At 38.8% G+C, this 57671-nt stretch carries 52 protein-coding genes, 1 tRNA gene and 2 other annotated features (1 of these 55 running past the window's edge); of the genes, 49 read left to right on the top strand and 4 right to left on the bottom strand.

Going from position 1 to position 57671, the window contains the following annotated elements; translation table 11 throughout:
- The 11 genes from AAHB15_RS13425 to AAHB15_RS13375 all read left to right on the top strand — a co-directional run.
- Positions 1-98: the final stretch of an XTP/dITP diphosphatase gene (locus tag AAHB15_RS13425; protein WP_342042602.1), read on the top strand. Its footprint begins 514 nt before the window's first position; only the last 98 of its 612 coding nucleotides appear in the window; its start codon lies beyond the left edge, outside the window; its stop codon occupies positions 96-98.
- Entirely contained in the window at positions 95-607 is a 513-nt protein-coding gene (locus AAHB15_RS13420) for a metallophosphoesterase family protein (RefSeq protein WP_144564349.1), read from the top strand. Before AAHB15_RS13425 ends, AAHB15_RS13420 begins: the two co-directional genes overlap by 4 nt.
- A gap of 101 nt (positions 608-708) precedes the next feature.
- A tRNA-Arg gene (locus AAHB15_RS13415) sits at positions 709-785 on the top strand.
- A gap of 122 nt (positions 786-907) precedes the next feature.
- The gene (locus AAHB15_RS13410) at positions 908-1885 is read left to right on the top strand and encodes a tyrosine-type recombinase/integrase (RefSeq protein ID WP_342042601.1); all 978 of its coding nucleotides are present in this window, start codon (positions 908-910) and stop codon (positions 1883-1885) included.
- A gap of 334 nt (positions 1886-2219) precedes the next feature.
- The gene (locus AAHB15_RS13405; RefSeq protein ID WP_342042600.1) at positions 2220-2978 is read left to right on the top strand and encodes a hypothetical protein; all 759 of its coding nucleotides are present in this window, start codon (positions 2220-2222) and stop codon (positions 2976-2978) included.
- Complete coding sequence (locus AAHB15_RS13400) at positions 2975-3781, top strand: radical SAM protein (protein WP_342042599.1); 807 nt, start codon at positions 2975-2977, stop codon at positions 3779-3781. Before AAHB15_RS13405 ends, AAHB15_RS13400 begins: the two co-directional genes overlap by 4 nt.
- Before the next feature lie 259 nt (positions 3782-4040).
- Positions 4041-4298, top strand: a complete 258-nt coding sequence (locus AAHB15_RS13395) for a YolD-like family protein (protein WP_342042598.1) — start codon at positions 4041-4043, stop codon at positions 4296-4298.
- Positions 4299-4854: 556 nt separating this feature from the next.
- Positions 4855-5082 carry a helix-turn-helix transcriptional regulator gene (locus AAHB15_RS13390; protein WP_342042596.1) on the top strand — a complete coding sequence of 76 codons (228 nt, stop codon included), beginning with the start codon at positions 4855-4857 and terminating at the stop codon, positions 5080-5082.
- Positions 5083-5145: 63 nt separating this feature from the next.
- Positions 5146-5541 carry a hypothetical protein gene (locus AAHB15_RS13385; RefSeq protein WP_342042595.1) on the top strand — a complete coding sequence of 132 codons (396 nt, stop codon included), beginning with the start codon at positions 5146-5148 and terminating at the stop codon, positions 5539-5541.
- The gene (locus AAHB15_RS13380) at positions 5531-6193 is read left to right on the top strand and encodes an HNH endonuclease (RefSeq protein WP_342042594.1); all 663 of its coding nucleotides are present in this window, start codon (positions 5531-5533) and stop codon (positions 6191-6193) included. The genes AAHB15_RS13385 and AAHB15_RS13380 overlap by 11 nt, the downstream gene beginning before the upstream one ends.
- Before the next feature lie 71 nt (positions 6194-6264).
- The gene (locus AAHB15_RS13375; protein WP_342042593.1) at positions 6265-7056 is read left to right on the top strand and encodes a hypothetical protein; all 792 of its coding nucleotides are present in this window, start codon (positions 6265-6267) and stop codon (positions 7054-7056) included.
- Between the two features lie 891 nt (positions 7057-7947).
- Here AAHB15_RS13375 and AAHB15_RS13370 read toward each other — a convergent pair.
- Positions 7948-8970: a DUF3231 family protein gene (locus AAHB15_RS13370; RefSeq protein ID WP_342042592.1), complete on the bottom strand. Its 1023-nt coding sequence runs from the start codon at positions 8968-8970 to the stop codon at positions 7948-7950.
- Positions 8971-9223: 253 nt separating this feature from the next.
- Positions 9224-9784 (bottom strand): recombinase family protein, encoded by a 561-nt coding sequence (locus tag AAHB15_RS13365; RefSeq protein ID WP_342042591.1) that lies wholly within the window; start codon positions 9782-9784, stop codon positions 9224-9226.
- 390 nt (positions 9785-10174) lie between these two features.
- Between AAHB15_RS13365 and AAHB15_RS13360 the strand changes: the two genes are divergently transcribed.
- The 9 genes from AAHB15_RS13360 (at position 10175) to yihA (ending at position 26086) form a co-directional block, all read left to right on the top strand.
- Entirely contained in the window at positions 10175-11860 is a 1686-nt protein-coding gene (locus tag AAHB15_RS13360; protein ID WP_342042589.1) for a GmrSD restriction endonuclease domain-containing protein, read from the top strand.
- Positions 11861-12456: 596 nt separating this feature from the next.
- Positions 12457-14967, top strand: coding sequence for a TIR domain-containing protein (locus tag AAHB15_RS13355; RefSeq protein WP_342042588.1), 2511 nt, complete (start codon positions 12457-12459; stop codon positions 14965-14967).
- A gap of 454 nt (positions 14968-15421) precedes the next feature.
- On the top strand, positions 15422-16243 hold the full coding sequence (locus AAHB15_RS13350) for an ATP-dependent DNA ligase (protein ID WP_342042587.1): 822 nt from the start codon (positions 15422-15424) through the stop codon (positions 16241-16243).
- Positions 16244-16840: 597 nt separating this feature from the next.
- Entirely contained in the window at positions 16841-17866 is a 1026-nt protein-coding gene (locus tag AAHB15_RS13345; protein WP_342042586.1) for a tetratricopeptide repeat protein, read from the top strand.
- 175 nt (positions 17867-18041) lie between these two features.
- Positions 18042-19319 (top strand): trigger factor, encoded by a 1278-nt coding sequence (gene tig, locus AAHB15_RS13340; RefSeq protein ID WP_335571904.1) that lies wholly within the window; start codon positions 18042-18044, stop codon positions 19317-19319.
- A 418-nt stretch (positions 19320-19737) separates the two neighbouring features.
- Entirely contained in the window at positions 19738-20997 is a 1260-nt protein-coding gene (clpX, locus tag AAHB15_RS13335) for an ATP-dependent protease ATP-binding subunit ClpX (RefSeq protein WP_335571903.1), read from the top strand.
- Positions 20998-21300: 303 nt separating this feature from the next.
- Complete coding sequence (gene lonB / locus AAHB15_RS13330) at positions 21301-22968, top strand: ATP-dependent protease LonB (RefSeq protein ID WP_144564340.1); 1668 nt, start codon at positions 21301-21303, stop codon at positions 22966-22968.
- A 212-nt stretch (positions 22969-23180) separates the two neighbouring features.
- Positions 23181-25508 carry an endopeptidase La gene (lon, locus tag AAHB15_RS13325; protein WP_335571902.1) on the top strand — a complete coding sequence of 776 codons (2328 nt, stop codon included), beginning with the start codon at positions 23181-23183 and terminating at the stop codon, positions 25506-25508.
- Positions 25505-26086, top strand: a complete 582-nt coding sequence (gene yihA, locus AAHB15_RS13320) for a ribosome biogenesis GTP-binding protein YihA/YsxC (RefSeq protein ID WP_144564334.1) — start codon at positions 25505-25507, stop codon at positions 26084-26086. The genes lon and yihA overlap by 4 nt, the downstream gene beginning before the upstream one ends.
- A gap of 42 nt (positions 26087-26128) precedes the next feature.
- Here the strand turns inward: yihA and AAHB15_RS13315 are convergent, their stop codons facing one another.
- Entirely contained in the window at positions 26129-26617 is a 489-nt protein-coding gene (locus AAHB15_RS13315) for a LiaI-LiaF-like domain-containing protein (RefSeq protein WP_335571901.1), read from the bottom strand.
- A gap of 271 nt (positions 26618-26888) precedes the next feature.
- On the opposite strand from AAHB15_RS13315, the gene hemA reads away from it, so the two are divergent.
- The 8 genes from hemA to ysxE all read left to right on the top strand — a co-directional run bounded on the left by hemA (position 26889) and on the right by ysxE (position 35867).
- Positions 26889-28232, top strand: a complete 1344-nt coding sequence (gene hemA / locus AAHB15_RS13310) for a glutamyl-tRNA reductase (RefSeq protein ID WP_335571900.1) — start codon at positions 26889-26891, stop codon at positions 28230-28232.
- 12 nt (positions 28233-28244) lie between these two features.
- Positions 28245-29078, top strand: coding sequence for a cytochrome C assembly family protein (locus AAHB15_RS13305; RefSeq protein WP_335571899.1), 834 nt, complete (start codon positions 28245-28247; stop codon positions 29076-29078).
- 15 nt (positions 29079-29093) lie between these two features.
- Positions 29094-30032, top strand: a complete 939-nt coding sequence (gene hemC, locus AAHB15_RS13300; protein WP_342042584.1) for a hydroxymethylbilane synthase — start codon at positions 29094-29096, stop codon at positions 30030-30032.
- A complete protein-coding gene (locus tag AAHB15_RS13295) occupies positions 30025-30816 on the top strand; it encodes a uroporphyrinogen-III synthase (protein WP_342042583.1) in 792 nt (263 codons plus the stop codon). Before hemC ends, AAHB15_RS13295 begins: the two co-directional genes overlap by 8 nt.
- Positions 30817-30994: 178 nt before the next feature.
- On the top strand, positions 30995-31975 hold the full coding sequence (gene hemB / locus AAHB15_RS13290) for a porphobilinogen synthase (RefSeq protein ID WP_342042582.1): 981 nt from the start codon (positions 30995-30997) through the stop codon (positions 31973-31975).
- Between the two features lie 25 nt (positions 31976-32000).
- A complete protein-coding gene (hemL, locus tag AAHB15_RS13285; RefSeq protein WP_342042581.1) occupies positions 32001-33287 on the top strand; it encodes a glutamate-1-semialdehyde 2,1-aminomutase in 1287 nt (428 codons plus the stop codon).
- A gap of 320 nt (positions 33288-33607) precedes the next feature.
- Positions 33608-34723, top strand: coding sequence for a stage VI sporulation protein D (spoVID, locus tag AAHB15_RS13280; RefSeq protein WP_335571895.1), 1116 nt, complete (start codon positions 33608-33610; stop codon positions 34721-34723).
- Between the two features lie 103 nt (positions 34724-34826).
- Positions 34827-35867, top strand: coding sequence for a spore coat protein YsxE (ysxE, locus tag AAHB15_RS13275; protein WP_335571894.1), 1041 nt, complete (start codon positions 34827-34829; stop codon positions 35865-35867).
- Between the two features lie 17 nt (positions 35868-35884).
- Here the strand turns inward: ysxE and AAHB15_RS13270 are convergent, their stop codons facing one another.
- The gene (locus AAHB15_RS13270; RefSeq protein ID WP_335571957.1) at positions 35885-36079 is read right to left on the bottom strand and encodes a hypothetical protein; all 195 of its coding nucleotides are present in this window, start codon (positions 36077-36079) and stop codon (positions 35885-35887) included.
- Positions 36080-36239: 160 nt separating this feature from the next.
- Positions 36240-36472, top strand: a binding site (T-box leader).
- 50 nt (positions 36473-36522) lie between these two features.
- Between AAHB15_RS13270 and AAHB15_RS13265 the strand changes: the two genes are divergently transcribed.
- From AAHB15_RS13265 to pheA, 21 genes are all read left to right on the top strand, one after another.
- Positions 36523-39165 carry a valine--tRNA ligase gene (locus AAHB15_RS13265; RefSeq protein ID WP_335571893.1) on the top strand — a complete coding sequence of 881 codons (2643 nt, stop codon included), beginning with the start codon at positions 36523-36525 and terminating at the stop codon, positions 39163-39165.
- 64 nt (positions 39166-39229) lie between these two features.
- Complete coding sequence (locus tag AAHB15_RS13260) at positions 39230-40540, top strand: bifunctional folylpolyglutamate synthase/dihydrofolate synthase (protein ID WP_335571892.1); 1311 nt, start codon at positions 39230-39232, stop codon at positions 40538-40540.
- Positions 40541-41476: 936 nt separating this feature from the next.
- The gene (locus tag AAHB15_RS13255) at positions 41477-42304 is read left to right on the top strand and encodes a prepilin peptidase (RefSeq protein WP_342042580.1); all 828 of its coding nucleotides are present in this window, start codon (positions 41477-41479) and stop codon (positions 42302-42304) included.
- A gap of 429 nt (positions 42305-42733) precedes the next feature.
- Positions 42734-43816: a hypothetical protein gene (locus tag AAHB15_RS13250; RefSeq protein ID WP_335571889.1), complete on the top strand. Its 1083-nt coding sequence runs from the start codon at positions 42734-42736 to the stop codon at positions 43814-43816.
- Positions 43817-44017: 201 nt separating this feature from the next.
- On the top strand, positions 44018-44590 hold the full coding sequence (locus tag AAHB15_RS13245) for a Maf family protein (protein WP_335571888.1): 573 nt from the start codon (positions 44018-44020) through the stop codon (positions 44588-44590).
- A gap of 33 nt (positions 44591-44623) precedes the next feature.
- Positions 44624-45313: a RadC family protein gene (radC, locus tag AAHB15_RS13240; protein WP_335571887.1), complete on the top strand. Its 690-nt coding sequence runs from the start codon at positions 44624-44626 to the stop codon at positions 45311-45313.
- A gap of 162 nt (positions 45314-45475) precedes the next feature.
- The gene (locus tag AAHB15_RS13235; protein WP_335571886.1) at positions 45476-46498 is read left to right on the top strand and encodes a rod shape-determining protein; all 1023 of its coding nucleotides are present in this window, start codon (positions 45476-45478) and stop codon (positions 46496-46498) included.
- Between the two features lie 61 nt (positions 46499-46559).
- Positions 46560-47429, top strand: a complete 870-nt coding sequence (gene mreC / locus AAHB15_RS13230) for a rod shape-determining protein MreC (protein ID WP_335571885.1) — start codon at positions 46560-46562, stop codon at positions 47427-47429.
- Positions 47430-47431: 2 nt separating this feature from the next.
- Positions 47432-47950: a rod shape-determining protein MreD gene (gene mreD, locus AAHB15_RS13225; protein ID WP_335571884.1), complete on the top strand. Its 519-nt coding sequence runs from the start codon at positions 47432-47434 to the stop codon at positions 47948-47950.
- 144 nt (positions 47951-48094) lie between these two features.
- Positions 48095-48775, top strand: coding sequence for a septum site-determining protein MinC (minC, locus tag AAHB15_RS13220; protein ID WP_335571883.1), 681 nt, complete (start codon positions 48095-48097; stop codon positions 48773-48775).
- A 1-nt stretch (position 48776) separates the two neighbouring features.
- Positions 48777-49580, top strand: coding sequence for a septum site-determining protein MinD (gene minD / locus AAHB15_RS13215; protein ID WP_144564248.1), 804 nt, complete (start codon positions 48777-48779; stop codon positions 49578-49580).
- A 241-nt stretch (positions 49581-49821) separates the two neighbouring features.
- Entirely contained in the window at positions 49822-50628 is an 807-nt protein-coding gene (locus AAHB15_RS13210; RefSeq protein ID WP_335571882.1) for a M23 family metallopeptidase, read from the top strand.
- Positions 50621-51487, top strand: coding sequence for a M50 family metallopeptidase (locus AAHB15_RS13205; RefSeq protein ID WP_335571881.1), 867 nt, complete (start codon positions 50621-50623; stop codon positions 51485-51487). The genes AAHB15_RS13210 and AAHB15_RS13205 overlap by 8 nt, the downstream gene beginning before the upstream one ends.
- 91 nt (positions 51488-51578) lie before the next feature.
- Positions 51579-53036 carry an Rne/Rng family ribonuclease gene (locus AAHB15_RS13200; RefSeq protein ID WP_342042579.1) on the top strand — a complete coding sequence of 486 codons (1458 nt, stop codon included), beginning with the start codon at positions 51579-51581 and terminating at the stop codon, positions 53034-53036.
- A gap of 76 nt (positions 53037-53112) precedes the next feature.
- Positions 53113-53195, top strand: a sequence feature (ribosomal protein L21 leader region).
- Positions 53196-53208: 13 nt separating this feature from the next.
- A complete protein-coding gene (rplU, locus tag AAHB15_RS13195; RefSeq protein ID WP_098529848.1) occupies positions 53209-53517 on the top strand; it encodes a 50S ribosomal protein L21 in 309 nt (102 codons plus the stop codon).
- Between the two features lie 15 nt (positions 53518-53532).
- Positions 53533-53874, top strand: coding sequence for a ribosomal-processing cysteine protease Prp (locus AAHB15_RS13190; RefSeq protein WP_098529849.1), 342 nt, complete (start codon positions 53533-53535; stop codon positions 53872-53874).
- A 1-nt stretch (position 53875) separates the two neighbouring features.
- Positions 53876-54172 (top strand): 50S ribosomal protein L27, encoded by a 297-nt coding sequence (rpmA, locus tag AAHB15_RS13185; RefSeq protein ID WP_098529850.1) that lies wholly within the window; start codon positions 53876-53878, stop codon positions 54170-54172.
- Positions 54173-54364: 192 nt separating this feature from the next.
- Entirely contained in the window at positions 54365-54910 is a 546-nt protein-coding gene (locus tag AAHB15_RS13180; RefSeq protein ID WP_335571879.1) for a Spo0B C-terminal domain-containing protein, read from the top strand.
- A gap of 37 nt (positions 54911-54947) precedes the next feature.
- Positions 54948-56240, top strand: a complete 1293-nt coding sequence (gene obgE / locus AAHB15_RS13175) for a GTPase ObgE (RefSeq protein WP_335571878.1) — start codon at positions 54948-54950, stop codon at positions 56238-56240.
- A 30-nt stretch (positions 56241-56270) separates the two neighbouring features.
- Positions 56271-56720 (top strand): ACT domain-containing protein, encoded by a 450-nt coding sequence (locus AAHB15_RS13170; RefSeq protein WP_144564230.1) that lies wholly within the window; start codon positions 56271-56273, stop codon positions 56718-56720.
- 69 nt (positions 56721-56789) lie between these two features.
- The gene (gene pheA, locus AAHB15_RS13165) at positions 56790-57644 is read left to right on the top strand and encodes a prephenate dehydratase (RefSeq protein WP_335571877.1); all 855 of its coding nucleotides are present in this window, start codon (positions 56790-56792) and stop codon (positions 57642-57644) included.
- The last annotated feature ends 27 nt before the right edge of the window (positions 57645-57671 follow it).

The raw sequence follows: 57671 nt of genomic DNA, 5'->3' as shown, positions 1-57671 counted from the left end.
CTTCAGATGAAAAAAATAAACTCAGCCACCGAGCGAATGCACTTAAAAAACTCGATGTCGAGTTAGATTCCATTTTAGAAAGAGCTGATAAGTCATGAGCAAGGTATTAATTATCAGCGACAGTCACGGCTTAACGAAGGAGCTTGAAATCATCAGGGAACGTCACTTAAGTGAAGTCGATTTAATGATTCACTGCGGTGATTCACAATTGATGCCAACTGATCAATCAATCTCTGGTTACTTAACGGTCATGGGGAATTGTGATTTTGGCGCCGAGTACCCATTGGAGACAACAACTGAAGTAGCAGGTAGAAAGTTCTTTATCACTCATGGCCATCGTTATTCAGTAAAGTCGACATTAATGAATCTAAAATACAAAGCCGAGGAAGTTCATGCTAATATTGTCTGCTTTGGACACTCGCATGTCTTAGGAGCAGAAGTGGTTGGCGGCACGCTTTTTATCAATCCAGGCAGCATCCGCCTCCCACGCGAGCGTCTTGAAAAGACATATGTGATTCTTGATTTACAATCTGATAAAATCAACATGTCAGTGTTTGAATCTTCAGGCCGTGAACTTACAAAATTAGCGCAAGAATTTACTCTTTAAACTTAGAGGGGGGCTTCCCCCTTTTTATGAAAAAAGGAAATAGCTGTTGACTTTTAGATATTAGGATAATATAATAAATATTGTCTTTAATAATAAAAAATGTCCCAGTAGCTCAGCCGGATAGAGCATACGCCTTCTAAGCGTACGGTCGGGAGTTCGAATCTCTCCTGGGACGCCATTTACATACGTAATAAACCGCTATATATAAGCCTTCTAGGACGTCAAATGAAACGGTCAGTGCATCGGTCAAATGCCGAATTACACTCGATAATTCATTAACGTTTTAGGAGGTTTTTTGTTATGACGAAAAAGAAAAGCATTCTATCGGTTTCAGATGATTTGAGCGGTTTATTCTCCGAAAATCCTCCCCCACGTACAACGGTCAATTTAGACCGAATGACTATTAATAAGGCGCTTGCAACGATTACTCGCCAAATGCAGATCAGTGGTAATCGCCCTAGGACAATTAGCGATTATTCGATTCAAGTAAATCATTTCGCTGAGAAGACGAAACTAACATTCTTAGACGACATAAAGGCGGAATCAATTTACGATTGGCTTTCCCGAATGGGAGTCAGTAATCAAACTAAGTTAATACGCCTAAAATGTTTGAAGGCGTTCTTGTCCCGTTGTTTTAGTAATGGATGGATTGAAACGCAGTTTTGGAGGCCGATAACAATTCGAGTTGATAGTCACGTTAAGGAAGGAGCCACAGAGCGTGAAATTCGAACGTTATTATCTTTGTTAGACTTAGGTGACTTTGTCCAATTACGAGACGCTACAGCGGCTTTATTGATGTTTAAAACGGGTATACGTGTTAATACAATCGTCCACCTGGAGAAAAGACATATAGACTTCACGGATAAATTACTGAGACTTGATGGTTCTATCATGAAAAACCACGACCAGTTACTTCTGCCATTTGATGATACATTACACCGTTTATTAAGCGTGCTAGTACGCCAGAATGATGCGATAAGGCAAGTATACGGAGTACAGAATAATTACGTTTTTATCACGAAACAAGGCGGGGTCATTTCCAATAGCCCAACCCATAACAACATCCAGAAGCGATTAAATAAGTACTCTAAGGAGTTTGGTTTACCTAATATTAATCCGCATGCTCTTAGACGTGGTTTTGCTAAGTCTCTATTGAATAAGGGAGCAAATATTGCTGAAATATCAAAAGCGCTTGGTCATAGTAATCTGGCGGTCACAACACAGTACTTACACCTGGATAAGGAAGAAGTAGCGGAGAACCTGCGAAAATACTTATAGTAGAATTAGTGCGGCGTCACCTTAACGGGTGGCGTTTTTTCTTGTTAAATAAATTGCACAGTTTTGTGCAACTAGTAACTATCTATTAAGGAGGGATCTATTCTGTGTTCAAAAATTTTGGAATAATGCTCAAAAGACTTAATAACTTTTTTGTGAATTTTTTTTATATGCGCATAAAAAAGAGCTGAGATATTTGACTTCTTTAATAATTTTATTTTAAATGAAAGAATAATAGTATAATCAACCTAGCTTATAGAAGATATTTTTTAAAGTGTTATATAAAATAGTAATTAGTTTTCAGATTAGGGCCAAAACAAAAAAAGTGAGGACAAATATGAGTAATTTTTATAGATATAACAAGATTTTAGAATTAATATTATTTGGTCTTTCAGTAGTTATTATTAATATTCTAACAAGTAAAAATTTATATGGGTGGGTAATAATTGTCTCAATCGTTATTTTATTACTTGAGATTTTTATTAAAAATAAAGAGTATAACCCAATAATTAAGTCTGCAATTAATAGAGAGCAAAAAAATAAAGAATTAGAGAGAAATGGCATTTCAAATCATTACTTTATGGATAATTATGAATCTAAAAATAAAAGAAATTCAGAAACTGCTAAGGCTATCGATGAGGCAAACGAAATGTTTTTAATTGCTGAAACAGGTAAATCATACTTAGATATTCCAACAGATAGACATTGGAAGAATATTAAAGAAAAACTAAATAGAGGAGTCCATTTTAAGGTTTTACTTATTGATCCCTATAGCAAAAATAAACTGGTTAGAAATAATTTGAACAATATTGACGGGGTTGATAGAAAGTTGGATATAGAAGGTCTGATAATTTTAAATAATAAATATGAGAACTTAGAAATTAGGTTTACTGACCAGGTTTATTGTTCATTATTCTTTACAGATAAATATATGATTTATGACCCATATCATTTGGGTAAAACTACAGACAGAATAGAAAACAATTTTATTGCTATAGAATTCAAGTGTGATAACCGAAATTACAACATATTAAAAAGTCATTTCAACAATTGTTGGAGACTTTCTGAATCATTTGAAGAGGTTATAGAAAAATGAAAAGAATAATACTCACATATAATCAGAGCTGTAATTTAACTTGTGATTTTTGTTATGTGAATTTTCACCATAAAAAAATACAAGACAAAACATATGAGGTAGTAAAAAGAGCAATATCATTGGAATTTGATGTAATTACCTTCGGTGGAGGTGATTCTTTTAGTAAAGGTAGTTTTAGAAAATCATGCATACTTGCAAAAGAAAATGGGCTATTTACTCAAGTAGATACAAATAGTATTTCAATAACTGAAAGTGATTTTTCCTTTATCGAAAATTATGTAGATTTAATTGGAATCTCTTTAGATGGAATCGGAGAGAAACATAATAATATGAGGAAATCAAAAAATTTATTTAATAAGGTTAATTTAGTTCTTCAAAAATTAAAAGAGTCAAATACTAGGATTAAAATAAATACTATATTAACTAAGCAAAACAGTGATTATATTTATGATTTGTATAGATATTTATTGGAGTTTGAAAATATAGATAGTTGGAGTATATATCAATTTTTCCCTTTATCTTCTGCTAAAGAGAAAAAAGATACGTTTGAAATAAGTGATGACGATTTTGATAATGCATTAACCTTTTTGGATAAAGAAGAGAAGAAGTTCAAGATTGAAAAATTTAAATATAGCGATAGGGTGAGTGGCTATATATTCTGTGATGAGCAAGGAAAGATTTATACGAATAGTTTAGAAGGGGACTACAGAGACATTTGTTCAATCTTTGATATTGATGTGGCTGAAAAACTCTCTAGACTTAATGAGACCATTAATCCTAAAACAATAAGTCGTTATGTATAAATGAGATCCTCATTTTCTTGGAACCTTTTTATTGTGATGAAATAAAATGAGATGGTGAATCAATCATATTACTTTAACATCGGTTAGCTTTAATTGAATAAGAAAAACTAAGGACCGCTATGTTAGTGGTCTTTTTATTTTATTTCTAAAGGGAACGTTTGTTCGTTTATAATAATATCGAAGGAGATGACCTTAATGACTATTCGAGACCTTGGTAAATTAAAATGGCAGCCTGCATCGTTCTTACCGTTAGCATTCGATGTTTAAGGACCAGGAACGCCAATCGAAGCCGTTAATCGATGAGTACGAAATGGACGAATTCGACCAACGGATATGTTATGCGATGGAGTATAACTTAGCCGTAAAGCTAAAGGTATGGAAAGATGGATTTACTACTGTTGTTGTCGGTTCCGTCTATCGCGTTGATCCGATTTCACATGAGGTACATATCGAAATAAAGCTTGGAGAATTTGAACGGATTAAATTTGAGGATATCATCGGAGTTTCTGTAGATTAACGATATAGATCGTAAAACTGTCGTAATTAACCGTATGAAAAATCCTGAAGTCTATTGAAATATGTTAATTAGATTAATTGCAGACGCAGCCATTTAGGTTGCGTTTTTTTTTTTTGCATTTTTTATTTTCTATTCCACTCTGCTCGGTTGAGACCCCTATTGTATATATGACTAAGGAGGTGGTTTGGATTGGACGAAACAAAAAAATATAAAAAAATCGACACTGACGACATTTCTGACCCTTATCTATATATGAAGTAACCAAGATTGATAGTCGGATCAAAAAAAAATAAGATTTTTGATTTTTCTCGGCGCTGGAGACGATTTGGACCCGTATCTACATATGAAGGTAGGAGGTGATGGGCGAATGAGAAACGGTCAAAATTACAATCCTTGTAAAACTACTACTTATAAACATTACAAAACGGAAAATACGGCCAACGCATTTTTTTTAAAATTTTTTTATTTCCGTATCTATGATAGATGACTATATCCCCTATTTTAGAGATGAAAGCAACAAGAGTATGACAAAAACTTTTAAGGAGGTGAAGATTGAATGGGTTTAGTCACAGCTTCAACAGTAAGAATCGTAAGGGCGTACCTGAACTGGACGCAAAGTGAACTAGCAAAGCGCATGGACGTAAGCGCTGGTTCAGTATCTGCGGTTGAGAAAGAAACGAACAGGATTACGCCTGAATTCGCTATGAAGTTCAAACGAGCAGTAGGGATTACAGATGCGATCTTAATCGATATTCAGTATCTGCAGAACAAGATAGTGGAATAAAACGTTTCTATCTATTTTGAAAATCTAGGTATTAAATCTATTAAACTTTGGAGGTATTACAGAATGAACATTTTAGAGAGCGCAAATTTTAATGAGAAAGATTTGGTTGGTTTGGATCGTTTACACCACTTACTCGAATACACCTATCAGGACGAAAAAGCTGTTGAAGCTATTTATAATCAGAAAATGTGGGCAATATCTATCTGTCGTGATTTAGCAGCTGCTCAAAGAATGATAGATTTTGAAATTGATTTGGCAGAACTGTGTTTGCGTAGTATCGGTTTTATAGTTGACTTATGGACGGAGAAAGCGATCCTTGGTCCCAAGGATGAATTGAGAGATATTCATAGATTTGAACGATTTATACAAAGAAGGTTAGAAAGAATTAAAGATGATATACGAATTGGTCGTTTTTTAACCAAAGTAAAGGAAGAAGGTTGGGATAAAGATGAAAAATAGTACTCAACGTAAGAACAAATTATCAGAGAAGCAAATTCAAGAGGCACGTAAACAGTATGCAACTGAGAAATCCTCGATTAAGCAGTTAGCAACTGAATATAGAACTACAGAGTATCAGATCAACAAAGTACTTGAAGGAGTTACAAAATGGAAGCAGACAGATGAAGAACGGTTTTGGTCGAAAGTCGATAGGGGAAACCCAGATGAATGTTGGGAATGGATAGCGGGTAAGACCTCAGATGGGTATGGTACCTTCAATTATAACGGGAAGACCGTCAATGCACATAAGTTTGCGTATGAGATTACTCACGGTGTTTGTGTCCCTAGTCGATTTCACGTTCGCCACTTATGTAGCAATCCGTGGTGTGTAAATCCCAGTCATCTATTGCCAGGAACTCCAAAGGAGAATAATGAAGATACGAAAATAAGTGGGCATCAGTATAGAGGGGGGGCAAAGCCAAAACTAAACGAGATTGATTCACTAGAAGCTATAGTCCTCTCTGATATTGGGATGAATCATGAAAGAATAGCTAAATTTAAGGGCATTAGTGGCTCTACTTTACAAAGGATAATGCAAAAGGATCCATTAGTGTTAAGGGAGGATTGGCTTAAAAAGGAAAAAGAGATGGCGATGAGTCTGAATAAGATTTGAAGCTGAAGGCGGTATCTGTGAATGCAGAACCGCTTTTAAATTTATAAAATACCAGAATAGGAGAAATAATAATGACTAATAGCAACAGACAATTTGCACTTGTTGATCTAACTACAGGACAAGAATATGATATTTCAGAGTATTCCTTACGTTCCAAAAAGCAAGACGAGGCATATAAACGCATTCAGTATTACCATCAAGATAATCGCCATTTCTCGTTTGCAGATATGGAGAACATCAAAAATGTTATTTCTAAAGTTAAAACAGTCGACTGCGGATATCTGTTAATACTACAGTGCTATATGGAGTATGGTACGGGAAAGTTAGCTTTAGATCGAAAAGAGATGCAGAAAGCATTGGGAATATCTAAACCGACCTTTCAAAGGTTCTGGGCAGCGATGATAAGTAACGGAATCATCTTCAAAGATAATGGAGAATTTTATGTAAATCCTGATTTCCATTTCCGCCATCAACCTAATCATAATCGAGTTATCAAGTTGTTCACCACCACATTAAAACAGCTAACAGATAAGTTGACGGCGTCAGAATTAGGGTTTCTGTACAAGCTGTTACCTTATGTTCATTATGATACTAATATGATTTGTGCTGATCCGTTCACTGAGCCAGAGAATATCAAGTTTCTAAACAAAACTCAGATTGCGATATTGGTCGATATGGATGAAAAGAAAGCGTCCAAGTTATTGGACAAGTTACGAAAAATAGGTATTATTGTGGAGACAATTCGCCAGGATGATAAACGTGACCACATTTTCACTTTGAATCCCTATGTTTTCTATCGTAAGAAGGGGAAGCCAGACGACACTTTACGTGGTTTGTTTGCATCTACACCTTATGGCCAATGATAAATAGGTGTCTTTTTTGATACCAAAATAGCGAAATGGGTGTCTTTTTTGATACCTTTGAAAAGTGCCTTGGCGCCTAGAGCCACAACGGTTTGAGGTGCTTTTACGCTAAAATTACTTCTTTATCTTAGACAATACGTAATTATCATTCTAGCAAACGGGAGATATGGTATTGACTAAAAAGCGTAAAAAACGCAATAACCTTCGCCTAACGGCTCAGGATGTAACCAAAGCTTATCAGCTTTAGTAACATCAAAAATAATAACCGTTATGGTTTAAAATGGGAAGACTGCTAAGCAGGATTCAACTGAGCGGAAGCGAAGGTTATACGTTTTGACGATTATACGTTAACACGAAAAACGATAATTACGTTATTGAATAGAATACGGTTAACCCGATTAGAAGTTAAAGAATGAAGTTAACCGAATTAATGGAGTTAACCATTACGGTTAAAACGTATTTGTATTCTGAATACAGTTGATTACGCCCTGTATCCGTATAAATGGACGACTTGGGTTAGCTATTGACGAAAATACGCCTGGTGCATCACGACTGAAAATGACTGTTTCTGGAAAACTCCAGGGTCTATGGGCAGCTGTTCAAAAACGTTGATATTCCAGCGATTGGAAGTGATTTTGTAAAGTAAAAATACTTGACATTATGACATTGAAAACGTCACTTATGGTAAAACTTCAGGAGGCGACTTAACTTACTTTATTACGATAAAGCGTTGTTAAAACTGGGTTTCGAGATATCTACCGTGCTTTAATACACTGATGGATATGACGTTAATTAATACCGACCAGAAATCCAGTGACAGTAACTAGACTAAATTGTCGTATCCCTAAATAAGAAAAGGCGACACTCTTATTGAAGTATCAGCCATAAACTTTAATATTCGGTGTCTTTTGTTTGGGATAGTTTTTGTTTATCGGTAGTTCCAGGTGGTTGTTCTAGCCATTTGTTATCAATCATGATGTTAACTCCGTCCTTTGCATACTGAGCGACTTCTAGCGATAAGCGTTCATAATTTAGAAAAAGGTCTGTTCTTTGACTTGCCGCCGCTGCAGTTGCGTAATTTCCTGAACCAGTCGCACTTAACAATGCCATATGAGACATGGTTAGTTTGTCTGAGAATGGCGGTGTAGTTGAATTTGTTACAGCAACATCTGATGAAACTGGTGGTTGTATATCATTGTCGAGTAGAGTTGCAGAAAAAATCTGCACATGCTTTTTTGAAATATCGTTACCTCTTAGCATCCACTTTTGTATATTTTTTCTCGGTGATGTTTGAGCAAAACTAATAGAAAGATGACTACCTATTAAATTGGTTTGAATGTTCATATAAAGATGAGCTATTTCAACTGTATTTAAAGGGCGTTGCTTACTGAAAAGAGAAAAACCACTTAAATAACTTCTGCTATCTACGTAATCAGTCTTTGTTGGGTATACAATATACGGTGATCTTACAAACAATCCTTTAGAAAGTGCGACATCTGAACTTCTGTCGAATAAATCGGACGTTTCTTTTAGTCCTTCCATAAAATAACCCCTTACATCTTTTCTTGCACTCATGGAAACGAGTCCACTATAAGCAAGTAACCCAGCCTTTGCCATGTGGTTTATGTAAGTCAGCATAAATGAATCAGTATATAGGCGAGGAGCATTTAAATTGACATCTTCGTTAGTAAATCCTGTTGGTAATGGCAAATCTTCTTCTTCGAAAAGATGAGTTAGTTTTTCTATATGAGAAACTGTAAGATCATATGCAAACTGTATAATAGGCCTTATATCTGAGTCTTCAACATGTACTAGAAAATATCCAAGAATGCACTTAGCCATACTATCGTTCATATAGCCAGTCCAAGTACTAGCGATTTCTGATGATGTTAGGCTAATACGGTTTTCAGTCATATTCCGAACTCCTTCAAAAAAATATATATTGGTATATTCTTTTCGAATAAACTTGTTTTTATGTAGCCTAAGATGACCAAATACATATACGAACACCTTCGATACCTTGGGGACTCGGAATGGTGATCCAACACTCTAGGAAACATCAACTGTTCGGATGGCACTACCAAACGTCAAATAAGCGAATTCATATAAATAGGATAAAACCTTTACCATATCTGGCAAAGGCATTTACAGGAGAAACATTTCTACATTATTCTGCCGATTGTAACTTCTTTTTTGCTCGGATCAACGTACTCTTCGATATTCCAGTTAAATCCTCAACTTGCGTGTAAGAGTGGGTTTCTAACAGGTGTAAAGCGTGATCGATTTGCTTCTTAGTAAATTTATTAGGTCGACCCTCTCGGAAATCTTTACGCTGCTTTGCAATCGCTTTGCCTTCTTGAGTTCGCTCAACGATCATATCACGTTCAAACTCTGCAAATCCGCTCATAATCGTTAGTATTAACCTTCCAGTAGGCGTGTCTTCTACTAAGCCCATATTTAGGACATGTACCTTAACACCACGTTCAAAAAGTGCTTTTACTGTGTTGATTGCATCCACGGTAGAACGTGCAAAGCGGTCTAACTTCGTAACAACTAAAGTGTCCCCTGATTCCAGCTTTGAAAGTACTTCCTTAAACTTCGGACGATCTGCCTTCGTACCTGTAAACTTTTCTGAATGGATAACTTCGCATCCTTCATTCTTTAACGCCTGTAGCTGTGCTTCCAAATCTTGATTCACTGTACTAACCCTGGCATAACCGTATTTCATCGGTTTTCCCTCCTTTATTTATGAATCTAAGTTATGACACCTAATGATACCTTGATAATACTGACTCTGGAAATCGGTGTCAATACTTAAAGGTTATGAAACTTTAAGGGGGTATAAGTAGGAATTATATTAGGACAGGTAGGGGGCTACCCTATCACGAACAAAGGTCCCATATGAATATCGGCACTTGCCTGGTGTAAGACACACATGGACTTCAAATCTCGAAACTTTGACGAGGGAATAGAGGAAGCAGATAAGAGAGAAAAAAACGTAAAGTAAACGATGCGTGAAAATTAGGAAAATTTGTTAAAAGGATGAAGACAACGGGATAAAAGGTTGTATAATTTAGTTGTATGGAAAGAATTAGCTTTTATTAAAGGAGCCATGCTGATGGGAAAATATGAACCAAAGCCAGAAGTAGAGAGAATAGAGGTTCTAGTGAGGTTAGTAAAAGAAGGGCATATAAAATTACCAAAATTTCAAAGACCCTTTGTTTGGACTAAGAACAATATACTAGAATTAATGGATAGTATATATAAAGGATACCCAATCGGGAGTATCTTACTATGGTTGACAAGACAGAAGTTAGCTAGCGAAAGAAGTATTGCAGATTTAGAGATTAATGAGTTAGAGGAAGAATATCCTACAAATTATTTATTAGATGGACAGCAACGACTATCTAGTTTATGTGGGATACTATTTTGGGATGGACAAAATAAAAACAGTGTTTGGAATGTAGTATTTGACTTAGAAAAAGAGGAATTTTTATATGACCCAGACAATGAAAAAATTGAATATTTTAAGCTAAATAAGCTTTTAGATACAATGGATTTTATTAATCAATGTTCAAGGTTTGTAGGTCATCCTAAGCAAGCCCTATATACAACAAATGCTCAAAAATTATTAAATTCCATTAAGGATTATAAAATGGCATCAGTAAAAATAGGAGATATGAGCCTTGATGAAGTTGCTCCTATATTTGAACGGATAAATAGCACGGGTAGAAGGCTTACAATGGTAGATTTAATGAGAGCAGCAACTTGGAGTGGAGAATTTGATTTAACCCATACAATAAATATGGTCAGGAGCTTTTTAGAAGAAAAAAACTTCGAAGCTGTACCAGAAATAGAAATTTTAAGAAATCTTTCTACATGCGCAGGATTAGGTGTTACTAAGGAAGATATAAATAAGTTAAGAGATCGTTCATCAGATGAGTTGAAGCTCATTGCTGAAAAATGTAAAAAAGCATATTTGCATGCTGTAGATTTTATTACAACTGAGTTACACGTACCTAGTCATGGATATTTGCCGTACTCGTTACAATTAACATTCTTAGTAGAAATATTTAATCTTTGCCCGTCACCAACGGTAGATCAAAGAAAGGAGATAAAAAAATGGTTTTGGAGAACCTCTATAACAAGGTATTTTGCTTCCTTTAATAACGGACAGTTGAATGCAGAACTACGTACAATAAGAAGTTTCGCCACAGGGAAGATAGAGACATTATCAATTAACAAGGGAATTTATTATAAAGAGTTTATCGAGAGTTCATTTGTATTAAAGAATTCAGTAAGCAAAACCTTCTCACTTATTTTGGCGAATAATTATCCTAAAAGCTTACTGGATGGGGCAAGTATTAACATTGATTCAGTTTTGGCATTAGTGAATAAAAATGAATTTCACCATATTTTTCCGAAAAGTTATTTAAAGAAAAGAAATTATGAAAGTAGCCAGATAAATCAACACGCAAACATTTGCATGCTAAATCTAGGTAATAACCGAGCAATATCCAACAAGGCTCCAAGTGATTATTTCTTATTGGTAGAAGAGAGGCTTGGTAGTAATTTACATGATATTTTATTAAGTAATTTTATAGATGAAGATGCCTATAGATGTGCTATAGAAAATAATTATGAAGGATTCATTGAAGCAAGAAAGAAGTTAATATTAAGAAAAGCAATGGAATTGTGCGATGATCTGGAGGAACTTAAAAATGTTACAAAAAATCCCCTGCACAATATAAAGAATCAGAAAAAAAACGATAATCAATATGTACAAATGAATTTAAATTTATAAAAATTCAAGAGAAAATTTTCAGGAATTAAAATCAAATGAATTTTCAAAATATAACAGACAATATTAGTCTTGGAGGAATACAAATATATTGACTTCCCTAAACCATTTTTCATTGAACGAAATGATGTTAATTCCGTGACTGGCGAGTCTATTGTTGGCTCGCTTTTTGTTTGTCCATTTTTAAGATTCGGCGAGGTACCCTATCACGAACAATGCCCTGATGCCATATCGAACTATGCCTGTTGTAACGTACATCTGAGGGTCAGATCTCGAATCCTTGACGAATTGTAATGAAAGGTGCGTTTCGATAAAATCAGTCGATTGAAATCGCCAAATTGATCAAAAAATATTTTTCGGAATCAGAAAGATCGAGGGTGTTATTAAACTACCGAGGCAGGTGTTAATTAATGATTTTATGTTCAATATAACCAGGAAAATATAATTTAAGTTTAATGTGAAAAACAATTTCATCCACTTAATTATTATATATAAAATTTGGTAAAATTGTTAAAAAATAAATTCATGACAAAGAAAATATGGTAAAATTGTTAAAAAGTAAATTTATGACAAATAGATTTAATTGGGGGAGACTAGGTATGAAGAGGGTTTTTTTATCTCATAGCAGCAAGGATAAGACATTTTATATTGAAAACGTTGTAAAAAATCTTACTAAATTGATAGGTCCAGATAAATTTGTTTATGACGCAAAAACTTTTGAAGAAGGTGAAGAAACATCTCAAGAGATTTCAAAATGGTTAGAAAACACAGAGATTTTTGTTCTATTTATATCAGATACAGCATTAAATTCTCCGTGGGTTAAAAAAGAAATTTTAGAAGCCAAAGATTTATTTGATAATAGTGATTTAAAAAAAATATATCCTATAATTATTGATGAAAAAATAACCCATGAAGATAAGAGAATCCCTGATTGGATGAGAGAAAAATATAATATTAGATATATTTCTCGATCAGCGGTTGCGGCAAGAAAAATACACAATAAATACATTGAATTAATATGGGAAAAAAACCCTAAAATTAAAGAAAAGAATACGTTCTTTGCGGGTAGAAATGATCTTATTGATAATATTGAAGAAAGAATGGATTCATTTGATAAACCCATCCCAACCTCATTAATAGCATCAGGATTAAATGAAATTGGTAGAAGATCTTTATTGAGAAGAAGCCTTATAAAATCGAGCATAATGATTGAAAGTTATTTTATGCCTACAATTGTTTTAGATGCGCATCAAAGTATTGAAGATTTAATATTATTATTAGATGATTTAGGTTATGAAACGGATAATAGTTTAGACCAACCTCTTATGAAATTATCTCAGGATGATAAAGTAGAAATTGCATTTAAATTGATAAAAGAGATGAAGAATTCGAAAGATATTTTGTTAATTGTAGATGAAGGAGCTATAGTTTCTCCTACGAGAACTATAAGTGAATGGTTTATAAAATTGAATAATAAACTTAGTGATTCATCTAATGGGATGTCTTTGTGCGTTGTAAGTAAACATAGAACAAGATTTCAAGATTTAGCTAAAGCTGAGTCTATCCACGCTGTTCATGTTCCCGAACTTCCTGATAGTGAAAGAAGTCGTTTATTTACTAGGTACATACGAATTTTAGGTTTAAAATTAAGCAAAGAGGAGATAAAATTTGTTACGACCTTTTTCTCAGGCTTACCAAAGGAAATAATTTATACAGCAGATTACATAAAATATCATAGTATTACAGAGTTGAAAAGGGATACATCTATTATTACTGATTTTTCTGATGGAAAAGTATCAAGGTTGGTATCACGGTATGATAAAAATGAAAAGGCTTATAATCTATTAGCATTAATAGCAACATTTGATTTTATTAGTTATAGCATGCTTTCAGAAATAATCAACGGTTCAGATGAGCATAAAATTCTTATTGAGGAATTCATTACAAATGGAATTTGCGAGAATTTAGGTATAAATGGAGAGTACCTATGTCTAAATTCTGCCATTAAAAATTACGTTCAAAGACAAAAATTTGAAATGGGAGAGTTTTTTAAAGAGGCTTTAAATGATCATGTTAAAGCGTTTATGAATAATTTTGATAAATTGAATGATAGAGATGTATCAGATGTATTTTATTCTTTAAGAGAAGCAATTAGTGTGAATAGTGAAATAGATAGTAGATATCTAATACCGTCTCATTATTTAAAGTCAATGAAAGAATTATATGATAGAAGAGATAGGGATCAAGACGTAGTAAAATTAGCTGATAGAATATTAATAAATGAAGAGTTTATGGATAAGCATATAGCTAGAGAAATACGTTATTACCTATGTTCTTCATTGGCAAGGTTAAAAGATGGAAGATTTAAAGAAGAAGTTCAAAAAATTAATGGACCTGAACATAACTTTTTATTTGGTTTTTATTATAGACATGTAGGACGGGATACAGAAGCAATCAATAGTTTATTGAAAGCTCTTGAAGAAAGACCTAAATTTGGAAGAGCTAAAAGAGAGTTAGTTCTTGTATATAATAACAATGAGGAATATGATAAAGCTTTGAATTTAGCAAAGGAAAATTATGAATCAAATAGAAGTAATGAGTATCACATACAAGCATATTTTCAATGCTTGTCCTACGGAAGAAGGGACACGTTAAGCTTTGAAGAGAGAAAAGAGCGAGCCGAATTATTATTAGAAGATATAAGAAAGATTGATTCTGAAAAAGCAAAAAGTATGTCTTTAGTAATGGATATACAGTTCAATGTCTACTTTAATGATAATTTAGATGATGCGGAATTTTTGATTGAAGAAAAGGCATATTTATATCCTAAAGATATATTTGTCCTTCTAGCAACTTTTGATGTGTACGAAAAGTTAAATAAAATTGATAATTTAAGGACTACTTTAGAAGCGATAAAAAATCTCCATGGTAACCCAAGTAGTAAATATCATCGCGATTATTTAAAATGTTTAGCAGCTTATACTGCTGCGACTGGCGAAATTTCAAAAGCTAGAGCAATAGTAAAGGTTATTAATACTTCAGAAACTGCTAAACGGTTACTTGAAAATAAGATAAGTAAATACGAGCTTGTTCAAATTAATGGTTTTTAATTAATCCTTTCTATTAAAAACAAATATCATATGCAATCTGGTAAATCAGACACGATGGCATGGAGATTATGTTTTTGCTCCATTTTGCATTCGCAAAGTAAGGTTTCAACAAATGTCGCGTTACATTAATAAAAGATGATCGTCTAAATGGCGGTCATTTTTTATGTTATAAATCACATAAATTGATATTTAGTCAAAGTGTAAACTGAAGATGAACTTATTTAGAATGAATCAAGAGCGGTATATGGTGTTATATCTTTCGTCTTTTTTTCCAATTTCATAGCTTCCTCATATTTTAAAATACAATTTTTGACTATTTTAAACAAGGATAAAACGTACGTTATCTCCATGTAAAAAAGAGTTGGCTTTCTCGAAAGTTGTCAGATGCTAAAACCTATAGTTTCCATTAAACTTACAATTCCTTTCTGTTAGAATAGTAGAAGAGGTGGTAACTATGTTTATATCTCCAATGCTATTACACAAATCGAAGGAACCTTTCAGTTCCGATGATTACATCACAGAGCTTAAACTTGACGGCATCCGTTTAATATATTCTGTAGATGAGGCAGGAAAAGCACGTTTGTATTCACGACACAATAATGAAATTACATCGAAATTCCCCGAAATTCACAATTTAGACATTCCGCCAGGTACCGTGCTTGATGGTGAAATAATCATTAGTGATATATTTGGCAAACCTGACTTTGAAGCCGTAATGAGTCGGTTTATGAGTTCTAGAGATAAGACACCAGTTACCTTCGTAACCTTTGACGTGATCCAGCACAAAGGTGAACGGATCACAAACTTACCATTACTTGAACGTAAGGACATACTTGCTGAGATAGTGCCTGAGGATAATACGTTGATTGCAAAAACTCAATTCATTCAGGGGAATGGCGAAGCTTATTTTGACGCTGTTAAAGCGCAAGCGCTTGAAGGTATTGTATTAAAACGTAAGGATTCACGTTATGAAGTCGGCAAACGTTCAAATTCGTGGCTGAAGGTAATTAACTATCAATACTTAGATGCATATGTCGTTGGGTATCGTAATCAACCAAAGAAATTCGGCTTTCTGTTGGCATTCGAGGATGGACGTTATGCTGGCGTAATGGAACTCGGTGTTCCTGAAGCTGCACGAAGGGACGTCTATGTGAAGCCGATGATCCGTGAAGAAAAAGATTTTACGTTTATTGAACCCCTTAAGTGTCGTGTGAAATATCGTAATTTAACAAAGGCAGGCTTATTACGTCTTCCAAGTTTTGTTGAGTGGATTTGACGTCCACTCTTTTTTTTATTACTTTAATATTGTAATTTAGCGGCTTTTCTTCCTAATATAAACCATGTTATAATGAAACGGTCGAAAGTTCGTCAAATGACCGTATCAGTGCCAGTTTCAAAATGCGTTCATATAGCGGTTTGTAGCAGTTTAGAGCATACGCCTTCTAAGCGTACGGTCGGGAGTTCGAATCTCTCCTGGGACGCCATTTTCTTGTACCATGTTTAAAACTACATACCAAATACTCAACTCACCATCGTGGTGAGTTTTTTTTTGTCTAGGAAATTATAGCTTTACTACTTGTAGACAACTTTTTACAGGTTTAGACACGTCCAGCTCCAGCGCCTAGCCCCTCGATGGTCTACAGCCAATCCGTCCAAAAGGTTAAAAAAGCAACCTTTCGGCCGGCTCGTCTTATGCTTGGCTACAGAAAGCTATTGCTTTCTGTACGCATTAAGGGCGACTAGTCTCTGGCCTTGCTTTCACTGGCCAGTCGACAAGTCGCCCTATATCGGGGCTGACCAAGGCGCTTGCGCTTTTGTTCTTTATCCTAAGTATGCTACACTATTTTTCAATACACATTGAAGGACGGATTCTATGAAAAAGCGGGAACGAGTAAAACGAAAAGACAATATAATCTACTTTCCCGGACTCGATAAACGATTAACAGACAAAGGTCTGGAAAGCCTGGAAAAGAAAAAATTTCATGAAGCGATTCCGCTATTAGAAGAGGCACGGGAGCTCGATCCAGATAATGAAAACACCATAATTGGGCTTGTCCTTGCCTATTTTGAAGCAGGAGCATTTAAAAAAGCAAAGGTACTCGCAAATGAGATGCTGTTAAAAGGAATCGGCGACTATTTTCAGATGGTCGACTTGTATCTGACAGTCCTTATCCAGCTGCACGAATATCGGGAAATTGTGACAACCATTGAAGCACTCTTAGATGAAAAGGAAATCCCACCTGAGAAACATGACCATTTTTTAACAATCTTGCAATTTAGCCGCCGGATGGCAGAAGGTCGTGAACAGCAAGATAATGAACAGGAAGAAGCAGACTCTGATGTTTCGGCCTTAAATCTACTCGAAATCGATGATATTAAGGATCAAATGAACAGAGTAGCGGATCTGGCCGATAAAAACATCCGTCCCTATCTAGATGAAATCACTGACTACTTAAAATTCGAGGCGGGACATCCATTTATAAAAACGCTTGTACTAAATCTATTAAGAGAACAAGAAATAGATCGAGAACTAATAGTAGAGAAATTTGCGCTCGAAAAAAAGGTCATTCCTAAAGAGCTCCCTGAAGTAAGAGAGCAGCCCAAAATGCTAGCAGTAAAGGAATTACTAGCACAACATTTAGAAAGTAACAATCCTGGTCTATATGAAAATGCCCTTAGTATCGTAGAGAGAACATTTTTAATTAGTTATCCATTTGAACTCGAGCCGAATTCCGCAGAAGCCTGGGCCGCAGCTTATGATATGCTCGTGCAAGAATATTTAGGAATGGACGCGGAAATTAGCAAAATAGCACGAAATTACGGAGCTGAACCCGTTGAAATTGAAAATGCTAGAGTGCAAATAGAGACAATTGAGAAAAATTCTTATCCTAATATTTAGGTCTTGCTGTTGAAAGAAGGCGAACCTATGTTATAATGTAGGGGTTGCATTGTGTAAAAAACTATATTTTACATTTAAAAATAGGAAAATGACTTGATAGACAAGACATTTTTCGACTCACTCAAATTCGTTATCGAATGAAAAGAGAATAGATTTGTTGGAGGGAAAAAAAGGTATGACAGCAAAATGGGAAAAATTAGAAGGAAACCGCGGTGTCCTTACTGTAGAAGTAAGCGCTGAAGAGGTAAACAAAGGCCTAGACGCGGCATTCCAAAAAGTGGTTAAGCAAGTAAACGTTCCAGGCTTCCGTAAAGGAAAAATGCCTCGTGGCATGTTCGAAAAACGTTTCGGTGTAGAAGCTCTTTATCAAGATGCATTAGATATCCTTCTTCCAGAAGCATACGGCAATGCGATTGACGAAACAGGAATCGAGCCAATCGACCGTCCGGATATCGACATTGAGCAAATGGAAAAAGGTAAAGAACTTATTTTCAAAGCAACTGTACAAGTGAAGCCAGAAGTTAAATTAGGCGAGTACAAAGGCTTAGAAGTAGAAGAAATCGATACAACTGTAACTGATGAAGATGTTGCGAACGAATTAAAAACAATGCAAGAGCGTCAAGCTGAGCTTGTTGTTAAAGAAGACAGTGCTGCTGTAAATGGTGATACAGTTGTTCTTGATTTTGAAGGATTCGTTGATGGCGAAGCATTCGAAGGCGGAAAAGCTGAAAACCATTCACTAGAACTTGGTTCAGGTTCTTTCATCCCAGGCTTTGAAGAGCAATTAGTAGGCGTAAAAGCTGGCGAATCTAAAGATGTGGAAGTAACATTCCCTGAAGAATACCATGCTGCTGAGCTTGCTGGTAAACCTGCAGTATTCAAAGTGACTGTTCACGAAATCAAAGGAAAAGAACTTCCTGAATTAGATGACGAGTTCGCTAAAGATGTAGACGATGAAGTTGAAACTTTAGATGCATTAAAAGAAAAAATCAAAACTCGTTTAGAAGACAGCAAGAAGCATGAAGCAGAACATAACCTACGTGATACTTTAGTGGAAAAAGCGGCTGAAAATGCTGAAGTTGAAATTCCTGAAGTAATGGTTACGACTGAAGTAAACCGCATGCTTCAAGAGTTCGAACAACGCCTGCAAATGCAAGGTATGAACCTTGACCTTTACTTCCAATTCTCTGGTCAAGACGAAAATGCCTTACGTGAACAAATGAAGGAAGATGCTGGAAAGCGTGTGAAAATGAACTTAACACTTGAAGCAATCGCTAAAGCTGAAAACCTTGAAGTAACAGAAGAAGATGTGAACGCAGAACTTGAAAGAATGGCTGGCATGTACAATATGCCGGTTGATACTATTAAACAAGCTCTTGGCGGCCTTGATGGTATTAAAGCAGATCTTCAACTTCAAAAAGCAGTTAACTTCTTAGTTGAAAATAAAAAATAATTAAAAGTTGAACAGGGCGCGATATTTATCGTGCCTTGTTTTATACATTTTTTCAATTACATATTATAATAAAGACAGGGAAACCTTTTTAATGTTTCCGCTACTAATAATTTTAACTTTTTTACAACGGGCAGGAAAAAACGCAATCCATAGCGAATAAATATTTCCATAGCGTTTTAAGATTTATTTTTTAAATTTATGGTTATGATTAATGAGTACATATTTTTTTTAAAAACGAATTCCACAAACAAAAACGAGAAAAAGAAAACATAATCGTTAAAGCGTTTTATTTCCAGTCCAATAGTCAAATGTGTTACAATGCAAAATACATACCATTAAAAGAGAGAAAAAACTCGGACTTGTTTGTGTAATTCACGAGCTTCAATAGGGTTTTAACACGTGTTAAGGGGTGAAAGAATTGTTTAAATTTAATGATGAAAAAGGACAGTTAAAGTGTTCCTTCTGTGGCAAAACACAGGATCAAGTTCGTAAATTAGTTGCCGGGCCGGGAGTATATATATGTGATGAATGCATCGAGCTTTGCACGGAAATTGTTGAGGAAGAACTTGGAACAGAAGAAGAAGTAGAATTCAAAGACGTACCAAAACCAAAAGAAATATGTGAGATTTTGAATGAGTACGTTATTGGTCAGGATCAGGCGAAGAAATCGTTGTCTGTGGCGGTTTACAACCACTACAAGCGTATCAATTCTAATAGCAAAATTGATGATGTTGAGCTTTCAAAAAGTAACATCTGTATGATTGGGCCGACTGGTTCGGGTAAGACGTTATTGGCGCAAACATTAGCACGTATCTTAAATGTACCGTTTGCGATTGCTGATGCAACCTCGCTTACTGAGGCTGGTTACGTTGGTGAAGACGTTGAAAATATTCTTTTAAAATTAATCCAAGCAGCAGATTACGATGTAGAGAAGGCCGAAAAAGGCATTATTTACATCGATGAAATCGATAAAATTGCCCGTAAATCGGAGAATCCATCGATTACTAGAGATGTTTCCGGTGAAGGCGTTCAGCAAGCTCTATTAAAAATTCTTGAAGGTACCGTTGCAAGTGTTCCTCCCCAAGGTGGAAGAAAGCATCCGCATCAAGAATTTATCCAGATCGATACGACGAACATCTTATTTATTTGCGGTGGAGCTTTTGACGGAATTGAACCAATTATCAAACGCCGTTTAGGCCAAAAGGTTATTGGCTTCGGTTCAGATGTCAAGCAAGTAGATATTGGCTCAAAAGAACTTCTTTCCAAAGTATTACCAGAAGACTTGCTTCGTTTTGGATTAATTCCAGAATTTATTGGCCGTCTTCCTGTTATTGCAAGCCTTGAGCAATTAGATGAGGCTGCATTAATTGAAATCTTAACCAAACCAAAAAATGCACTTGTGAAGCAATATCAAAAAATGCTTGAAATCGATGATGTGGAGCTTGAATTTGAAGAAGGTGCTCTAACTGAAATCGCGAAAAAAGCAATTGAGCGGAAGACGGGTGCCCGTGGTTTACGTTCAATTATTGAAGGGATTATGTTGGATGTCATGTTCGACCTTCCTTCACGCGAGGATATCACGAAGTGTATTATTACAAAAGAAACCGTTGTTGATAACAGCGTTCCGAAGCTAGTATTAGAGGATGGAACTGTTGTGGCAGAAGAAAAATCTGCATAAGTGATTGAGGCCTGGCTTTTAAAGCTGGGTCTTTTTTTATGGAATCATGACAATAAATGGTAAATCGGCCGATTATGGCTTAAAATGAGCCAAAGATCATTACTTATGAGCCGATCCCCTAGAAAAATCGGCCAATCTCAATGAAACATCAGCCAATAGCCTCAAAAAATCGGCCAAAGGCTTCAAAAATAAACATAGAACCCGTCCCCAGAAACGATTTGTTTTTACATTGTTGGTTTATTCCGCCAGTCTAAAGGAAATACTTCTTACTATAGATGAGTACTAGTAGTAGGAGGGAAAAATATGAGTTGGACGGGGATTGCCTTATTTATACAGCTGTTTTTCGGTATTATTATAGGGCTGTATTTTTGGAATTTACTGAGGAGCCAGCGTACCCAAAAAGTGTCCATTGATCGGGAATCCCGGAAAGAGATGGAACAGCTTCGCAAAATGAGATCGATATCCTTAACAGAACCGTTATCTGAAAAAGTTCGTCCTACCAGTTTTAATGATATTGTAGGCCAGGAAGATGGAATAAAATCATTAAAAGCAGCATTATGCGGGCCAAACCCGCAGCATGTAATTATTTATGGACCTCCCGGGGTCGGAAAAACAGCAGCTGCCCGCCTCGTCCTCGAGGAAGCCAAAAGGAATAAAAAATCACCATTTAAATCACAATCCGTTTTTATTGAGTTAGATGCGACAACCGCTCGATTTGATGAAAGAGGAATTGCTGATCCGCTAATTGGTTCGGTTCATGACCCGATTTATCAAGGTGCTGGTGCAATGGGACAAGCAGGGATTCCCCAGCCAAAGCAGGGCGCTGTTACAAATGCCCATGGTGGAGTGCTGTTTATTGACGAAATTGGTGAATTACATCCGATTCAAATGAACAAATTGTTAAAAGTTTTAGAAGATCGTAAAGTTTTTCTTGAAAGTGCTTATTATCATGAAGAAAATACGCAGATTCCAACCCACATCCATGATATTTTTAAAAATGGCCTTCCAGCCGACTTTCGTTTAATCGGGGCAACTACGAGAACGCCAAGTGAAATTCCACCAGCGATTCGCTCGCGTTGTATGGAAGTGTTCTTTCGTGATTTAAATCAGGAAGAGATTATCACCGTTGCAAAAAAAGCAGCTGATAAAGTGAATATGGAAATAAGCGAGAAGGGTGTAGACACCTTATCTACATATGCAAGAAACGGCCGGGAAACGGTCAATATGATCCAAATCGCAGCAGGACTTGCGATTACAGAGGATCGAAGCTTTATTAAGGACGAAGATATCGAGTGGGTCATTCATTCTAGCCAAATGACGCCAAGGATGGAAAGAAAAATAAATGATATGTCCCATATTGGACTGGTTAATGGTTTAGCGGTTTATGGACCCAATTCCGGTGCACTGCTAGAAATTGAAGTAACCGTCATTCCTGCAAAGGAAAAGGGTTCGATTAATATTACGGGAATTGTTGAAGAAGAAAGTATCGGCGGGCAGGGTAAATCGATTCGCCGTAAGAGTATGGCGCGCGGCTCTATTGAAAACGTGATTACCGTGTTACGTTCAATGGGTGTACCGGCAAATGATTATGATATTCATGTGAATTTCCCAGGCGGAGTACCAATCGATGGTCCTTCGGCGGGGATTGCGATGGCTACGGGAATTTATTCCGCTATTTACAAGATTCCAATTGACAACACGGTGGCCATGACAGGAGAAATTAGTATTCATGGTAATGTAAAGCCGATCGGCGGTGTGTATCCTAAGGTAAAAGCAGCCTTAAAAGCCGGGGCTAAAACTGTTATTATACCAGAAGAAAATATGCAAATGATTTTAAATGAAATTCAAGGAATCAACATTGTCCCAGTGACCCACCTTCAACAGGTGTTTGATCTTGCCTTAGTTAACTCATATCCAATAAATGAGGCCATACCAGCATCGATCGAATTATCAAAAAAAGAATCCATTTAGAATAAAAGCTTCGGTTTGGAAGTAAAATCAAACCGAAGTTTTTTTATGAGAAAGAAAACGGATGTGTTTGGGGAAAATAATTATAGTGAAAAACAAACAAGGTACACTCTCTAAAAATAGACACGAAAAACCAAATGAGATAGAATTGTACAACAAAGACTATTCTGCTAGCAGTAGAAAAATAAGGAATTTGCATGTGGAGGTGCAGTATGATGGCGGAACAGAATGAATTGATCGTCCCCCTCCTGCCGCTTCGAGGATTGCTCGTATATCCGACAATGGTCCTTCATTTGGATGTAGGCCGTGAGAGATCTGTGCAGGCACTCGAAAAAGCAATGGTAGATGACCATCTGATTTTTTTAACAACTCAAAAGGATGTCTCAATAGATGAACCTGCGGAAGAGGATTTATACAAATTGGGAACCTTGACAAAGGTTAAGCAGATGTTAAAGCTTCCTAATGGTACGATTCGCGTATTAGTGGAAGGCTTAAATAGAGCAGAGGTTGTATCTTTTTATGATGAAGATGACTATTACTCCGTTAGTATCGTTACCTATGAGGACCCAGATACAAAGGATGTAGAAGATCAAGCCCTGATGAGAACGATGCTTGATTATTTCGAGCAATACATAAAATTATCGAAAAAGATTTCTGCTGAAACATTTGCGACCGTTGCTGATATTGAGGAACCAGGGCGGATGGCTGATCTGATTGCATCACATTTGCCAATCAAGTTAAAAGAAAAACAAGAAATTCTCGAGATGGTCAATATCAAAGAGCGGGTGAACCGCGTGATTGATACGATTCATAATGAGAAAGAAGTCCTTAATCTTGAGAAAAAGATTGGCCAGCGTGTAAAACGTTCAATGGAAAGGACGCAAAAAGAATACTATCTTCGTGAACAAATGAAGGCTATTCAAAAGGAATTAGGTGATAAAGAAGGAAAAACCGGCGAAATTGCAGACCTCACCAAGAAAATTGAAGAGGCAGGAATGCCAGAGCATACCAAAAAAGCAGCCTTGAAAGAACTTGACCGTTATGAGAAGGTACCTGCCAGTTCTGCTGAAAGTGCAGTCATTCGTAACTATATTGACTGGCTGATTGCCCTGCCATGGTCCAAAACGACGGATGATGATATTGATATCCTTCGTGCTGAAAAGATCTTAAATGAAGACCATTATGGACTTGAAAAGGTAAAAGAGCGTGTGCTTGAATATTTAGCGGTGCAAAAATTGACCAATTCTATTAAAGGGCCCATCCTTTGTCTTGCTGGACCTCCAGGGGTTGGTAAAACAAGTTTGGCCCGCTCAATTGCCACCTCGCTCAATCGGCATTTTGTCCGAATTTCGCTTGGCGGTGTTCGTGATGAATCCGAAATCCGCGGTCATCGCAGAACCTACGTTGGGGCGATGCCAGGTCGGATTATCCAAGGAATGAAAAAAGCAGGCACGATCAATCCGGTCTTTTTACTCGATGAAATTGATAAAATGTCGAGTGATTTTAGGGGTGACCCATCAAGTGCGATGCTTGAGGTATTAGATCCTGAACAAAATCATAATTTTAGCGATCATTATATAGAAGAAACCTATGATTTATCAAAGGTTATGTTTATTGCTACAGCTAATAATCTTTCCACTGTACCGGGCCCACTGTTAGACCGGATGGAGATCATTACAATTGAAGGTTATACGGAAATTGAAAAAGTTCACATCTGCCGTGATCATTTGCTGCCAAAGCAAATTAAAGAAAATGGCCTTTCCAAAGGTGTTCTACAAATGCGTGATGATGCCATTTTGAAGGTAATCCGTTACTACACTCGTGAAGCTGGTGTTCGTAGCCTTGAACGTCAAATGGCGACGATTTGCCGAAAAACGGCAAAAATCATTGTAGCCGGAGAGAAAAAGCGCGTCATCATTACCGATAAGAATGTAGAGGAATTCTTAGGAAAGCCAAGATTCCATTATGGTATGGCAGAGGCTGAAGACCAAGTAGGCGTTGCAACGGGCTTGGCCTATACCACCGTTGGCGGGGATACCCTGCAAATTGAGGTATCTTTATCTCCTGGTAAAGGAAAGCTGATTTTAACCGGTAAACTTGGGGATGTCATGAAAGAATCCGCTCAAGCTGCCTTTAGTTATATTCGTTCCAAAGCAAGTGAACTGGGCATTGCAGAAGATTTCCATGAAAAAAATGATATTCACATCCATGTCCCAGAAGGAGCCGTTCCTAAAGATGGTCCGTCTGCCGGGATTACTATGGCAACAGCCCTTGTGTCGGCATTAACTGGTAAACCGATCCGCCGTGAAGTGGGGATGACGGGTGAAATTACCTTAAGAGGCCGGGTCCTTCCAATCGGCGGCTTGAAGGAAAAATCGCTTAGCGCCCATCGTGCCGGACTAAAGACAGTCATCATGCCTAAAGATAATCTCAAAGATATTGATGATATTCCTGAAAGTGTTCGGGCCGATTTGGAATTTTTCCCTGTTTCCCATGTGGATGAAGTATTGAAGCGCGCCCTTTTAGAAGGTGGCGCTCGATGAAGGTAGTTAGTTCTGATATAGTAATTAGCGCTGTAAAACCGGAACAATATCCGGAAACTGAGCTGCCGGAGTTTGCGCTTGCAGGCCGTTCTAATGTGGGAAAGTCCTCGTTTATTAATAAGATGCTGAATCGAAAAGGTTTGGCACGGATTTCTTCTAAGCCAGGTAAAACGCAGACATTGAATTTTTACCTGATTAATGAAATTTTGCATTTTGTCGATGTACCTGGTTATGGATATGCGAAAGTTTCAAAGACCGAGCGGGCCGCGTGGGGAAAGATGATTGAAACCTACTTTACGACACGGGAACAGCTTCGGGCGGTTGTTTTAATCGTTGATTTGCGCCATCCGCCAACCACTGATGATGTGATGATGTATGATTTTCTTAAACATTACGAGATCCCCTGCATCATCATCGCGACGAAGGCGGATAAAATCCCTAAAGGGAAATGGCAGAAACATTTAAAAGTAACTCGCGAGACATTAGAACTAGATCAAAATGACCATATCATTGTTTTTTCCTCGGAAACAGGCGAGGGCAAGGATCAAGCCTGGTCGATTTTGCAAAGTTATATGTAAGAAAGAAAATAACCGCCAAGGCAGTTAATCTGCATAAGGCGGTTATTTTTTCTTTTTTAGTAAAAAATAAATACCAACAACAATTAAAAGAGCAGGCCAAAATTTCCAAACTAAATTCATCCCGTTTTGCAGAATGCCAAAATAGCCGGCAATTTTATCATAAAACAGTAATAGAACCGCTATAATGAGAAAAAGGAAGGCTTGAAACAGGCCAGTGTTTGTTTTTTGAAAACGAAGAAAGAAGCCTACAGAAATAATTAAAATTAACATGCCAATCGTGTTCGTCGGCCAAAAGGCTAGATGTCCTGAAAGGTGAAAATGCAGGCCAAATCCACTCATAATAACTCCAGGGAGAATCGCATCATATTCGTGTGCAGAGTACCCCTGACCTAAAAAAGCGGCACCGACAATAATAAGCAGTGTCGGCCATGTATAAAATTGTTGAAAAAGAGTAATGCCTGTCTGCTGTAGTAGAAAATACGCCCCAAATCCAATTAGGATAATCCCAGGGAAAATTCGTTGGTTTTTCATTAAAAACACCATCACTTCCAGTAAGGTTCACTTGAATCTATTCTATTTTTTTGGTACTGTACATAGGGAAGTATATTAGAAATCCGATTTATTTCATACTTAAGAATATGTAAAGGAATCTATGCTAAAGTCTTATTAAATCAAGCAAGTTTATTTTATATTAGCATATTGTTTCATTTTATGTTCACATTTATCGAGCAAAATTCGAAATTGCTCGTGATATAATTTTTAATAGATAATACTGTAAACTTTTTGGGGGTGTAATAAACAAATGCATATAGTCGTCGTCGGTCTTAACTATAAAACTGCCCCTGTTGAAATCCGTGAGCGGTTGACCTTTAATGAAACCGATCTTGTGGATGCGATAAAGCAATTAAATTCAAAAAAGAGCATCCTAGAAAATATCATCTTGTCAACATGTAATCGTACAGAAATTTATGCGGTGGTGGATCAGCTTCATACAGGCCGTTATTATATAAAAGAATTTCTGTCTGAATGGTTCGGAATCGAGCAAGCGGAATTTTCACCGTTCCTCTTTGTTTATGAGGATGAGGGTGCAGTAGACCACTTATTAAATGTAACATGTGGACTAAATTCCATGGTTCTCGGAGAAACTCAAATTCTCGGACAGGTACGAACAAGCTTTTTGTTAGCACAACAAGAGGGAACCATAGGCTCTGTGTTTAAACACCTCTTTAAACAAGCAGTTACGCTTGCAAAACGAGCACATTCTGAAACAGATATTGGTGCCAATGCTGTTTCTGTCAGCTATGCAGCGGTTGAACTAGCGAAGAAGATTTTTGGTTCGCTTGAGAATAAGCATGTCTTAATCTTTGGCGCTGGAAAAATGGGTGAACTGGCTGCTCAGAACCTACACGGCAACGGTGTGAAACAAGTAACCGTGATTAATCGTACGTATGAAAAAGCACAAGCACTTGCAAGCCGTTTTGACGGTGAGGCAAGAAATGTGACCGAATTAGAGAAATCACTGATAGAGGCCGATATCCTAATCAGTTCGACAGGTGCTAAGGATTTGGTTATTTCCAAAGAGTTAATCGCAAAAGTCGAGAAAAAGCGCAAAGGGAAACCGCTGTTTATGGTTGATATTGCGGTACCTCGTGATCTAGACCCAAGAATAGCTGAACTTGATAATGTCTTTTTATACGATATTGACGATTTAGAAGGCATTGTTGAAGCAAACTTGCAGGAGCGTCAAAAAGCCGCAGCGAAAATCAGGCTAATGATCGAAAAGGAAATTGTCGATTTTAAACAGTGGCTAGGTACGCTTGGAGTGGTCCCTGTTATCTCTGCACTTCGTGAAAAAGCACTGGCGATTCAAGCAGAAACGATGGTTAGTCTTGAACGGAAACTGCCAAACCTAAGCGAACATGATATTAAAGTCCTAAATAAACACACAAAGAGCATCATTAATCAGCTCTTAAAGGATCCTATTTTACAAGCAAAAGAGTTGGCAGCAAGACCAGATGCAGATCAGACAATGGAATTGTTTATGAAGATCTTTAATATTGAGGGGCTTGTTCAGGAACAACATTCGAAAGCAGCTAAAACGAATAAAATGCCGGTTGGAGAAGTTCAGGCTTCTTTTCAGTCATAAGGAGTTGTTGCTATGTTTAACACTCTTTTGACAAGGCTTCACGAATTTACAGTTGTTCTATATGCCTTCAGTGTGTTGTTATATTTTTTCGACTTCATTCACCATAACCGGAAGGCAAACCGTATTGCTTTCTGGTTACTTGCATTTGTATGGATATTGCAAACCGTCTTTCTTTCTTTATATATGATAAATACAGGCAGATTCCCTGTACTAACCATTTTTGAGGGACTCTATTTTTATGCCTGGGTATTGGTAACATTGTCTATTATTATCAATCACTTATTACGGGTCGATTTTATCGTTTTTTTTACAAATATACTTGGATTCACCGTCATGGCCATCCATACTTTTGTGCCGATGCAATACCATTCACATACGTTGGCAACCAAGCTTGTATCTGAACTGCTGTTAATTCACATTACGATGGCCATACTTTCTTACGGAGCCTTTTCTCTATCATTTGTATTTTCATCGTTATATTTACTTCAATACAATTTATTGAAACGGAAAAAATGGGGAACTCGCTTAATCCGGCTTGCCGATTTGGAGAAACTTGAAAAATTATCATACATATTCGCTGTTATTGGCGTTCCGATGCTGCTTCTCAGTCTAATTTTAGGTCTCCAGTGGGCATTTCTTAAGGTTCCGGGAATGCCGTGGTACGATATGAAAATTATTGGTTCATTCCTGTTACTTTCAGCCTATAGTATTTATTTATACCTGCGGATTGTAAAAAATCTCTCCGGCAGACAATTAGCCATTTGGAATACAGCGTCCTTTTTAATTGTCCTAATAAACTTTTTCTTATTTGGTCGATTATCATCATTTCATTTATGGTATGCATAACAATAGGAGGCAATCATGAGAAAAATTATTGTTGGTTCTAGACGAAGCAAATTGGCGTTAACACAAACGAATTGGGTAATTGATCAGCTTAAAAAGCTAAATCCAAATTTTGAATTTGAGGTCAAAGAAATTGTGACAAAAGGTGATAAAATCCAAGATGTAACCCTCTCAAAGGTTGGCGGAAAAGGATTATTTGTTAAAGAAATCGAACAGGCAATGATTGATAAAGAGATTGATATGGCCGTCCATAGTATGAAAGATATGCCGGCCGTCCTTCCTGAAGGTTTGACGATCGGCTGTATCCCATTCCGTGAAGATCACCGTGACGCTTTGATTTCAAAAGGCCATGTGAAATTAAATGACTTAAAGCCAGGTGCCATCATCGGTACAAGCAGTCTTCGCCGCAGCTCCCAGCTTTTAGCGCAGCGTCCTGATCTAGAGATCAAATGGATCCGCGGAAATGTGGATACAAGATTAGAAAAGTTAGAATCCGGTGAATACGATGCCATTATTCTAGCTGCTGCAGGTCTATCCCGTCTTGGCTGGGCGAAGGAAGTTGTAACGGAATTTATTGATGCCGATATTTGTGTTCCTGCAGTGGGTCAAGGAGCATTATCCATTGAATGCCGTGAGGACGATAAGGAACTGCTAGAGCTGTTTGAAAAATTCACATGCAAAAAAACAGAAAAAGCCGTTCGTGCTGAACGGGCGTTCCTTCACAAAATGGAGGGCGGCTGCCAGGTGCCGATTGCCGGCTTTGCACAAGTAAACGAAAATGATGAAGTAGTTTTAAATGTTTTAGTCGGCTCACCAGAAGGTCAAGAGATTTTCAGAGAAGAACTTCGCGGACAAAATCCGGAAGAGCTCGGAAATCAGGCTGCTGATTTATTAATTAAAAAAGGAGCCAAGGACCTGATTGATCGAGTTAAGCGGGAGCTTGAAGGTCGTGAGTAAAACCGGCGCTTTGCTTGATAAAAAAGTTCTTGTTCCTAGAGGGCGAGGTCAAGCAAAATCTTTCTCAAAGCTAGTCGAGAGGTATGGAGGGATTCCTGTTGAAATCCCTCTAATTGCCTTTCGACCGATTGAAAAAATTCAACGTCTTCAAGTATGTTTGGAGGCACTTGATACATACGACTGGATTATCTTTACGAGCAATGTCACGGTCGATACCTTTTTTTCGTTTTACGACCGTTATGCAACCGCTTTGCCCAAGATTGCTGTAATTGGAAAAATAACGGCTGAGGTTTTGCAGCAGAAGGGGATTCACCCGGCATTTGTCCCTTCGGCCTATGTTGCCGAGGTGTTTGTCGAGGAGTTTTTACCTTTAGTTGATGCCCATGCCAAGATTTTGCTCCCAAAAGGCAACTTGGCTCGGGAGTATATTGCCGCTTCGTTAACGGCGGCAGGGGCACAAGTCGATGAAGTGGTTATTTATGAGACGTATTTGCCTGAAGAAAGCCGTTTGAAGCTGGCCCAGATGCTTTCAGAAAATGAACTGGATATCCTCACCTTTACTAGTCCTTCGACTGTTGATCACCTCATGGTGGTCGTCAAGGAGTATGGTTTGGAGGAGCAGTTGAAAAAATGTATAATCGGCTGTATCGGACCTGTTACGGAAAAAAAGCTGCTTGAGTATGGTTTGACGGTGCATGCGTCACCAGAGCAGTATACCGTGAAGGATATGATGGAGAGCACGATTGCTTATCTTGAGAATGAAGGTGGACTTAACACCAGTTAACAGAGGCCATGCGCCAGTATTGTTGAGTTATCCGCCAGTAAATTAGAATATCGCCAGTAATTTTCTTTTATCCGCCACTAAAAAGCGGTGATGCCCAGAAAGCTGCGGTTATCCGCCACTAAACGAAAGTTATTCGCCAGTAACAAATTAAAATTAAATATTTGGAGGTAAAAATAGAATGGAACTTCAATTTCAACGTCACCGCCGATTACGGACAAGTGCTAATATGCGTGCGCTTGTAAGAGAAAATCACATCAGACCAGAAGACTTCATTTATCCGTTATTTATATATGAAGGCGAAAATATCCGTAAAGAAGTCTCATCTATGCCGGGAGTATTCCAAGTATCAATGGACAACCTTCAGGCAGAAATGGAAGACATCGTTGCACATGGTATCAAGTCTGTATTATTATTCGGAATCCCAACCACAAAAGATGCCTGCGGAACGCAAGCCTTTCATGACCATGGGATCGTTCAAATCGCAACCCGTTACATAAAAGAACATTTTCCAGAAATTATCATCGTCGTAGATACCTGCCTCTGTGAATATACCGACCATGGCCATTGCGGAATGGTTGAAGGTGACAAAATCCTTAACGACCAATCCCTTGATTTACTCGTAAAAACAGCTGTCGCCCAAGCAAAAGCAGGTGCTGACATTATTGCCCCTTCAAACATGATGGACGGGTTTGTTGCTGCAATTCGCGCGGGATTAGATGAGGCAGGATTTACTGAGATTCCGATCATGTCTTATGCGGTTAAATATGCGTCCGCATTCTATGGACCATTCCGAGAAGCTGCCGAGGGTGCACCACAGTTCGGTGACCGGAAAACTTACCAAATGGACCCAGCAAACCGCCTTGAAGCTTTCAGAGAAGCAGAATCCGATGTGGCAGAAGGCGCAGACTTCTTAATCGTGAAGCCTGGTATGCCATACCTTGACATCGTTCGTGATGTAAAAAACAACTTTAATCTGCCTGTTGTTATCTATAACGTAAGCGGTGAGTATGCCATGATTAAGGCCGCCGCCCAAAACGGCTGGATTGACGAGAAAAATACAGTAATGGAAATGCTGGTTGGCATGAAGCGTGCTGGTGCTGACCTAATCATCACCTATCATGCAAAAGATGCATGCCGCTGGTTAAAAGAAGCGGAATAAACAACACTTGAAATGAGGGAAAAGAATGCGTTCGTATACCAGATCGATTGAAGCATTTAAAGAAGCCCAAAACCTAATGCCTGGGGGTGTGAACAGCCCGGTTCGTGCCTTTAAATCCGTTAATATGAGTCCTATTTTTATGGAAAGAGGCAAAGGGTCAAAAATATATGATATAGACGGAAATGAATATATCGATTATGTATTGTCATGGGGTCCGCTGATTTTAGGGCATTCCAATGATCGTGTCGTCGAGGCTTTGAAAAAAACAGCTGAATTGGGGACAAGCTTTGGTGCCCCAACGGAATTAGAAACGAAATTAGCACAACTTGTGATTGAGCGCGTTCCGTCAATTGAAGTAGTCAGAATGGTCAACTCCGGAACGGAAGCGACAATGAGTGCACTTCGATTAGCACGAGGCTATACAGGCCGCAACAAAATTTTAAAATTCGAAGGCTGTTACCATGGCCATGGCGATTCATTATTGATTAAAGCAGGCTCAGGTGTCGCTACATTAGGGCTGCCTGACAGCCCAGGTGTTCCTGAGGGGACTGCTAAAAATACAATCACAGTTCCGTACAATGATCTTGAAAGTGTTAAATATGCGTTTGAGCACTTTGGTGAAGATATCGCTTGTATTATCGTGGAGCCTGTTGCTGGAAACATGGGATTGGTTCCGCCGCTTCCAGGATTCTTAGAAGGTCTTCGTGAGCTGACAACAGCCAATGGTTCGCTACTCATCTTTGATGAAGTTATGACCGGATTCCGTGTCGGCTACAACTGTGCACAAGGCTATTTTAATATAACGCCTGACATTACTTGTCTTGGAAAAGTCATCGGCGGCGGACTTCCTGTTGGTGCTTACGGTGGTAAAGCTGAAATCATGCAGCAAATCGCTCCAAGCGGCCCAATTTACCAGGCAGGGACACTCTCAGGTAACCCGCTTGCAATGACGGCTGGTCTTGAAACATTAAGCCAATTAACACCTGAGCACTATCAAGAGTTTATCCGCAAAGGTGATCTGCTGCAAAAAGGTTTTGAAGCAGCAGCTGAAAAGCATGATATTCCGATTAGTTTTAATCGTGCTGGTTCAATGATTGGTTTCTTCTTCACGAACGAAGCTGTTATTAACTATGAAAAAGCTAAGACATCTAATTTAGACTTCTTTGCGGCCTATTATCGCGAAATGGCGAATCAAGGGGTATTCTTACCGCCATCTCAGTTTGAAGGCTTATTCCTATCCGTAGAGCACTCTGATGAGGATATTGAAAAAACGATTCAAGCAGCAGAGGTTGCTTTTTCGAAACTTAAATAATATTAATTTCTGCACCCACCTTTGTTAAGCGTGGGTGTATTTTTTTTGTTCGTAATTGGGTATAAATGGAAAATTATCCAATAAACAAGGAAAATGAGCCAATCATCTTCAAAAATGAGCCAAGCCCCCGAAAAACGAGCCAATTATCACCTAAAATAAGCCAATCCAACAGAAAAATCAGCCAAACAGAATAAAGTGCCCATCAAAAACATTTCTTTTTGCAAGTCAGAATACCATTTTTATCATAAAAAATTGTCCTCCCACATAGAGTTTAAGTGACATAGTGATTTTGCGTGGAGGATACGAAAGGAGGAGTCGCTTTGTCCCAAGAGAATCAATCGTGCCTGCGATTTTCCTTGGAGGAGTCATTGTGGTTTAGAAAAGGACAGGAAGTCGAGGAACTCATTTCGATTTCCCTAGACCCGGACATCACCATCCAGGAAAACGATCAGTACGTAACCATACGTGGTTCGCTCCAACTATCTGGCGAATATAAAAGTTACGAAGCAAGCGAAGTAAGTGAAGAGGATGGGGTTACCTCCCAAAAATTTGTCGAGAGAGTAGCTGAACTGGAAGAGGCGGGATCCTGTGAATTTTCGCACAGATTCCCAGTCGATATCACGATTCCGAATAACCGGATTCAAAGTATCTATGATATCGACGTCCTTGTAGAATCATTTGATTATTCCATCCCAGAGCGCAGTTGCATCAAGCTTTCCGCCGAGTTAACGATTAGTGGTTTATATGGAAATGAACAAGTTGAACAGCAGCAGCAAGAGGAAGAAAAAGAGTTTGAAGTGCTTCACCGTTATGAAGAGGAAGAAGTGGAAGTAGAACAACCTGCCGTCCATAGCAGCTTTGAAAACAACTTCTTGTTTGAAGCCGAAGCAAGGAAACCGCAGGAAGAAGAAGAACCAGTTGAAATCTTACCGAATTTCCCTACCTTCAATTATCATCCTCAGGTCGAGGAAGAAGAAGAGGAGGAAGAGACAGAAGAGTATTCTCCTGCATGGAATTTGCAGGAGGCTAGGAGTGAAGGGAGCCATCCTGAAGCGGTTGAAACAACCGCAGAAGTTATTGTAGTGAAAGATCACGCTCCACAGCACCATGAAGAAATAATTGTTGCAGAAGTTGAAGTTTCTGAGGAAAGTTCATCTTCTTCTTCTTCAGAAGTGCCGCCAAAAGCAGTGAAAAAGAAGAAGACTGCTAAGAAGAAAAGTATGACGTTGACAGAGTTCTTTGCCCGTAAGGATGAAAGAACAGGCCAAACGAAATTAAAGGTTTGCATTGTTCAAAAAGGGGATACGGTTGCTAGCTTAGCAGACCGCTATGATGTATCCGTTCCGAACCTGCTCCGTGTCAATAATCTTGATTTAAATCAAGATGTATCTGTTGGTCAGGTTCTTTATATTCCGGGGACACTTGCAAAAAATTAGCGGATGAATAAAAAGATGAGCGGGTTTTTTTCCAACCTGCTCAGCTTATTTTTCTTAAAGTTTTACTAATCTTCGCCTTTCATTGAAAGAGAGATGACATCTCATGAGCGAAATGAATCGGTTAGGATCAATAACACCAATTTTACAAAATTATCTTGTCGAGCCTTATTTTGTTGAAGACTACGGGATTGTTCAAAAGGTTTATTCCAATAAAGGCACCTTTGCACTAAAAAAAATCCCACCTACAACAGGGACAGATTTCATCCGTCATGTTCACCTGCTATATCAAAAAGGCTTCAACCGCATCGTCCCCATCTATCCAACCATGGACGGCCGGTATGCGGTTTTACATGAGAATAATCTTTATTATTTAATGCCGTGGATGCCCAATGATCAAAAAGAAAACCGTGATCAGCAAAATTTCGAGCTATTTAGAGAGTTAGCTAGACTTCATACCCTGTCTGCGAAGGAAGTAACGGTCAACAAAGAAGAACGTACTGAGCACTACGAAACCACCATTCAGCAGCTTGAAAAGCATCAGGAATTCCTTGATGGCTTTATGGATGAATGTGAAAAGAAGACCTATATGTCACCGTTTCAGTTGTTGTATTGCTTATACTATAACGAAATCAGCCAGGCGCTCCGGTTTTCGAAAGCCAAATTCGAGGAATGGTACGAAACGACGAAAGACGACGAAAAGGCACGAATGGTGATAACTCATGGGAAATTATCTCCCGAACATTTTCTCTACGATGACCGGGGGTACGGTTTTTTTATTAATTTTGAAAATGCCCGTTATGGGTCCCCTATTCATGATCTGCTCCCATATTTATCAAGGGCCTTAAACACTAGACCAAAGCGGAGTGATACCGCGATTGACTGGGTGTATCACTACTTTAAATATTTCCCTTATAAAGAGGATGAGAAGTTATTATTCAACAGCTATTTAGCCTTACCTGTTCCGATTATGCAAGTGGTCGATAGCTATTACAAGAAACAAGGAAGAAAGAATGAAATGAAGTTTGTTCGGAAGCTGCAGGAGAAGTATTGGCACCTGAAAAATTCCGAGTATGTTGTGATGCGGATGACTGAAATTGAGAATCAACAAAAGCAGGCAAAAGAAGGAGCCCAGCAGCAGTCATAACCTGCATGATGGGCTCCTTAAAGTATGTCAAAATAGAGGGAAACAGCAATCACAAGAAAAATGGCTAACAGCAATACATCAAGGACGGTTGGTAAAAACAGTGTGCGGATAAATTGAAAGATGCTGAAGGGAACAATCAATTGTGCGGCAATCCTGCGTGAAGTGATAAACCAGGGACGGTATTTATATTTGTGGAAATTATTACGTTTCACGTTCCGAACCTCCCCAAAAAGATAAAACTTTTATTTATATATATTCCAAAAGCCTATAGAAGTTCTCTTCATCTTTACATAAGGTATAAAAAATAAAAAAATTGGTCATCCTGATTGACGTCACTCCCCTTTTTTGGGTAGTATAACAATATAATTTAAAATGAGAGCTACGACAGGGAAGAGTACAATGCACTCCTGCTTTAAGAGAGGGAAATCACTTGCTGGAAGATTTCCTAAGCAGAACGTTGGAAAGTCGCCCATGAGCTTCTTCTGCGAACAGAGAAATCCTAGTAGTTGAAGACGGATAAAATCCGTTATCTAAGTTAAGAGCCAATCGTGTTTTTGGATTGGAAAAAAGGTGGTACCGCGAAGCAAACTCCATTCGTCCTTTTATGACGACTGGGGTTTTTTGTATTTACCGGAATTTTGAAGGAGGAAACAAAATGGAAACAAAAGAATTAACAATGCCGACCAAGTACGATCCGCAAACAATTGAAAAAGGTCGATATGAATGGTGGCTGAATGGCAAGTTTTTTGAAGCAAAGGATGACGAAAGCAAACAGCCGTACACAATCGTTATCCCGCCGCCAAATGTTACTGGAAAGCTCCACTTAGGTCACGCTTGGGATACAACCTTACAAGATATTCTTACACGGATGAAACGAATGCAAGGTTATGATGTTCTTTGGCTGCCTGGCATGGACCATGCGGGTATTGCAACTCAAGCAAAGGTAGAAGAAAAACTTCGTAACGAAGGAAAAAGCCGTTATGATTTAGGTCGTGAAAAATTCGTCGAAGAAACATGGAAATGGAAAGAAGAATATGCGTCCCATATCCGTCAGCAATGGTCGAAATTAGGCTTAGGCCTTGATTATAGCCGCGAGCGTTTTACACTTGATGAGGGTCTTTCAGATGCGGTTAAAGAAGTATTTGTAACCCTATATAAAAAAGGTCTAATCTACCGTGGTGAATATATTATTAACTGGGACCCATCAACAAAAACAGCATTATCTGACATCGAAGTAATCTACAAAGATGTTCAGGGTGCGTTTTATCATATGAATTATCCATTAGCAGATGGCTCTGGTCAGATTGAAGTAGCCACAACTCGTCCAGAAACAATGCTCGGTGATACCGCTGTTGCCGTTCACCCGGAAGATGATCGTTATAAGCATTTAATCGGTAAGACAGTAATCCTCCCAATTGTTGGGCGTGAAATCCCGATTGTTGGTGATGATTATGTGGATATGGAATTTGGTTCAGGGGCTGTAAAAATAACGCCTGCTCACGACCCAAATGACTTCGAAGTGGGTAACCGTCACAACTTAGAGCGTGTCCTTGTCATGAACGAAGATGGTTCTATGAATGAAAAAGCCGGCAAATACCAAGGCTTAGATCGTTTCGAATGCCGCAAGCAAATTGTTAAAGACCTGCAAGAGCAAGGCGTTCTTTTCAAAATTGAGGAGCATATGCATTCTGTTGGTCACTCTGAACGCAGCGGAGCGGTTGTTGAACCATATCTTTCAACCCAATGGTTTGTTAAGATGCAGCCACTTGCAGACGAAGCGATTGCCCTACAAAACAAAGAAAACAAAGTAAATTTCGTTCCAGATCGTTTTGAAAAAACATATCTTCGCTGGATGGAAAATATCCGCGACTGGTGTATCTCCAGACAGCTTTGGTGGGGTCATCGAATTCCGGCTTGGTACCACAAACAAACAGGTGAAGTTTACGTAGGAACGGAAGCACCTGCAGATGCTGAAAATTGGGAACAAGATAAAGACGTATTAGATACATGGTTCAGCTCCGCATTATGGCCGTTCTCTACAATGGGCTGGCCAAACACTGAAGCGGCTGATTATAAGCGTTACTTCCCAACGGATGCACTGGTAACTGGTTACGACATCATCTTCTTCTGGGTTTCCCGGATGATTTTCCAAAGCATCGAGTTCACAGGGGATCGTCCATTCAAAGATGTTCTTATTCATGGTCTCGTTCGTGACGAGCAGGGCCGTAAGATGAGTAAGTCACTTGGTAACGGTGTAGATCCAATGGATGTTATCGAAAAGTATGGTGCCGATGCCTTACGCTACTTCTTATCCACTGGAAGTTCACCAGGCCAGGATTTACGTTTCAGCTTTGAAAAGGTCGAGTCCACTTGGAACTTTGCCAATAAGATTTGGAATGCTTCCCGTTTTGCCTTGATGAATATGGATGGTTTAACATATGAAGAAATTGATTTCAGCGGCGAAAAATCGGTTGCCGATAAGTGGATCTTAACTCGCTTAAATGAAACGATTGAACATGTAACAAGACTGTCTGAACGCTATGAGTTCGGTGAAGTTGGCCGTGCCTTATATAACTTTATCTGGGATGACTTCTGTGACTGGTATATTGAAATGGCGAAGCTTCCATTATATGGTGAAGATGAAGCAGCTAAGAAAACCACTCGTTCCATCCTTGCTTATGTATTAGACAACACGATGCGTTTGTTGCATCCATTCATGCCATTTATCACGGAGGAAATTTGGCAGAATCTTCCACATGCTGGTGAATCCATCACAACAGCAGCATGGCCGGTTGTAAAACCAGAGCTTTCTGATGAGCAGGCAGCACAAGATATGAAACTTCTTGTGGAAATGATTCGCTCTGTACGAAACATCCGTGCAGAAGTGAATACGCCAATGAGCAAAAAAATTAAGATGCTTGTAAAGGCTAAGGATGAAACGGTTCTAAAAGCTGTTGAAGAAAACCGTAGCTATATTGAACGCTTCTGTAATCCTGATGAGCTGACAATGGGCGTAGACATCGAAGTACCAGAAAAAGCAATGACAGCTGTGGTTACAGGCTTAGAAATCATCTTGCCGCTTGAAGGACTCATTAATATTGACGAAGAAATTGCTCGTCTAAATAAAGAATTAGACCGCTTAAATAAAGAAGTGGACCGCGTTCAGAAGAAATTAGGCAACGAAGGCTTTATGAAAAAGGCCCCTGAAAGTGTTGTGGCAGAGGAACGTGCGAAAGAGAAAGATTATCTAGAAAAGAGAGACACGGTCGAAGCGCGTATTAAAGAGTTAAGGGGATAACAAATTTTGCGAGACGAATTCAACACTGGGTTCGTCTCGCTTACATAAAAGGGGTGTACCAAAATTGTTTACAACTTATCAAGAAGCCCTCGACTGGATTCATGGGAGACTCAGACTAGGGATTAAACCAGGCTTAACACGGATGGAATGGATGATGGACAAACTTGGCTCTCCGGAAAAGAAAATCAAAGCCGTCCATGTTGGAGGGACAAATGGAAAAGGTTCCACGGTTACCTTTTTAAGATCAATTCTCCAGGCAGGAGGATATACGGTGGGAACTTTTACGTCACCGTATATAGAACAATTTAACGAACGAATCAGTGTTAACGGAAAACCGATTAGTGATGAGGAAATATTAGAGCTGACCAATGTCATTAAGCCGCTCGCAGATGAATTAGAAGGAACGGAACTAGGTGGTCCAACGGAGTTCGAAGTGATCACGGCGATGGCCTTTTACTATTTCGCGAATACAAGCAATATCGACATTGTTATTTTTGAAGTAGGGTTAGGCGGACGGTTCGATTCCACGAATATTATTCAGCCGTTAGCTGCGATTATTACAAACATTGGATTAGACCATACCGCTATCCTAGGTAATACCTATGAGGAGATTGCTTTCGAAAAAGCTGGGATTATTAAAAATAACACACCGATTTTTACGGCGGTTAAACATCCTGGTGCGTTAAAGGTAATTGAGGAAATGGCGGATAAGAAGTCTGCCCCCATCTTTCGATTAAATCAAGAGTTTCAGATTTCTGGACATGAATCGATTGCCAAAGGGGAAGTTTTTACACTAAAATCAAAGTCACTATCCCTTGAGGATCTTGAGATTAGTATGATCGGGCAGCATCAAACGGAAAATGCTTCACTAGCTATTCTTGCCGCAAATTATTTAAAACAGGCAGGTTTTTCAGTAACGGAACAATCCATTCTAAATGGACTAAAGCAGGCTTACTGGCCAGGCAGGTTTGAAGTTCTTTCTGAAAAACCACTGGTAATTATTGATGGTGCACATAATCAGGAAGGAATTACGGCATTAGTTCATGAGCTAACTAGCCGATATAAAGATCGAAACATTCATATTGCTTTTGCTGCGTTAAGGGATAAGAAATTGGATGAGATGATTAGGATGTTAGATGGGATTGCGGATCAGATAACTTTTGTTAGCTTTGATTTTCCTCGCGCTGCTAAGGCGGAAGAATTATGTGAAATTAGCAGTTCAGCTAGCAAAGTAGCAGTAAATGATTGGAAGTCTTATCTTCAAGAAAAGATAAAAAATCAGGAACCTAACGAGATGTTAATCGTTACGGGTTCTCTATATTTTATTTCAGAAGTTAAACCTATAATTTCTGAATATATGGAAAATAAATGTTAAATATTTTTTTAAAAAGCCAATTCACGAAAGATGAATTGGCTTTTTTATGTAACGTAAATAGAACTGTAAAAAGCCATTTGCAGAGGGTGGTACTTACCTTGTAATCGCAAGCAGATCTCTCCCTATATCATAAACATTGGAAAATGGATGAGCTTCTTTTTAGTATCAAGCTTCGAACAATAGACTTCATTTCTAATGGGTTAAAGTCCGGAGCCTGGGATTTTTTTAATATACCAAATCTTCGGTAATGTTTTAAACAACCCATGGTTGCTAGAAGTTAGATCAATTAGAGTGTTAATCTCATAATTTGGTCACTTTTTTCTAGCAATGTAAGCGTTCAATGACTAAGCCAATGTTGAGTAATTGGACTTTTTCGTTGGTTACTTAAATGTCAATAATCGCAGAAAGGACAGCGTGCCTTGGATGTCATGCTAGCCAAGATTGCAAAAATCTATGAAAAAAAGTCGAAAAATAGGATAAAGAGGTTTAAGTAATTATATCAACTTTTTATATAACAATACTGAAGAAAGAGACAAAATTCCTAAAAAATTCACTTCCTTTCATTATCTATTAATGTATACTACAAGAGACAATATCACTAGGTGTATAATACCAAAAGAAGGTGAGAATTTAGTTAAAAATACTTAAACAAATTTAAAAATCAGTGTAGATTAACATTAATTCAGCTATTGGCGGGGATTGTTTTTATTGGAATAATTACTACTATTTCTGTACGATCAATTCTAGGATTATTTGAAGTTCAAAGAAGGATGCTCACGTTCACTTATACGCAACAAATATAACCAGCAAAAATGGTCGTATCTGGATGCTAATGTTATAGAAGGTATACAATGTCATCGGGTGGTATTGGTGCTGAAGAAATTTTTAAACGCGGGCTGTAAATCCAAATCCTTAATAGGAGAAAATGAAAATTAAATGGTGTTTATCTATTGTTATCTTTTTATATTAGGTCTAGTACTAGGTTCATTCTATAATGTAGTCGGACTACGAGTTCCATTAAATAAATCTATTATAAGGCCACGTTCCACCTGTACAAAATGTGGGCATTTGTTAAAAACGATAGAACTCATCCCAGTAGCCTCATATATAATACAAAAGGGGAAATGCCGTGATTGTCAAAAGCGGATTTCTCCTATCTATCCAATATTTGAATTACTCACAGGAATACTATTTATAATTGCACCGTTAGTTGTTGGGTGGTCTTCAGAATTAGTGGTTGGGCTTACATTAATCTCTATGTTTATGATTATAGTAGTATCAGATATTCATTATATGATTATCCCAGATAAAATTCTCATTTGGTTTGCAGGAATTTTTTTAATAGAAAGATTTTTTTGGCCATTAACTCCCTGGTGGGACAGTCTCCTTGGAGCTTTTATCGGATTTGTTCTCTTACTAATGATTGCTTTTGTTAGCAAGGGTGGAATGGGCTTTGGTGATGTAAAACTATACGCATTACTAGGGGGTATTTTAGGGGTTAAATTAGTCCTCCTATCATTCTTTATATCCACTTTATTTGGTTCCGTTATTGGTGGAGTAGCGTTACTGGTGAAAATTGTCAAACAGCGACAGCCGGTACCATTTGGACCTTTTATCGCTGGGGGAACATTGACAGCTTATTTTTGGGGATCGGATATAATTAAAATTTATTTACAATTCCTTAATCAAGTATTTTTATTAGGGGGGTGTGTATGGCTTTTTCCCTTATTACTTCTAATAACAGAAAAAATAATTTGGTATTAAATAACCACTTCATTAAGTTGTTAGAATTAATACAAAAGAACCCACTGTCAGGGCAAAGTTTTGTGAGAATTTTCTTCACATTATTGTTGTGGAATCAATTAATTTTTCTAGTGGTCAAGAAATTACTTGCTTTGGTCAGACCAACAAACCTCTAAGCTATTTATTAGTGATCTCAACGTTGTACATTCCTAGTATAGCAGACTTGGCTCCTCAGTTGCCAAAAATTGATGCCCCAGTACCAGCGGCTAAGGGTAATCTTTTTAGCGATTTGATGCACAACTTCAACAAGCAATTGTTAAAATAATGCCGAATCAACAAATAATTTGACGAAAGACTACAATAACAAGACGACAAAAGTCTTGTTATTTTTTTTTACCTATATGTTAGGATGAACCCAATGACCCTTCGGAAGAGAGAGGAGTACAAGCAGTGGACAAGCCTAACAAAGGCAATACAATCAAGATAAAATTAAATGGAGAAACCCAAACCTTTGAGGAAGAACCTAAGAAAATCGACCGCGAGCCAAACATCGAACCTATTCCAAGCGTGATAGAAATAGATTCGAATAAACTAGAAAATGATGGATTCTTAGAAACAGCCGCCACCCAGGAATCTGTCGATGAAAGTTTTGACTGGATCATTCCGGAATCCTCCGATCAAGATATAGAGGAATTTACGATTGCTGGCGATAAAAAAACAAAAAAGCCGAGCCTCCCCAAAATATCATCCTTTTCAACCAATCCAAAAAAGAAAAAGGATCGTAACATCGTCACGATTGTCACTTCAGCTGCCTTTGCCATCCTAATAGGTACAACAATTGGATTTGTTATGTTGAAACTAGTGATCACAGGACCATCGGATAAGGTGGGAACTCAAACAATACCAACAGTGGCTGAAGAAAACGGAAATACAACCGTTGACAATACCGGAGAAAAATCATCGGACGCTATCACCTTAGACCAAATGACAACCTATGTAATCCAAGGCGGTGTATTCTCATCAAAGGATGGTGCGAAGGAAACGTCAACCGAGGTAACTTCAAAGGGTGTTCCATCACAACTAGTTGAAATGAGTGGAAAGCAATATCTATTCCTTGGAGTAGCCGATTCCATTGAAACAGCCAAATCACTTGGCAATCAATATAAAGCAGATGGTGTCGAAGATGTCTTTGCCAAGCCTCTGTTACTTGATGAAAAACAAGTATCCGGTCTAAATGATAAAGAGAAAAGCTTCCTAAAGAATGTACCTACTATCTATGAAACGTTATCATTAGCAACCTCAACTGCTCTATTAAATAATGAACTGTCTAAGGAATCGACTAAGGCGATCACAGGTCTTGAGGAACAATTAAAGACGAGCGGGCTAAAGAATGCAAAGGTAACGAAGATAAAAACAGAATTAACGACCGCTGCTGATAAGCTAGATACTTATCAAAAATCCAAAAGTAAAAAGAGCCTCAGTCAAGCTCAACAGCATCTTTTAAACTTTTTAAGTGCCTATTATTCATTGTAGTCGACAACAGTTGATATTTTCCGGGAAATAAGTCCTGCCATTTTGGTGGGGCTTATTTCTTGTGTGCCGAAATATTATTTTTTTGCATAATTTGACAATGATCTTCAAAATTTAATGATATTAAAATTGTTTGCTTCTACAATTTCTGATAGGATTAACATGTATCTCCCTATACAAAATGTCAAAAGGTAAGGTGATTGAATGCAAAACCTCATTTTAGCCTCTTCTTCTCCACGGCGAAAAGAACTTCTAGAAAATCTCCACTTATCATTTGCGATCTCAAGCAGTGAAGTTGATGAAAGCTTTGATCCTGCACTCTCCCCAGAGGAAGTAGTCATGGAGTTAGCCGAGCGTAAAGCACAGGTCGTTTTTCAGAAGAATCAAGAAGCCTTTGTGATTGGCTCGGACACAGTTGTGGTTGTAGATCATCAAATTTTAGGAAAGCCAGCAGACGAAGCGGAAGCCATTAGTATGTTAAAAAGGTTATCAGGACGTCAGCACGAAGTTTTCACTGGTGTTGCCATTGTAACTCCAACGGGTTCAACAAAATTTTATGAAAGAACAGAAGTATGGTTTTGGGAGTTAACAGACGAAGACATTAACGCCTATGTGCAAAGTGGTGAACCGTTTGATAAAGCAGGTGCTTACGGGATTCAGCAGTTTGGCAGCATGCTTGTCAAAAAAATAAATGGAGACTATTTTGCGGTTGTCGGCCTGCCTGTCGCAAGGACCATAAGGGAATTGAAAAAGTCAGGCTACCATTTGCCATATTAGAGAAAGACTCCCACTAAAAGGGGAGGAAATTAAATGTCCACAAATACATTAATGATTCGTGATTTTCCGCATGATGAAAGACCAAGAGAGCGTTTTATTAACCATGGACCGCAAAGCTTATCCAATCATGAATTGATTGCGATCCTGCTCCGCACCGGGACAAAGGAAGAATCGGTCCTGCAATTATCGAATCGCCTTTTAACGCACTTTGAAGGTCTGCGCATGTTAAAAGGTGCGACGTTAGAAGAAATGACGGAAATCAAAGGGATTGGTGCAGCTAAAGCGATACAGATTCTTGCAGCGGTTGAGATCGGCAGAAGAATTGCCAATCTCAATTACACAGATCGCTATGTGATACGCTCTCCGGAAGACGGGGCGAAGTATGTGATGAACGATATGCGCTTCTTGACCCAAGAACATTTCGTCTGTTTATTTTTAAACACGAAAAATCAAGTCATCCATAAACAAACCGTCTTTATCGGCAGCTTAAATGCTTCAATAGTACACCCGAGGGAAGTGTTTCGCGAAGCATTAAAACGTTCGGCTGCCTCAATCATTGCCCTGCATAATCATCCTAGTGGTGACCCCACTCCGAGCCGAGAGGACATTGAGGTTACTAAGCGTTTGGTGGAGTGCGGGAAGATAATTGGGATCGACCTTCTTGATCATTTGATTATCGGCGAAAACAAGTTTGTGAGTTTAAAGGAAAAAGGATATTTATAACACTATGATATTATTTGACGTTAGGATATAATATTGGGTATGATTTTTAGGACTGTTTTTTAAAGTAACCATGTAAATAGTACGATAAAAGACATGATAATTAAGGTGATTACCTGCCTATAGAATTTGTGCATTTAGTAACAGAAAGGGAGATACAACAGTATGTTTGGAATTAGACCTAGAGATCTTGGAATTGACTTGGGAACCGCCAATACCCTCGTCTATGTAAAAGGAAAAGGCATTGTATTACGTGAGCCATCAGTAGTAGCCATGCAGACCGATACAAAAAGTATTGTCGCAGTTGGGAACGACGCAAAAAATATGATTGGACGGACACCGGGGAACGTTGTTGCCATGAGGCCGATGAAGGATGGAGTGATCGCGGATTTCGAAACGACCGCTGCGATGATGAAATACCACATCCGTCAAGCACAAAAAAGTAATAATCTTTTTTCCGGTAAACCATATGTCATGGTCTGCGTACCATCAGGCATAACCGCCGTAGAAGAAAGAGCCGTTATTGATGCAACAAGACAAGCTGGGGCAAAAGATGCTTATACGATTGAAGAACCATTTGCTGCGGCCATTGGTGCGAACCTGCCTGTTTGGGAGCCAACCGGAAGCATGGTGGTCGACATTGGCGGAGGGACGACGGAAGTCGCGATTATCTCTTTAGGTGGAATCGTAACGAGCCAATCCATTCGTGTTGCTGGCGATGAAATGGACGATTCGATTATTTCATATATCCGCAAAAATTATAATTTGATGATTGGGGAACGCACCTCAGAACAAATTAAAATGGAAATCGGCTCTGCAGGCACTCCGGAAGGAATCGATAATATGGAGATTCGCGGTCGTGATCTATTAACAGGTCTGCCAAAAACAATTGAAATTACAGCGAAAGAAATAGCGTCCGCTCTTAATGATACCGTTTATGCGATCGTAGAAGCGGTAAAAAGTACGTTAGAAAAAACGCCGCCTGAACTTGCTGCCGATATTATGGACCGCGGCATTGTTCTAACAGGCGGGGGCGCGCTTCTTCGTAATTTGGACAGAGTGATTAGTGAAGAAACAAAAATGCCTGTTTTGATTGCCGAAAATCCACTTGATTGTGTAGCCATCGGTACAGGGAAGGCTCTTGACCATATCCATCTGTTTAAAAACAGGGCAAAGGAAACTCGTTAAGCAAGAGCTTTTTAAAGACTAATACTTTCTTATCTATATAGAAAAAATGAGGTGTATAATCATGCCACAGTTCTTTATGAATAAACGACTGATTTTTTTGCTTGTCAGCATTATTGTTCTCGTGGCATTGATTGGGTTTTCTTTAAGGGAGAGAAGCAAACTATCCTGGCCGGAGCAATTTGTCAAAGATACAACCGGCTGGGTTCAATCCTTGGTTTCTAAGCCTACTAACTATGTTGCAGGCTTTTTTGAAAATCTCCAGGACCTTACTAATACATACGAAGAGAATAAAGAATTAAAATCACGAGTTGAAAATCTTGCCAGCCTTGAAGCACAGGTTCAGGAGCTGAAGAATGACAATAAAGAATTACGTGATGTTCTCGGTGAAAAGAAGACCCTGAGAGATTATGAACCACTTCCAGCTACTGTGATTGGAAGAAACCCTGATCGTTGGCATGAAATGATTATAATCGACAAAGGTAAATTAAGTGGTGTTAAGAAAAATATGGCAGTTGTAACAGCTAACGGCCTGATTGGAAAAGTAAAGAGTGTGACTCAATTTAGCTCGACTGTTCAGCTGTTGAGTTCAATGGATCCGAAGAACCGAATTTCGGCGATTGTTCAAGGGAAAACCAATGTATATGGACTTGTGGAAGGCTATGACAGCGAGAAGAAATTACTTCAGGTCAAGGCCATCCCTTCTGGTGCGGACATTCAAAAAGGCCAGACCGTGATCACTTCTGGATTAGGGGATGTATTTCCAAAAGGGTTAATGATCGGGAAAGTGGTCGAAGTAAAACAGGACCAATATGGATTAAACCTAACGGCCTTGGTAAAACCAGGGGCTGATTTTTATGATATTAAAACGGTCATTGTGACGAAAAGAGTTATGGCTCAAGCTGCTGATCCAACAACAGGAACGGGGGAGTAATCGTGAAAAGATTCCTTCTCCCTCTTTTGTTTCTGTTTTTATTTATTTTGGAAAGCTTATATGTTCAATATGTCCCAGAGGATCTTTTTGGTCAAAGCAAAATAATCGCTCCTCACTTTCTGTTTGCCGCTTTATTATTTCTGACTATTTTTGTGAGCAAAAAACAAGGGATTATTTATGCAGCCATCTTTGGGCTTTTGTATGATATTGTCTATATTGAAATTATTGGAATTTACCTTTTCCTTTTTCCGTTTGTTGCCTATCTTGCTTCCAAAATCTTAAATATCCTGCAAAACAATTTTATTGTTGCGATTCTCATAACGATCGTAGGGATTGCTTTATTAGAAGTGGGCGTATATGAAATGGACCATTTGATCCATGTGACGGACATCGATTTTAAGAGCTATATTAATTTGCGGTTTTACCCAACGCTTATCTTAAATGCGCTATTTGTGCTCATTACTGTATATCCATTAAAAAGGTTGTTCGAAAAACATATGGATGCAATGCGGGCTGATTAGTCTTAAACTAGATTTCTTTTTAAAAGAGGAGAATGGACCTCTCGTGTCGAATTTTTATTAAATGTCTGTATATTTTGATTTGGAATAGGACCATAGGACTCCTATTCCTAAATTGTTTTCTTATTATGAGGTGAAAAAATCTCCATGAAAAAGCGGCAAAATGTTACAATAAAGGGTACGAAGGAAGGCCTTGTCCTTCATCTTGACGATACATGTTCCTATGAGGAACTAAAAAAGGAACTGGATCAAAAGCTATCAGCAAACTCCCGGACACAGGACGAGCGCAATTTAATTTCTGTAAAAGTAAACGTGGGCAACCGCTATCTATCCTTAGAGCAGCATGAGGAGTTAAAAGAGTTAATTCTCCAAAAAAGAAACTTGGTTGTCGATGATATTGTTTCGAATGTTATCACGCTCGAAGAAGCAAAACAGCAAAAGATTGAAAATGAGGTAATGACTGTTTCTAAAATTATTCGATCAGGGCAAGTGCTGGAAGCCCCTGGTGATTTATTATTGATCGGCGATGTTAACCCTGGTGGAACCCTCATTGCCGGTGGAAATATTTTTGTAATGGGAACATTAAAAGGTGTTGCACATGCCGGCTGCTTTGGCAATGAGGAAGCAGTGATTGCTGCGTCTAGTATGAAACCATCGCAGCTCCGGATAAGTGATCAAATTAATCGCGCACCCGATCATGCTGAGAACAATGAACCGCGGGAAATGGAATGTGCTTACATAAATGAGGACCGGAAAATTATTGTTGATAGATTACAAGTTTTAGTTCAATTAAGGCCTAATTTAAACAGATTCGAAGGGGGACATTAAGGTGGGAGAGGCAATCGTAATTACATCCGGTAAGGGCGGAGTGGGAAAAACCACGACTTCTGCTAATATTGGGACTTCTTTGGCCCTTCAAGGAAAAAAGGTATGCTTAGTAGATACAGACATCGGTCTTCGAAATTTGGATGTAGTAATGGGTTTAGAAAACAGGATTATTTATGACCTGGTGGATGTTGTAGAAAAAAGATGTAAAATCCATCAAGCCTTGGTCAAGGATAAACGTTTTGACGGCTTATTATATTTACTTCCGGCTGCTCAAACTGTTGATAAATCAGCAGTAACACCGGAACAAATGAAAGAATTAATGATCGAATTAAAGCAAGACTATGATTATATTATTATTGATTGCCCAGCCGGGATTGAACAGGGCTTTCAAAATGCAGTAGCCGGTGCCGATAAAGCGATTGTCGTGACAACACCTGAGGTATCTGCCGTCCGTGATGCCGACCGGATTATCGGTCTTTTAGAAAAACAGAATAATATGGAAGCGCCTAAATTAGTGGTCAACCGGATTCGCAATCATATGATGAAGACTGGGGATATGCTTGATATTGATGAAATCACCCAGCATTTATCGATTGAGTTGATTGGCATTGTTGCCGATGATGAAGAGGTTATTAAAGCCTCGAATCACGGCGAACCGATTGCCTTAAATCCAAATAGCAAGGCATCGATTGCCTACCGGAATATTGCCAGAAGAATTCTTGGTGAATCCATTCCGCTTCAGCCCCTTGAGGATGCAAACAAAGGTGTTTTTACTAAACTTAAAAAGTTTTTTGGCGTAAGATAAAGCGGAAGCGCCTTGACCAGGGGCGACAGGCATAAGACGAGCCGGCGAGAAGGCTGTTTTTTAGCCTTCTTGACGGATTGGCTTATGACCCCGAGCCCCTAGGCGCTGTAGCTAGGAAGTAATCAAAGTATAACAAGAGCCTGTCCGCGTTTAATTGCGGACAGGCTTTTTAATGTTTGTCATACTCGTCCTTCCTCGTACATAAACTTGTACAAAAAAGTAGGAAAAGGGTTGATGGAGTATGGCGCGGTCTACACCGGAAGAAATACGGCGGCGAATCGCCAAAAGAAAAAAAGAACAAGGTAACAATTCTAATTTAAATTCAAATTCTAAAAGTCCTGAACGCCAAATTACTTGGCCTGGTGATGATGAGCATTATGATTTTAAGTACACGAGTCCTTCCGTGGATGGAGGCGATGATGAGGGGCATCCACTCTTTAAAAAAGAAGTGTTCTTGTTCAAAATCTTGGCCTCGGCGCTTCTTTTCTTAGCCGTTGCCATTTTATTCCGTAATCATACTGTAAAACTGGATCCGGCTAGGGAATTTATTACAGGTCAAATGGACAAGGACTTTAAGTTTGCCGTGGTATCTAATTGGTATGAGGAGAAGTTCGGCAAACCATTAGCGCTGCTGCCTTTTACAGACGAAAAAACCTCTGATCAAAAAACGGTGGCAGAGAATCAGAATTTATCAGTACCAGCAATGGGAAAGATTCTTGAAAACTTTCAAAAAAATGGTCAGGGGATCATGATTGAAACGGGAAAAGGTGCCGCGGTTCAAGCGATTAATGACGGCTTGGTTACTTTTGCAGGTGTAAAAGAAGGGATTGGCAAAACCGTCATCATCCAACACTCTGATAAATCGGAAACATGGTACGGGAATTTGGACGACGTTAAGGTGAAATTGTATGAGTACGTCGATAAGAGAACCGTTGTTGGAACAGTGTCTGCCTCTACTGGGGAAGATAAGACAAAAGGCCAATACTATTTTGCCATTAAAAAAGACGATAATTTTATCGATCCGATTCAGGTGATCCGCTTTGAATAGGATTATTACACTTCTAAGACTGGTTTCAATCCATCCGTTGTTGTGGATTGTGATTGCATTATCGATTGCTACAGCCCATTTCCTTGAAGTCTCGCTGCTGCTAGGGATTATTTTTATACATGAAATGGGGCATGCTGCTGCGGCTTCTTTTTTTTCCTGGAGGATCAAAAAAATCTCCCTGCTTCCGTTTGGCGGGGTAGCTGAAATGGATGAGCATGGTAACCGTCCGTTAAAGGAAGAGATGATTGTGGTGCTTGCCGGGCCGCTGCAGCATGTCTGGATGGTCGGGCTCGCATACGTCTTATTTTCATTTCAGCTGCTCCCGGAGGATTTATTTCATCTGTTTATCAATTATAATGTGATGATCTTGGTTTTTAACCTATTCCCAGTTTGGCCGCTTGATGGGGGTAAGCTGGTATTTTTACTGCTCTCATTAAAGGATTCTTTTCCAAGGGCCCATGAGCTGACATTACTGATTTCCCTTTGCTGTTTGAGCTTGTTTTCTGTGAGCATTTTAGTAACAGCACCTTTGCATTTGAATGTTTGGGTTGTGATTTTCTTCTTGTTTTTTTCGCTTTACCATGAATGGAAGCAGCGCCGCTATATCTTTATGAGGTTTTTACTTGAGCGTTATTACGGGAAAAAGGCCACCCTTGATAACCTGAAGCCCATCCAGGCGAACGAAGAGGATTTGTTAATCCATGTCCTCGAAAAATTTCAGCGTGGCTGCAAGCATCCGATTATTGTCGAGGCAGACGGCCGAGAAACCGGAACACTAGATGAGAACGAGCTCCTACATGCTTATTTTTCGGAAAAGCGGTTGACCGATAAAATCAGCGACCTTCTTTTTTCCTACTAATAGGGTATAATAAGAAAAACGAGAGAAGCGCCCGGATGACGAGCGCTTCTTCTGTGATTTTAAGAAAGCTTGTAAAGTGAGGACGCCTCAAGTGGAAACATTAATTATCAACTACCATTCACGGGAAAAGCGATTTGCTTATCTAAGAGATAACCGTGTTGAAAATATTGTCATTGACCGACCTGAACATCGCTCGCTGGTTGGCAATATTTATTGGGGGACCGTTACAAAGGTACTGCCCGGTATGAACGCAGCTTTCATCGATATCGGCGAGGAGAAAAATGCTTATTTAAACCGAAATGCGCTCCCATCATATGTTCAATCAACAGAAAAACAAAAAAACGTCACCTCCTTCGTCCATCAAGGTGAAAAAATGCTCGTACAGGTCGAGAAGGATGCAACAGGCACCAAAGGCCCGAAAGTTAATGGAATCATTGAGATCGATGGAAATCACCTCGTTTATATGCCACAGGGACGATATGTGGCGGTATCTAAGAAAATTGCCAATGAATCGAAGAAAACGGCATTGCGGCAAATCGGAAGCAAATTAAAAACGGAAGAAGAAGGGCTGATCTTCCGGACCTCGGCGATCTATAGTTCAGAAGAGGAGATCGCCGCTGAACTACATACTCTAAGAGAACAATATCAAGAACTATTACAAAAAGCGTCAGCCTTAAAAAAGCCCGGGTTACTTTTTCAAAAGGACACCTTTATTGAAATGATCAGCACCCAAGCGGCAAGGATGAAAACAGGCGAAATCATTGTTGATGATATCTCTCTGAAAAAATTACTAGAATCAGTAAACGATCACGTTACCCTCACTTATTACAACGGTAAGGAAAATATTTTTTCTAGCAGCAAAGTGGAGAATGAAATTGATAAAGCCCTAAAGAGGATTGTTTGGCTTGATCATGGGGCCTACCTTATCTTTGATGAGACCGAAGCGTTAACGATTATCGATGTTAACACAGGAAAATTTTCCGGTAAGGTGGACTACCAGGAAACGGTCCTCAAAACCAATCAACTCGCAGCAAAAGAAATCGTCAGACAGCTTCGTCTCCGTGATATCGGCGGAATTGTTTTGATCGATTTTATTGATATGATCCGGGAAGAGGACAAGCAAACCATTCTCGGTACAGTGGAATTGGCATTAAGTAAGGATGAGAAAAGAACGAAAATCATTGGGTTTACAGAACTTGGCATTCTCCAGTTGACAAGGAAAAAGACAAAGGTTGCCTTATCAGAAGCACTAAAGGTTAAATGCCCGGTCTGCGATGGCACAGGCCGCATTCTTAGTCCAGAAACGGTTGCCTTCCGGCTTGAGAGAGAGCTGTTAGAGCACCGAAACGCCGATTTTGAGGCAATCCTTATAGAGACAAATCCAGAGGTAAAAGAGGCACTCCTCGGGACAAATGAGGCCTACAGAGAGGTTTTAGAAGAACTTCTCCATCTTAAACTATATTTTACGCTACAGCCTTCTTTACCTTATTTTTATCAATTAAAGCAGTTTGGAAATGTGGAGGACCTCTCTCAAAAGGAACTTCACTGACCTATGAAGTACCCAAATTGGTATTGACATATTCAATTAAACTATGTTAGTATCTTAATGTTATGTTTGTAGCGCACCCGTGCTACAACCGCACAGTGCAGGTAGTAAGCCTTTTGCTTTACGCATAAGCGCCTGTATTTGGCGAGTCTGAGTTTATAAGGAGGTGCAGTTCATGTACGCAATTATCGAAACTGGCGGTAAGCAATTGAAAGTCGAAGAAGGCCAAGCTATCTACATTGAAAAATTAGATGTTGAAGCTGGTGAAACAGTTACTTTTGACAAGGTTCTTTTCGTTGGCGGTGAAACTGTGAAAGTTGGCAGCCCTGTTGTTGCTGGCGCTACAGTTACAGCTAAAGTTGAAAAGCAAGGTCGTCAAAAGAAAATCATCGTTTTCAAGTATAAAGCGAAGAAAAACAACCGTAAGAAACAAGGCCATCGTCAACCTTACACTAAAGTAGTCATCGAAAAAATCAACGCGTAAGGTGTTGGAAAATAGATGATTAACATTACGATTTATCGTACTGAGTCCGGCACAATTCAATCGTTTAAAATAAGCGGTCATGCTTTTTTTGCCAATCGGGGACAAGACATTGTCTGTGCAGGTGCATCTGCAGTTTCCGTTGGTGCAATTAATGCAGTGCATGCTATAACAGGTATCACTCCAGAGATTGAACAAGGAGATGGCTTTCTCCGCTGTGTAATTCCGGAAAACATTCCGGAAGTCATAAATGAGAAAGTTCAACTTCTTCTTGAGGGGATGGCTGTTTCATTACGAACGATAGAAGAAGAGTACGGAGAGCACATTAAAATAACCTTCAAAAAGCAGGAGGTGGAATGAAATGTTATTAAAATTAGATCTTCAATTGTTTGCATCTAAAAAGGGAGTAGGTTCTACAAAGAACGGACGTGACTCCATCGCAAAGCGCCTTGGTGCGAAGCGTGCAGACGGTCAATTTGTAACTGGTGGTTCTATCCTTTACCGTCAACGCGGTACAAAGATTTACCCAGGTGAAAACGTTGGCCGCGGTGGTGATGACACTCTTTTTGCAAAAATCGACGGCGTTGTTAAATTCGAACGTTTAGGTCGTGACCGCAAACAAGTAAGTGTATACCCAGCAGCTGCTCAAGAAGCGTAAGGAATACATCAGAAAACTCTAACCTGATTGGTTAGAGTTTTCTTTTTGCATTAAGATCCTCATCCATAATCTTCTTTGAAAGCTCTTTTTGCCTCTAAAAAAACTTTTCTTATACAAAAAAGTCTACTCATGTATGTTTTTTTGATATACTAACAGGAAACAGTGTCAACACTTAAATGTGGGAGTGTACATATGGGGAAAGAATGGGATATCGTGGAGGTGCTAAGGCACTCACGACATGATTGGTTAAATAAGCTGCAGCTGATAAAGGGAAATCTCGACCTTAATCGGATTGACCGGGCCAAACAAGTCATTGACGAAATCGTGATAGAGGCCCAGCATGAAACAAAATTATCAAATTTACATATTCCGTTATTTGCTGCGCTGCTCTTAAAATCTAACTGGGAAAATCCTTCCTTTAGATTGGAATATGAGGTGCTGTTTGAGCCAGATGCCTCAAAAATCAATGATCTGGCTGTGACTAATTGGACAACTGCCTTTTTTGGAAGTTTGAATCAAGCGATTGAGCCATATCAAGAGAATAATCTATCGATTACAATTGAACCGCAATCAGACGGTGTTCGTTTCTTTTTTGATTTTAGCGGGATAATAAGTAACAGAGAACTGATGGAGATCTTCCTATCGGATAAAACGGTTGATTTGTCCGTCAAGGAATTTACAGAAACCGAACTCTCCCTCGAGTTATTTATGCCAATGCTGAAAAATAACTCGCTGTGATATCAGTTAATTTATTGTGCAAGACTGGAGGAATTAGATGTTTGTCGATCAAGTTAAAATATATGTAAAAGGCGGAGACGGCGGAAATGGGATGGTTGCCTTTCGCCGTGAAAAATATGTACCAAATGGTGGACCGGCCGGCGGAGATGGCGGTAAAGGAGCAAATGTTGTCTTTGAGGTCAATGAGGGTTTACGTACCTTAATGGATTTCCGTTATAAGCGTCATTTCAAAGCAGAGCGCGGAGAACATGGCATGTCCAAGGGAATGCATGGCAGAGGCGCTCACGATATGATTGTCAAGGTTCCGCCTGGTACGGTGGTTATCGATGCTGAAACAAAAGAGGTCATCGCTGATTTAGTAGAACATGGTCAACAGGCCATCATTGCTAAGGGCGGCCGCGGCGGGCGAGGCAACACTCGGTTTGCTACCCCGCAGAATCCTGCTCCGGAGATTGCTGAGAATGGTGAGCCTGGGCAAGAGCGCGATGTTATTCTTGAATTAAAACTGCTTGCTGATGTTGGTCTTGTTGGATTCCCAAGTGTAGGGAAGTCGACATTATTATCGGTTGTGTCATCGGCAAAACCAAAGATTGCTGAATATCACTTCACAACGATCGTACCTAATCTTGGCATGGTAGAAACAGAAGATGGCCGAAGCTTTGTTATGGCCGACCTGCCGGGATTAATTGAAGGCGCGAGTGAAGGCGTAGGACTTGGTCATCAGTTTTTACGGCATATTGAGCGGACAAGGGTGATTGTTCATGTCATTGATATGGCCGCAACGGAAGGAAGAGATCCATTCGAGGATTTTGTGACCATTAACAAAGAGTTAAAAGAATATAACCTAAGATTGACCGAGCGCCCGCAAATCATTGTTGCAAATAAAATGGATATGCCGGATGCAGAGGAACACTTGGAAATGTTTAAAGAGCAGTTAGAAGAGGATTATCCAATTTTCCCTATTTCGGCCCTAACACGAAAAGGTTTGCGTGATCTATTATTTGCGATTGCCGATAAAATCGAGCAAACACCAGAATTCCCACTTGAGCATGAAGAGGAAGATGTAACTGGCGTACATCGTGTATTATATAAACATGAAGCAGATCCGGATGCCTTTACGATTACAAGAGATCCTGACGGCTCATATGTACTTTCAGGTGATAAACTCGAACGATTATTTAAGATGACTGACTTTTCAAGAGAAGAATCTGTTCGCCGTTTTGCCCGTCAGCTGCGTGGTTTTGGGGTTGATGATGCCTTGAGAGAAAGAGGAGCAAAAGATGGGGATATTGTGAAGCTGTTAGAGTTCGAATTTGAGTTTATTGAGTAGTTTTCCGTAAAAGAACGAGGTTGAGTTTAAATGGATAATTTGGATAAAAAGTTTTACTTGGTCCGTGAGGATGTTTTGCCGGAAGCGATGAAGAAAACAATTGAAGTGAAAGAAATGCTTGAAAGAGGCAAAGCAGATTCGATTGCGGATGCCGTTCTAAAAGCGGACCTAAGCAGAAGCGCCTTTTATAAATATAGGGACACTGTTTTTCCTTTTTCTACAATTCAGAAGGAAAAGATCATTTCCCTTTTCTTTCATTTGGAAGATCGCTCAGGCACGTTGTCTCACTTGTTAAGCGTCGTTGCCTTATCAGGATGTAATGTGCTGACGATACACCAAACGATTCCGCTTCAGGGCAGGGCCAATGTGACATTGTCATTAAATACTTCGAATATCACAACAAAGCTGGACGATCTACTAACGGAACTAAGAAAACTTGAATTTGTAGAAAAAGTGGAAGTGCTGGGAACAGGTGCGTAGTGGACAAGGTCCGCTATGGGCCTGGTCTTTAGCCTTCCTTTTTAAAAATACAGAGGAGTGGGGAAAGTCATGAAGGTTGGTTATTTGGGGCCAAAAGCAACATTTACAGAATTAGCTGTAAGTAAAGTTTTTAAAGGATTCGAGTTGGAACCGTATAATACAATTCCAGAAAGTATCGATGCCATCGTAGATCATAAAGTGGATTTAGCCGTTGTACCGGTTGAAAACGCCCTTGAAGGATCAGTAAACATTACACTAGATTATTTAACACATGTAGTCGATATTCCAATTGTTGGAGAAATCACACTGCCGATTAAACAGCATTTAATGGTTCATCCTGATAATAAGGACCATTGGCAGTCTGTTTCAAAAGTATTTAGCCATTCCCATGCAATTGCCCAGTGTCATAAGTTTTTACATACCCATTTTAAAGGTGTACCAATTGAAAGTATCTCGTCGACAGCAGCAGCGGCGAAGATGGTCATGGAGCAGCCAAAAATGAATGCAGCCGCGATTGCGAATGAACTCGCAGCCAAAGAATATGGACTAGCCATCGTCCAAAAAGATATTCATGATTTTCATTTTAACCATACCAGCTTCTTTGTTTTATCAGAGCAGGGCTTGGATTTTGCGGAAATAAGCGGCTCATCTCATTACAAGACAACACTAATGGTTACACTTCCTTCTGATCAGGCTGGAGCCCTTCATCAGGTATTGTCGGCGTTTGCCTGGAGAAAATTAAATCTTTCCAAAATTGAATCAAGACCAATGAAAACAGGAATTGGCAATTATTTCTTTATCATCGATCTTGAAATGAAACTTGACGATGTACTAATTCCAGGAGCCATTGCAGAGCTCGAAGCACTTGGCTGTGGTGTCAAAGTGTTAGGAAGCTATCCATCGGTAATCGTAAATCTAGATTAAAAAACGAAGAGACCCGTGCAATCTGGA

Source organism: Bacillus sp. OTU2372 (assembly GCF_038440275.1).
Taxonomy (GTDB): Bacteria; Bacillota; Bacilli; order Bacillales; family Cytobacillaceae; genus Neobacillus; species Neobacillus bataviensis_B.
Note: the sequence above shows the minus strand (reverse complement) of the source record. Positions and strands in the feature narration are given on the sequence as shown.

Bases quoted from the DNA above. Each gene is read 5' to 3' on its own strand.
- yihA (WP_144564334.1), top strand. From the start codon at position 25,505: ATGAAGGTAGTTAGTTCTGATATAGTAATTAGCGCTGTAAAACCGGAA.
- AAHB15_RS13405 (WP_342042600.1), top strand. From the start codon at position 2,220: ATGAGTAATTTTTATAGATATAACAAGATTTTAGAATTAATATTATTT.
- hemA (WP_335571900.1), top strand. From the start codon at position 26,889: ATGCATATAGTCGTCGTCGGTCTTAACTATAAAACTGCCCCTGTTGAA.
- hemC (WP_342042584.1), top strand. From the start codon at position 29,094: ATGAGAAAAATTATTGTTGGTTCTAGACGAAGCAAATTGGCGTTAACA.
- AAHB15_RS13315 (WP_335571901.1), bottom strand. From the start codon at position 26,617: ATGAAAAACCAACGAATTTTCCCTGGGATTATCCTAATTGGATTTGGG.
- AAHB15_RS13170 (WP_144564230.1), top strand. From the start codon at position 56,271: ATGGATAATTTGGATAAAAAGTTTTACTTGGTCCGTGAGGATGTTTTG.
- lon (WP_335571902.1), top strand. From the start codon at position 23,181: ATGGCGGAACAGAATGAATTGATCGTCCCCCTCCTGCCGCTTCGAGGA.
- pheA (WP_335571877.1), top strand. From the start codon at position 56,790: ATGAAGGTTGGTTATTTGGGGCCAAAAGCAACATTTACAGAATTAGCT.
- AAHB15_RS13410 (WP_342042601.1), top strand. From the start codon at position 908: ATGACGAAAAAGAAAAGCATTCTATCGGTTTCAGATGATTTGAGCGGT.
- AAHB15_RS13385 (WP_342042595.1), top strand. From the start codon at position 5,146: ATGAACATTTTAGAGAGCGCAAATTTTAATGAGAAAGATTTGGTTGGT.
- AAHB15_RS13235 (WP_335571886.1), top strand. From the start codon at position 45,476: ATGTTTGGAATTAGACCTAGAGATCTTGGAATTGACTTGGGAACCGCC.
- mreC (WP_335571885.1), top strand. From the start codon at position 46,560: ATGCCACAGTTCTTTATGAATAAACGACTGATTTTTTTGCTTGTCAGC.
- AAHB15_RS13370 (WP_342042592.1), bottom strand. From the start codon at position 8,970: ATGACTGAAAACCGTATTAGCCTAACATCATCAGAAATCGCTAGTACT.
- AAHB15_RS13420 (WP_144564349.1), top strand. From the start codon at position 95: ATGAGCAAGGTATTAATTATCAGCGACAGTCACGGCTTAACGAAGGAG.
- AAHB15_RS13355 (WP_342042588.1), top strand. From the start codon at position 12,457: ATGAAGAGGGTTTTTTTATCTCATAGCAGCAAGGATAAGACATTTTAT.
- radC (WP_335571887.1), top strand. From the start codon at position 44,624: ATGTCCACAAATACATTAATGATTCGTGATTTTCCGCATGATGAAAGA.
- hemB (WP_342042582.1), top strand. From the start codon at position 30,995: ATGGAACTTCAATTTCAACGTCACCGCCGATTACGGACAAGTGCTAAT.
- AAHB15_RS13395 (WP_342042598.1), top strand. From the start codon at position 4,041: ATGTTTAAGGACCAGGAACGCCAATCGAAGCCGTTAATCGATGAGTAC.
- rpmA (WP_098529850.1), top strand. From the start codon at position 53,876: ATGTTATTAAAATTAGATCTTCAATTGTTTGCATCTAAAAAGGGAGTA.
- AAHB15_RS13255 (WP_342042580.1), top strand. From the start codon at position 41,477: ATGGTGTTTATCTATTGTTATCTTTTTATATTAGGTCTAGTACTAGGT.
- AAHB15_RS13245 (WP_335571888.1), top strand. From the start codon at position 44,018: ATGCAAAACCTCATTTTAGCCTCTTCTTCTCCACGGCGAAAAGAACTT.
- lonB (WP_144564340.1), top strand. From the start codon at position 21,301: ATGAGTTGGACGGGGATTGCCTTATTTATACAGCTGTTTTTCGGTATT.
- tig (WP_335571904.1), top strand. From the start codon at position 18,042: ATGACAGCAAAATGGGAAAAATTAGAAGGAAACCGCGGTGTCCTTACT.
- rplU (WP_098529848.1), top strand. From the start codon at position 53,209: ATGTACGCAATTATCGAAACTGGCGGTAAGCAATTGAAAGTCGAAGAA.
- AAHB15_RS13265 (WP_335571893.1), top strand. From the start codon at position 36,523: ATGGAAACAAAAGAATTAACAATGCCGACCAAGTACGATCCGCAAACA.
- AAHB15_RS13360 (WP_342042589.1), top strand. From the start codon at position 10,175: ATGGGAAAATATGAACCAAAGCCAGAAGTAGAGAGAATAGAGGTTCTA.
- AAHB15_RS13210 (WP_335571882.1), top strand. From the start codon at position 49,822: ATGGCGCGGTCTACACCGGAAGAAATACGGCGGCGAATCGCCAAAAGA.
- AAHB15_RS13190 (WP_098529849.1), top strand. From the start codon at position 53,533: ATGATTAACATTACGATTTATCGTACTGAGTCCGGCACAATTCAATCG.
- AAHB15_RS13180 (WP_335571879.1), top strand. From the start codon at position 54,365: ATGGGGAAAGAATGGGATATCGTGGAGGTGCTAAGGCACTCACGACAT.
- obgE (WP_335571878.1), top strand. From the start codon at position 54,948: ATGTTTGTCGATCAAGTTAAAATATATGTAAAAGGCGGAGACGGCGGA.
- AAHB15_RS13305 (WP_335571899.1), top strand. From the start codon at position 28,245: ATGTTTAACACTCTTTTGACAAGGCTTCACGAATTTACAGTTGTTCTA.
- AAHB15_RS13380 (WP_342042594.1), top strand. From the start codon at position 5,531: ATGAAAAATAGTACTCAACGTAAGAACAAATTATCAGAGAAGCAAATT.
- AAHB15_RS13350 (WP_342042587.1), top strand. From the start codon at position 15,422: ATGTTTATATCTCCAATGCTATTACACAAATCGAAGGAACCTTTCAGT.
- minC (WP_335571883.1), top strand. From the start codon at position 48,095: ATGAAAAAGCGGCAAAATGTTACAATAAAGGGTACGAAGGAAGGCCTT.
- hemL (WP_342042581.1), top strand. From the start codon at position 32,001: ATGCGTTCGTATACCAGATCGATTGAAGCATTTAAAGAAGCCCAAAAC.
- AAHB15_RS13375 (WP_342042593.1), top strand. From the start codon at position 6,265: ATGACTAATAGCAACAGACAATTTGCACTTGTTGATCTAACTACAGGA.
- AAHB15_RS13400 (WP_342042599.1), top strand. From the start codon at position 2,975: ATGAAAAGAATAATACTCACATATAATCAGAGCTGTAATTTAACTTGT.
- AAHB15_RS13365 (WP_342042591.1), bottom strand. From the start codon at position 9,784: ATGAAATACGGTTATGCCAGGGTTAGTACAGTGAATCAAGATTTGGAA.
- AAHB15_RS13345 (WP_342042586.1), top strand. From the start codon at position 16,841: ATGAAAAAGCGGGAACGAGTAAAACGAAAAGACAATATAATCTACTTT.
- ysxE (WP_335571894.1), top strand. From the start codon at position 34,827: ATGAGCGAAATGAATCGGTTAGGATCAATAACACCAATTTTACAAAAT.
- AAHB15_RS13390 (WP_342042596.1), top strand. From the start codon at position 4,855: ATGGGTTTAGTCACAGCTTCAACAGTAAGAATCGTAAGGGCGTACCTG.